Raw genomic sequence first — 57,671 nt, forward strand, 5'->3', positions numbered from 1 at the left:
GGGTGATTAGCTCAGTTGGGAGAGCATCGCCCTTACAAGGCGAGGGTCACTGGTTCAAGTCCAGTATCACCCACCACATATAAATACCATCAGACAACTCTTTATATGATAACTTCTCTAGTAATAAATCCTCTTTCCTACGTTAAAAGTATTTAATAACTTTATAAAAACGCAATATATAAATCGTATGTAATTAACTTAGCCTTAAGAAAAAGAGCATCGCCACCCTTTACAAGTAATGGCGAGGGTCACTGGTTCAAGTCCAGTATCACCCACCACATATAAATACCATCAGACAACTCTTTATATGATAACTTCTCTAGTAATAAATCCTCTTTCCTATGTTAAAAGTATTTAATAACTTTATAAAAACTCAATATATAAATCGTATGTAATTAACTTAGCCTTAAGAAAAAGAGCATCGCCACCCTTTACAAGTAATGGCGAGGGTCACTGGTATCAAGCCAAGTAATCACCCACCACATATAAGCACCATCAGATAATTTCTCTAATAACTCCTTTAATGATAACTTCTCTAGTAATAACTCTCTCTTCCCATATTAAATACATTTCATATTTTTATTAAAATCTAAGTTTCTATATCAAAGCACTCATCAAATTAGAGTTATCCATTTTGCTTATGTAGTTTTTAATTATGTTATTCGGCTCAGTACTTTCGTAGTTAGATAAACGTATTAGGCAAAGTTAAGTACCTAATAAATACAGCTATCATCTAAATTCCCTTGTAAGCAGTTAAACTGTTGATTATAGTCTGTGTTAAATACAATTACGCTTAAGCCAATGCCAACTAAGATTTATTCAAAAGCCAAAATACTTATAGTCGAGGAGCAACCACTTGCCCAAAGCTATATGAAACAATCGTTAGAAAGGCTTGGCTTTCGGCAGTTGCGCTTTGCCGATCATGCAAACTCTGCAAAAGATCAGTGTTTAAGTGAAGAGTTTGATCTAATAGTTTGTTCATTTAACTTAAATAAACACCAAGATGGCTACCAACTTTATGAAGAGCTACGTGTAAAACATCTTATAAAAAGCTCGACTGGCTTTATCTTCATCTCAGCAGAAACAAGTGGCTCACTAGTTCATAGTGTTCTTGAACTCCAACCTGATGACTTTTTAGTTAAGCCTTTTACAGTACAAGAGCTTAAAACACGCATTGAACGAATCTTAAAGCGTAAACACGACTTACAAACAGTATATTCATTAGTTGATGATGGTAACGATTCAAAAGCTATTAAGTTTATTGATACCGCTCTGGATAAAAAAAATAATAATTACAGTCCTATCCTACTTCGCTTAAAAGGCGATGCCCTACTTCGTTTAAAACGAGCTCAGGATGCAAAAGACTTTTTTAAGTCTGTTCTCGACATTCAAAAATTTGCTTGGGCAAAAGTAGGCTTAGTAGAGGCACTTATAGCGAATAACGAACATATTTTGGCGCAGCGAATGCTCAAAACAATGTTAGAGCGCCAAGAAACTCGTTTAGTAGCCTTGGATTTGTTGGGCCGATTAGAAATAAAGCTAAATCAGTTTGAGCTAGCACAAGAGTTTTTGAGCCAAGCCGCGGAAATTGCACCGCGAAATATCACACGTCAAAAATCGCTAAGTAATGTCTCGCTAATTAATCACGACTATGAAAAAAGCTATTTAACTCAAAAAGATATTGCCACCTTCGCAAAGCACTCCATACACGACCACCCCGATGTATATTTAAATGCAGCACGTGCAGGTATCGACTTTGCGCTAACGACTGATCAAACCGATCAAATTCAACGAATTTCTAGGCAAACTAATCAATACATTAATGATTTAAAAAAACAGTTTCCTAATAATACAAACCAAGCTCAAATTGATGTACTTAATGCACGGCTTCATTATTTAAAAGATGAGCACCAAAAAGCGAAAAAGCTAATTGAACAGCTTGATGATGACGATACTCATATCCGATCGGTTGATGGCGCACTTGATAAGGCAAAAGCATTTCATGAACTGGGGTTTCATCAAAAGGCGCAAACCTTATTTACACAAATAATTACCCACTGTGAAAGACACCCTGCAGTTAGCGACACAACCTACTTGCGTTATATTCAGCAGCAACAAAGTGAGCGACGCGATATTAAAATGGGGCCGAAAGAGCTTAATAACCATGCAGTTAATCAATTTAATAAAGGCCAATTAAATACTGCGCTAGAAGCTTTTACACAAGCGTTTAGAGTCATGCCTCGTAATCAAAGTATCGCACTTAATTTATTACAGTGCCTATTTGATTCAACTAAGCAATCAGGTAGTTCATTTAATATGGAACTTGCGAAAAGATGCTACGTCCTTCTTGATAAAGCTAAATTACAAGCAGATCAGACGCAGCGTTTAGATAAGATTTTGCACATAGCAAAAGAAATGAATTTAGATATTCAAAGCGCTAGTAAATAAAATATTAGAGCTTTTTCATTGATGCGGCATTAACGCAATAACGTAAACCCGTTGGTAATGGACCATCTGGAAAAATATGGCCTAAGTGCGAATCGCACACGTTACAAACCACCTCTATGCGCTCCATACCATGGCTTGTATCGCTTACATAGCCAATCGCTTCAATTGTCGCAGGTTGCGTAAATGACGGCCAACCAGTACCGCTATCAAACTTCTCATCAGCATCAAACAATAGATTATCACAGCAAATACACACATACTTACCAGGCTCAAGTAATGTACAACTACCCGAGCTATCTGGGCGCTCTGTTCCCTTTTTACGTGTTACATAATATTCATCTTCTGATAATTGCATCCGCCACTGCTCGTCAGTTTTGACTACTTTTTTACTTGGGGTAGGATTGCCGTTGGTGGCAAAGTTAATAACATCATTCCACTTCAACATAATAGCCTCATTGAATAGTTGATTAACCATACTTAATAAATTTATAAAAAGTACGGTTAATTATTACGTTATTGAATACTCTAAAGATCAGCTAAAGAGTGTTGACCGTTTAAGGCTGAAATTGCCCAGCCGCAAAGCTAAATCGCCTTAGCTAAAGGTAATATTTTGCTTTTCTGAGTCGGTAAGTATTCGTTTAATAAAACTATCTAGTTCTGCTTTTTTTGCAGGTAAACTAACACTTATTTGGCGCTCGTTATTACTGTAAATTATTAGCTCGTCATCCTTTGTCGTTATGCGTTCAATACTCTCAATAAATAACCAATCTGGACCGTGCTTTTTATCAAAAAACCCCATCAAACTAAAAAGTAATAGGTGTTGGGCGTCTCGCTGAATAAAATCCTCTAACCTGTTCCTTGATTTAAATAAAGGCGTTAGCCTATAAACGCTTGAGCAAAAAACAAATACCCACAACCCAGATAGCGCTTTAAACCACATAAACTCTAAAAAATCAGTGCTAATCATTAAAATAATAAGCACTAAGCCTATTAGCGATATAGCTATCGCTATTTTTTTATTTACAGCGTCCACAACTAATCCTTTTTAAGTCGCTTTTTTTCTTCTGATGCTTTTTCTGTCGGCTCAGGCCAATCATTAAAGAAAACAGTTAAATAGCGGCTTTTCATCAAATACCACAGCACCCATAAAACAATCATCATTTGTACTGCTAAAAAAGATGAAAACCGATAATGACTATGTGCAGCTTGAATACTTAACCATGTTAAATCAACAACGGCACATAAAATAAGGGGCCAACGCATATGTCGCCATATTTTTGCTAACCTGTCGCTCGCACTGTGTGAATCTCGTGGCCTGCGTAAGCAAAATAAAATAGTCGGTATTATCGCAACGCTTCCAATTGCTATTGCGATAAAAAAATCATTTTTATTTTTAAAAAATAACGACATTAAATCCAGTTCAGGTCTGCGGCTTAAAGCCGCTATAACCCAAATAAAATAGCCACGTAAAAGCACAATCACACTTAAATGAAATGCAATAGGCGTACGATAACTTCCGTACTTATCCCAGTATTCTGGCCCATATCGGCTCATTATCGTTTTCCTAACCGTTATGCTTTATAAGCAACTCAATTAATTCATCTTCAGTTAGTATGTCTATGCCTAGGTCTTGTGCTTTTGTGAGTTTTGAACCTGCTTTTTCACCCGCCACTAACGCATCTGTTTTAGCCGATACGCTACCAGACACCTTAGCGCCCAATTGTTGTAATCGTGCTTTTGCATCATTGCGATTAAGTGTATTAAGCGTACCTGTAAGCACATATGTAAGCCCAGCGAGCGGTTGTTCTTCCTCAGAAGGTGCGCTCAACGCTGGCCAGTTTACGCCTTGATCTATAAGCGCATTAACAACCGCTAAATTATGCTCCTCATCGAAAAAGCCACGAACATGAGCAGCTACTATTTCGCCCACATCACTTACTTGCGTTAAACTATCAATGCTGGCATTTATTACATTTTCAAGGGTTAGAAAGTGATTAGCTAAATTTTGTGCCGTCGCCTCGCCCGCCTCACGAATACCCAGTGAATATAAAAACTTAGCAAGCGTAGTGCCTTTAGCCTCTTCAAGTGCTGTTACTAAGTTTTTAGCTGACTTAGGTCCCATACGTTCAAGCGACTCAAAATGTCCTTGCTTTAAAATAAACAAATCCGCAGGTGTTTTTATAAGTTCTCTATCTACTAGCTGATCAACAATTTTATCGCCAAGACCGTCTATATCAAGCGCTTTGCGCGAAGCAAAGTGCTTAATAGCTTGCTTTCGCTGTGCAGGACATACAAGCCCACCCGTACACCGGGCTACAGCTTCGCCTTCAACCTTTTCAACATGAGAATCACAGATTGGGCAAGTCGTCGGGAATTCAATGTCTCTGGCATCATCAGGGCGACGCTCAAGTACAACTTGTGTTATTTGCGGGATCACGTCCCCAGCGCGGCGAATAATAACTGTATCACCTACTTTGACGCCCAAACGTGCAACTTCATCACTGTTATGAAGCGTTGCATTTGATACGGTAACGCCCCCCACAAAAACAGGCTTCAAACGTGCAACCGGTGTAATGGCGCCAGTACGACCGACTTGAAAATCAACATCAAGTAATTGGGTTATTTCCTCTTGCGCCGGGAACTTATATGCAATGGCCCAACGAGGAGCACGTGCTACAAAGCCTAAACGCTCTTGTAAGGTCTTTTGATTGATTTTTATTACTACACCATCAATTTCATATTTAAGCTCACTGCGACGCGTTAAAATATCGCTGTAGTACGCAAGTGCGGCTTTTGGACCTTCAACTAATTTTGTTTCTGGGCACAAAGGTAGCCCCCAATCAGTCAGTTTTTCTAATTGCTGATAATGATCCTCAGGAATATTGCCATCAGCCACAAGCCCGGTACTGTAGGCATAAAACATGAGTGGGCGTTTAGCGGTAATTTTAGAGTCGAGTTGGCGTAAACTACCTGCCGCTGCGTTACGCGGATTAACAAATACTTTTTCACCGCGTTTTTCTGCTTCAGTATTCAATTTATCAAAGCCAGCGCTGTCCATAAATACTTCACCGCGCACTTCTAGCTCTTTCGGGTAATCACCACGCAGCTTAAGCGGTACATTACGAATGGTTTTAACATTTTGAGTAATGTTTTCACCGGTAAAACCATCACCTCGAGTAGCCGCTTGTACAAGCACACCATCGCGATAAATAATTGAGACTGCCAAACCATCAAGTTTTGGCTCACAACAAAAAGTAAGCTCATCGGTACTCATTAAGCGCTCTTTAATACGGCGATTAAACGCAGTAAATTCTTCTTCACTAAAGGCGTTATCAAGTGAGAGCATGGGTACTTGGTGAGCTACTTGCTCAAACTTACTAAGTGCTGCACCACCTACTTTTTGTGTCGGTGAGTCGGCGGTTAAAAATTCAGGGTGCTCGGTTTCTAGTGCGCTTAGTTCGCGTAATAACCTATCGTATTCAGAATCAGGAATACTGGGGGTGTCGAGCACATAATAGTTATAGTTGTGTTGCTCTAATATAGTACGAAGATGATTAACTTGCTCACTAATGCTGCTAGACATTTAAACCTCAATAAACATAAAAAAAGCCACTTTGACGATTCACCGTCCAGTGGCTTATAAAAATATAATGTGTGCGTTATTTACGCTGAAAAAGAACGGACCTGCTCAACATATTGTCTTACGCGATCTACGGTCATTTCATTTCGCTCAGCATCTAAAATTTGTGCACCAAATTCATCCGCTAACTTTTTAGCTGCGCTGTGCAACATATTAAATGCAGCTAGGCCATCGCCGTCGCACGGTAACGTCATAAATAAGCTTACCCCAGCGGTACTAAATTGTTCCATATTATCAATATCAAACGTACCTGGGTTGTACATATTTACTAATCTAAATAAAACAGGGCCTTGACCAGCCGGATCTAAGTGGCGATTAAAAAAACCTTCCTCAGAATATTTAAAACCTAAAGTATTAACTGCTGGCAATAATTTACTACCCTGCATGCTAAGCTCTTCTGGCATTTGAATATGTACGATAACAAAGTCAGACATTTGAGCTGGTGCATCTTCAGCGCTTTGCTCTTTTTCTTCTTGGTCATCCACTATTTCTAGGTCATCTTCAATCGGCACTTCTGGCACGCTTGTATCAATTTGCGGCTCATTTGCATCAAAGTTAAGCTCACCAAATTGTGGCTCATCTCGTTCGTTTTGCATTGGCTCTGTTGGCTCAGCCTCAGTACGAAACGGTTTAGATGAAGCTGATGCGCTTTCTTGTAATGGCTCAACCCGTTCGTTATCAGATACTTCTGGGCGGTCTTTTTTTCTAACAGACCACAATCCATGTATTAATAAACCACCAATGACAACTACACTGATAATGATTAAAACCCATCTTAATTGTTCGGCCATCCCCTCACCTTTTATTATTTGATATGCCTAAAACCTGTATATTAATCAAAAACTAATATACTTGTTATAAAAATTTATGCATGTGCAAGTTGCACAGCTTGCTCTATATCTACAGCAACCATTCGCGATACGCCAGGTTCTGCCATAGTAACACCTGTTAATCTACCTGCCATTTCCATCGCAATTTTATTATGACTAATATAAATAAACTGCACTGATTGTGACATTTCTTCAACCAAACGGCAAAAACGCACAACGTTGGCATCATCCAATGGTGCATCTACTTCGTCCAGCATACAGAAAGGAGCTGGATTGAGCCTGAATATAGAAAACACTAATGATAATGCGGTCAGCGCTTTTTCTCCACCACTTAACAAATGAATTGTTGAATTTTTCTTACCAGGTGGTCGTGCCATTATACTAACACCACTTTCGAGTAAATCGTCACTGGTTAATTCTAAATACGCACTACCACCACCAAAAACTTTAGGAAATAGTTCAGCGAAGTCTTCGTTAACTTGATCGAACGTCGCTTTAAAGCGTGTTTTGGTTTCAATATCAATTTTACGAATTGCACCTTCAAGGGTACTTAACGCTTTTGTTAAATCATCTAATTGATTATCAAGATAATCACTACGAGCTTTGGCTAAATCAAACTCTTCTATTGCCGCTAAGTTTACTGCACCTAATTTATTTAACTGATTAGTGAATCCGGTTAACTGATTTTGCGCCGCACTTAAATTCAATGAATCTGGTAATTCATCAAGTATTGCTTTTAAGCTTTGTTTCAATTCTTCTAATGGCTCGAGCGCAACTTGCGCTTTTATTAGCAAGCTTTGCTCTTCAATTGTTAACTTTTGATGCTGCTCTTGCAAGCCAGCCAGCTCGCTTTGCGAACTTTTAAGGCTTGCCTGTTTGGTATTTAAGCTTTCTTTAGCCTGAGCTAATTCTTTTTGTAGTAATATCAGCGCCTGCTCACCTTTTTGATGTTGCGCTAAAAGCTGCGTTATTTTATCGTCCAGTTCTTGCTCTGGTATAAGCAGCTCTTCTATTTCATTAAGTAGTTCTTGCGCACCTTCAGATGCACTAATGTGCTCCTGCTCTGCATGGCTCAATTTGGTTTGGCTTAACTGCCATTCACTGCGTGCCTTTTGCTCTGAGAGCGTTGCCTTATGCGCTTGCGTTTTATATTGCTCAAGCATGCTTAATGCTTCGCTATAACTTTTATCACTTTGTGAGCGCAGGCTATTTGCAGCGTCTACCTCATCCGTTAAGTTGAGTTGCTGCTCATTTAACACTTCAAATTGCTCTGTTTGCTCATCAAGCACGGTATTTAATTGCAAAAGCACAGTAGTTAATTGCTGTTTTTGTTGCTGTAGCTTTTCTAGTTGCAGCTTAAAGTGCGCTACTTGCTGTTTAAGCATATCACTGCGAGTACCGGCTACTGCTATATTTTGCGCAAGCTCATGTATGGCTTCTTTTAGCTCGTTTTGCTCGTTAATTAACTTTACTTGCTCGGCTGTATGTTCATCACGAGTACGCGTTACTTGTTTTAGCTCATCCTCGGTATTGGTTAACTGCTGAGCTTTATCCTGCAATTGCTTATGTTTTAAAAGCAATGAGTTTTCTGCATTTCGATCAGCACTTACATGCCAGTTACGACCATATAAAGCACCGTTTTTATCCATAATGGCTGTATAAAAAGCATCGTTTAAGAGCGTTAAATCACCGCTCTCGCTATAAGCAATACGCGTTAAATGTTCTGGATAAACACCGCTTGTTATGAGTGCCGCTAAGCTATTTTCAGCAATGTGCTTACCACTCATTGGCCACACACTATTATCAGCTTGCTGCTCACTTACATTTAAGTGCTCTAGCGATTTAAGTGCTTGCTCTATTAAGGGCTCAAAGCCTTCTTTAACACTTAGCTGATTAAACAAACCATGAGTACTTTCACTTTCTTCATCAAGCCCTAATGTACTTTTAAGCCCCGTTATACTGGCTTTTAACTCATTTATTGTTTGAGTAAGCGTCGAATATTGCTTCTGTGAGTTATTAACAAGCTCATTTTGTAATTCAAGCTTAGCACTGCACTGCGTGTGCGCTGTTTGTTTAGCGGCAAGTTCTTGAGTTAATGTTTGTGTTTGCTGTTTTTGCTGCGTTAATTGTTGCTCTACATCACTACTTTGTAAGTCAGTAAGCTGCGCATTTGACTGATCAATTTGCTCGTTAACGTGGCTTATTTGCTGCTGAGTTTGTTTGATGTGACTGCTATGCAGTTGTGCATTATTCTTAAGTTGTTGCTGTTGCTCACACAAAGTTTGCCAGTGTGTATTGTGGCGCAGTTTCAGTGCTAATAAGTCCTCAAGCTCATGTGTTAACGTCCTAACTTGCTCTTCGCACATTAAAGCGTTTTCACTTGCTTCTTGCAGGGTTTCATTTAGTTGTTCACACACAATCTGCTGCTGCGTTTTAATCTCAGTACTATGAGTTTGGCGCTGCTGTAATTTAATTAAATTTAGCTTAAGCGTTTGAGTTTGTTGCTTTACATTTATTTGTTGTTGCTCAGCGCGGGTAAGCTCGGTGTGTATTACATGTTGCTGATGCTGTGCATCGCTTAATTTGTCTTGCTGAGCTTGTACTTGACCTTCTAAGCTTGCAAGTACATCGTCATGCCCTGAGTTAGCGGTTTTAAAAAACGAAACTTGGTCGTTCAGTTTTTTAATTTGGGCGCTTTTTTCAAGTTGCTGCTGATGTAACTTTTGCCATTTTAGAACCGCAATCTGACCTTTTAGAGTGCGTTCTTGTGCTTTTAATTCGCGGTATTTTTTTGCATCAACCGACTGCACAGCCAATTTATCTAACTGACTTTGCAGCTCTTTACGCACATCAAGTAAACGCTCAAGGTTTTCGCGGGTGCTTTTAATACGTGTTTGGGTTTCGCGGCGGCGTTCTTTGTATTTAGAAACGCCGGCGGCTTCTTCTAAAAATACGCGTAATTCTTGTGGTTTACTTTCTATTAAGCGCGAGATCATGCCTTGTTCAATAATCGCGTAACTTCGCGGACCAAGACCGGTACCTAAAAATATATCGGTAATATCGCGCTTACGACATTTACTACCGTTTAAAAAATACAGTGACTGTCCGTCGCGCGTTACTAAACGCTTAATAGCAATTTGGTTTCTGTCGGCAAATGTATTTGAAGGGCTACCTTTATCGTTATCAAAAACAAGCTCTACAGAGGCTTGCGATATGGCTTTTCGATTAGTTGAACCATTAAAAATAACATCGGTCATGGCATCGCCACGCAGATTTTTAGCAGAGCTTTCACCTAGCACCCATCGCACTGCATCAATAACGTTAGATTTGCCACAGCCATTAGGGCCTACAACACACGTCATTTGATCAGGAAATGGAATTTTAGTGGGCTCTACAAAGGATTTAAAGCCCGCTAATTTAATGGTGCTTAAGCGCATCTTATTGTTATTACCAATTTATTATTGTTATTGACTACAAACAATTTAACTCATAAATAGTTAAATTGTTAAGCTTGGCGTTTAAAGTTATCTAAAATGATACCGGTCGCCATCGCAACATTAAGCGACTCTGCACCACCAAAAGCAGGTATGGTTATTTTGTCGCTCACTAATTTTGCACACTGCTCGCGTATTCCATGCGATTCACTGCCCATTAGTAAAACGCCTGAGCCCGTAAATTGGGTTTTATGTACGCTTTGTCCATCTAAAAAAGCACCGTAAACAGGTAACTTTAAAGAGCTTAAGTAATCAGGTAAATCTACTTGGCTTACCGATACCCTTACAAATGAGCCCATTGTGGCGCTAATTGTTTTAGGGTTGTAAGCGTCTGCGCTGTCGGTGCTAGTTACTATATGTTTAATACCGTACCAGTCTGCCACTCTAATTATTGTGCCTAAGTTACCAGGGTCTGATACGCCATCAAGCGCGAGTATTAAGCCACTTGCTTTAGGTAGCTCTGCATTTGGCATATCAACAATAGCAATGGCTGCATTATTGCTAACTAGCGTGCTGGCTTTGGTGAGGGTCTCTTCATCCGCTTCAATAAAATTAGCGTGCTGATACTCACCTTGGTACGCATTTATAAATTCGTTTGTAGCAAAAATATTAACCGCATTTAATGGGCTGTTTAATAACTCAAGTACGTTTTTTTCACCCTGTACAAGGTATTGATTATATTGCTTTCGGTACTTTTTTTGGCCAAGTTGGCGAATAAGTTTGAGTTGGTTTTTTGAAATCATAACAGCCCCATAAAATTGTCCATTAAGTATAACAGATTTCGTTATAACATCTGAACTCGAAAAGCAGCGAATAGGGTTAATTAATCTTGCTGGCACTTCTTTCAAAGGTCAGGTTAATACGAATAAACATACCTTTAATTGCTTCTAATTGGTTTGAATCATCAACGGTTGCTGCTAATTCGTTATAAAGATTATCAGACGCTTGCTTAAAGTTTTCATCAAACTTGCCTTTGGTTGCCAACATAAATGCACTAGCCAACGTGCGTTGCCACTCATTTAAATATTTGAGTGTGGTACCACCAGCAAGATTCTCGCAAATTGAGTTCAATCGTATTGAAGCATGCCCTAAGTTTAAACCTGTTAATGCAAGGTCAGTAATGGCCCGTGTGTGTGAGCCCTGATCATAATTAGTTAAGCGTATTAATCTATCTGCCATGCGGCGGTTATACCAAATAGTAGGAGTTTGATGAGTATTTATTTCGAGTAAATCTTTGTAGGTTGCTTTAAAAACACGATGAACAAGTAACTGAACACTGGGGCCGGTAAATAACTGAAAAATCCAAAATAAAATACTCACGCCAGCAAAAATAGCGATTGCAGAGCTTAATGTATAATCAATTGAAAACGCTAGGCTCATATCCGTGCTGGGTCTAACCAAAATAGTAAATGGAATACAAAACCCTAAGCCGTATGGCAATGTTTGTTGCTCAGCTAAAAGCAGTAAACCAAGAAAATACGGACCCGCTAATACAAGTAATAATATTTCTAGTTGCCCACCACTTTGCGACAGTAAATTTAGCGCATAAAAAACAGTCACAAAAGTAGCAACAATTATACCTGCCAATAAACGTTTTATTACCACCTGCAAAATAGCTAACGGTATTCGCGCTAACATTATCGAAAAAATCACCGGTAAAATCATTATTAACAATGCAGCTGAAGACCCTGTATTAACCCAAATAAATGCGCCGATAGAAAAGACCAAAGCAGTTCTAAACCCTACTATAATGCCAGCCAGTGGGTCGCGATATGTAAGCATACTAGGTGCATTTAACAATGTTTTATCACGTTGTTCTAAAGCTCTGTAAGCCCGCAGTAAAATTGTTAAATCGTTAGCCACTTCCATGCTCACATTGAGCATGTGAGATTCAAATGGCGAATCACACACCGTATTTGCTCTATAGTCGGTTAGCTCTTTGCGCAGGGCTTTAATCTGCTCGGCGCAGTAATCAAAATCGTCAGATTCTTTAATTTGTGCGAATACGTTTTTAAGTTTACTTATTAATTTGTCTAATGTAGGAGTAATGAGGTCTGAGTGGTTTCGTTGTAGGCGACCAATTATTTGAATTGAAGCCAGTAAAGAAAGTACTTTTTGCGACAATTGATTTGCCGCACGCGAGCGTCCGGGGCCTTTCGGTCCTTCGTACCTCACTGCGCTAGAGTCTTCATTTATAGACCCTAACGTTGCCATAATGCCATCTATTTGGTGATGGCGATTTTCGTGCGATCCTTTAGAATCAAGTTCCGTTACTAAATAATCTAAAGTTTGATTTATAACCGACCGTGCTTGTGCTTGCAGTAAATGTTTAACTTTTACTGGCCAAAATAAATGGCTAACAATGCCCGCACAAATCGACCCAATCACTATTTCGCTTACTCGCGCCTGAGCAATATCAAATATACTTTGACTGCTCACCATTGCCGGTGTAACCATAACTAAAAGTACGATAATAGCGGCGGTAACCCCAGCCATAGCAAATGCATAAATAAAGTTTGCTTGGCGCACCATTGCCGATAACGCAGAGTTTACCCCTAACCATAAAGCAAGTGCACTTAACGCTAAATAAGGATAAAGAATTAACTGGGTTAAAAGCAGTATGCCAAATAAACCACCTATTATGGTGCCTATTATTTGGCATATTGCTTTTTCAATAACGAGTCCGCTTTGTGGCCGTAATTGCAAAAATATAGCTGATACTAGCGCCCAATAAGGTCTATCAAGATTAAGCGACATAGCAATAGTCAGCGCCATTACCATCGCAATAACCCCCTTAACCGCAAAAATAATTGCCTGTTTTTTAGGAAAAAACAAATTCCTCAATACATCACCCAAAGCATTCTCCCTATTGAGTATTTAGATGTATTGTGGCGGTCATTCCGGCGCTAAGTTGTATATCCTCTGGCACCGAATCTAGCTTTATATCAACAGGAATTCGCTGAGATAAACGCACCCAATTAAATGTTTGCTGCACCACGGGTAAAAGTTGTGTATTACTTTGTGTGTTTGTATTTGCAATAGCTTTACCCACACTAATCACATGGCCGGTTAAAGCCTTGCCACCGCTTAACAGTGATATTTTAGCTTTTTGATTATCATGTATTAAAGGGATTTTAGTTTCTTCAAAGTAACCCGTAACGTAAAACGAGCCTGATTTTACAATGGCAAATACTGATGTGCCTTGAGCTACGTAATTACCTTGGCGTAAGTTTAAATTAATAATTTGCCCACTAACGGGGGCATACACTTTTGTTCTATCAAAGTTAAGTTGAGCTATAGCTTGATCTGTTTTTGCAAGTTCATAATTGGCTTTTGCTATTTTTGAATTAATGCGTGTTGACTCAAGCCCTTCTTCACTAATTGCTTGCTGAGTGTTTAAACCTTTTCGGCGCTCTAGTTTATGTTTTGCCAACTCCCAGGTGTATAAAGCATTTTCAGTAGTCGCTTTACTCCTATCAAGTGCCGCTTGGTAGCGTTTGTTGTCAACACTAAAAAGTAAGTCACCTTTTTTTATATTTTGACCATCTTTAATGTTTAGCCCAGTTACCCATCCCGACACATCGGGCGAAACGGTGACTACTTCAGCTCGAATACGGCCGTCTCGAGTCCAAGGAGTATGCATGTAATCAGTCCATACCCATCGTCCAGCAAATACAGCGGCTATAACAACGATTATGGTTAAAAGTGTACGTAGATACTTTGTCATCTAATTTATCTTCCACTGAGTAGGTAAACGGTTAAGGCCAAATAACAAATAAATAAAGACACCTCAAACCAAGCCACCTTCCAAATACGGTCGTGCCAATCTAAACGATGTAATATAAAACGTGTAATGGCTGTTAAAATAAAAGCGATAGGAAAGTAAATAATCAAAGGGCTAAACTCTACCCCGCCTAAAACAACAGCTTGCAGCATAATAAAAGTCCATACGTGTTTAAAAACGGTTAAAAGTAGAGTGCGATAAAGCAGATAACTGATTATATTAATTTTGTGCTTAATTTAAAATTAATAGCCACACAGTTTTAAGCCTACTGGTATTACTTATAGTCTTTTAATCAGCCACTTGCAAAACTGTGGTGTAATTATAAACATTGAATTTTGCACCAAATTTAGGTAAATTAACAAAAAAACAACATGGATATAATTTTAATGGAATCAATACACCCTACTCCCCCTAAAACAAACCCTCCAGTAAATGAACCCGCTGTACCAATTTTTAGCGGTAAAGTGCAATTTAGCGGTAAAGGTGGTGAGTTTTTTGGCATTTGGATTGTAAATATATTACTTAGTGTTATTACTCTCGGCATATACTCAGCGTGGGCTAAAGTACGTACACACCGATACTTCTACGGCCATACTCGTATAGATGGACATAGCTTTGACTATCTAGCAACGCCAATACAAATTTTAAAAGGCCGGATTTTAGCGGTTATTGTGTTTTTTATTTACACATTCTCTATCAGCTTTATGCCTATATTAGGCCTGTTTATTGCGATTGGTTTTATCTTTTTAATGCCATGGATTATTAACCAAGGTTTGCGTTTTAATCTACGTATGACGCGCCATCGTAATGTTCGCTTTGCTTTTAAAGGCAGTTATGGCGAAGCTTTTGTTAACTTTATACTTTTACCTATTGCCAGCGTATTTACACTTTATTTATTAATGCCTTATGTTATAAAACGTATTGATAGCTATATCCATAGCAACATTAGTTACGGTGACAAACCACTTACTGTAAATCTAAAAGGCGAAACCTATTACCTAACAGCGCTTATTTGCTTTGTAGTGAGCTCTATCACTATGGTGGTATTTATGGGGGTTTTAGGATTATTTGGCCTCAACTTAGTAGATATTGAAAACCAACAAAATTTAGAAAACTCTGCAGCTATGGTTATGCTTCCTATATTTATGACTATTGCCTACGTGCTGATGATTGCTATTGTTTCAGCTGTATGGCATGCCGCTATTCGTAATCACATTTTTGATAACAGCCATTTTGAAGGCGTTGCTACATTTAAATCAGAGCTAAAACCAATTCCTTTCGCAGTTTTATTACTCACTAATATGTTGGCTATTGTATTTTCTTTAGGGCTTGCATACCCATGGACAAAAGTACGCACATCAAAAATGCTTGCAGATGTAACTAACGTCACTATTTATCCTGGTGCATTGAATCTGATTGATACCGAGCAGGATCAGCAATCATCATTTGCTGAAGAAGCTGCAAACGTATTCGATATTGACCTTTCTTTAACTTAAGAGCTCACCATGCATGTAAAGGGGCATTTTTTTCCCAAAGCATCGAGTAATTATCAGGTGTGTGTGGCAACTATTAGCGACACACACATTGAAATTATTGACGATGAATATGTTATTGCTCGCCACGCAATCACAAGTCTTAACTTAAGTTCGGGAATGGCTGGACTTGCTGACGAACTAAACTTCGAAGATGGCAGTCGTTTTATTCCACTTGATGTAAATTACAGATGGCCATTTAAAGAAAATAACCATCACGTAATGGAACGCCTCGAAAAAAGTAAATGGACCATTTTAGCCGCTGTCATATTTACACCATTGTTTATGTGGTTAGTGCTTTATAAAGCCGTACCGGCCATTGCTGTTTACAGTGTTGATACCCTGCCACGTAATGTTGTAGAGCAAATGGGTGAGCAGAGCTTTACATTAATTAAAAAGATTGCGCTTGACCCAAGTGAGCTACCCGCAGAGCAGCAAGCTAAAGTACAAGCGCATTTCAAAAGTATGCTTAAGGCGTTATCGCTTGATCAATCTGTTTATAGATTATCATTTTATAAGTCAGACAGCTTTGGCGCTAATGCATTTGCACTGCCCCATGGTCGTATCGTGGTCACCGATGAGTTAGCTAATCTACTTGCCGATAAACCCAATGCGCTAAAAGCGGTATTACTACACGAAATGGGCCATGTAGTGCATCAACATAGCGTACGTATTACAGCACAATCTGCCGCAAGTACGATTGTATTAGCGGTTGTATTTGGTGATTTAGAGGGTGTTGCAGAGGTTGCGCTAGGTACCGGTGCATCGTTTGCTCAGCAAGGGTTTTCACGTGATATGGAACGCGAAGCCGACAGCTTTGCACTTACCCAATTAGAATCATTGGGGTATTCGAGCAATGACTTTGCTGATGCAATAGAAGCCCTGCAAGAAAGCCATACCAGCGAAAACGAACACCTAGAAAAAGTGAATAACTTATTAGAATATTTATCTAGCCATCCAAGTGCACAAGAGCGTATTGACAATGCTAGGAAATAATCGTGGTTATATTCAACTTGCTCGCTACATAGTGAGTTTAAGTTGGATATACTAATTCAATTAACTATGGGGGCTATTTTAACGTTAAATAAATCATTTAGTAACTAGGCAAAAAACTTTGTGTTTAGTGGTTCTAAATAAAAGTTTTTTAACGACGTTAGTAATTGATTTAGATCGTTAAATTGTTCAAATAGTTATTTGGGTTAGTATCATTCACGGTTTTTTCCCAAAGCTTTATCACGTAGCGCCACTTGAAAAGTTAATGACGGGCAGTGCTGGCTTTTCAGCAGAAGTGTCTGACTTAATTACACGCTCGGCGGGTGTTGGCGAAATTATATTTGGACTGTGTTTATTTGTGTTTTATAAAAATAAACATCTAGTCACTTTAAATATATTAGCGCTTATTGGGCTTTTACTCGCTGTAGTTGTTATGCAGCCACAATTACTTATTGAAGCATTTAACCCTGTTACTACTAACTTGCCTCTTATTGGGCTAAGCGTTATTTGGTTAAAAGAGATTAAGCTGTTGAATAATCGATATCTCTAAATAAAAAAGGTATGCAAATGCATACCCTTTTTTGTAGTACTTAATTTGTAAAATTAGTACTTATTTTTATGCGTCCATAAATGCAATAATTCACTGGCAATTGTTGCTGCGGCAATGGCGGTAAGCTCGCTTTGGTCATACGAAGGTGATACCTCTACCACATCCATACCCACCATATTTATGCCTTTTAGCGCACGCAGTACTTTAAGTACTTTATCTGACGTTAAACCACCACACACAGGAGTGCCTGTACCAGGCGCAAACGCAGGGTCTAAACAATCTATATCAAACGTTAAGTAAACCGGTAGGTCACCTACTCGTTCAAGTATTTGCGCTGCAATATCATTTGCATGTAAATCGTTGGCTTGCATTGCATCAATCACAGCAAATTCATGTTTGCTTTGATCAAAGTCGGTACGAATACCTATTTGTATACTGTGCTCAACATCTATCAGCCCTTCCATTGGTGCATGATAAAACATAGTGCCATGATCAAATCGCGATCCATTGCTGTAGGTATCGGTGTGCGCATCAAAATGCACTAACGCCATTTTGCCATGTATTTTTGCATGAGCACGTAATAGCGGAAGCGTCACAAAGTGATCCCCCCCTAAACCTAATAGCGTTTTACCTTGACGAAGTATTTGCTCAGCAGCCATTTCTAATTGCGCAGTAAAATACTCAGGGTCGCCAACAGGGTAAGTAAAGTCCCCTGCATCGGCCACTTTTAAGCGCTCAAACAACGGAAACGTCCACGGGTATTTAGTGTCTTCCCATGCTAAATGAACCGATGCACGACGAATTGCATCAGGGCCTAAGCGCGCACCTGGACGGCCCGATGTCGCTAAATCAAATGGTAAGCCTAAAACCACTACGTCTGCATCAATTGCATTAATGTTTTGCACCATAGGACGACGTAAAAACGTCATCCCATTTGAGTACAATGAGTGATCTGCGTGACCAAACAAAGTTGACATTGCTTATAACTCTTCTAAATAAGTGTAGCCGTCAAGGCCGCTTTGCAACTCGTCTAAAACGCTTTGCTGTTCGTGTTTTTCAATTTTAGTGCTTACTAATTGCTCGTATGATTGCTGAAAACTTTCAACATCTAAATGTACATAGCGCATCATATCGGCAACAGTGTCACCTTGGTTTATTTCGGTAATACTTGCAACGCCTTGCTCATCCATATTAACAATGGCGCTGTGCGTATCGCCAAACAAGTTATGCATATCACCTAAAATTTCTTGATAAGCACCCACCAAGAAAAAGCCCATTAAATAAGGCTTGTCAGCACTAAACTCTGGCACTGGTAGTGTGCTTTCAATACCTTGTCCATCTACGTAATGCTCAAGTGCACCGTCTGAGTCACAGGTTATATCAAGTAATACAGCACGTTTTTTTGGTGCTTCAGTTAAGCCACTTAATGGCAATACCGGAAACACTTGATCAATGCCCCATGCGTCTGGAAGCGATTGAAATAACGAGAAGTTTACAAAAAACTTATCGGCTAAACGTACGTTTAACTCGTCAATAATAGGACGATGAAAACGGTTTTTATTATCCATGTGCTTGTTAAGTTCATAACAAATACGGATATTAATTTGCTCAGCCCATGCACGTTGCGATAAATCAAGTAAACCTAGTGCAAATTGGTTATGCGCTTCAGCTAAATCACCTTGGCTGTCGTGATAAATCTCAATTAATGCACGGTCATCCGTTAAATCAGTTAACTGTACAAACGACGCCCACATGTTTTTTAATAACAGGGGTGCATCTGCTGCTGGCGCTACTAACTCTTCTGGCGTGTAACTTTCAGTACCAATAACATTAGAAATAAGCACAGCATGATGTGCCGTAAGCGCACGACCTGACTCAGAAATAATAGTCGGCATTGGTTGTTCATATTGCTTACATGTATCACCAATGGTGTACACAATGTTATTTGCGTACTCAGCTAAGCTGTAATTCATAGAGTTATGCGATTGGCTACGTGTGCCGTCGTAATCAACAGCTAAGCCACCACCTACATCAAGGCAATCAATTTCTGCGCCTAATTTGCGTAACTCACAGTAAAAACGCGCAGCTTCGCTTACACCTAAACGTACGTCACGAATGTTCGCCATTTGCGACCCTAAGTGAAAATGTACTAGCTGCAATAAATCAAGTTGGCCTGCGTCTTTTAAACGATTAACTACATGCAAAACTTGCGATGCAGATAAACCAAATTTTGATTTTTCGCCGCCACTCGCTTGCCATTTACCTTTACCTTGCGACGCTAAACGTACGCGAATACCAATGCGCGGTTTTACGTTAAGCTCTTTTGCTTGGCTAAGCACCATATCTAGCTCAGAAAGCTTTTCAAGTACGATATACACTTTATGACCTAGCTTTTCGCCAATAAGTGCTAAACGTACGTATTCTTTATCTTTGTAGCCATTACATACAATTACGGCGCTGGTTTTTTCAGCCAATGCTAATACTGTAAGTAGTTCAGGCTTGCTGCCGGCTTCTAAACCAAGTTGCTTTTTTTCTACTTGTGCTTGGCTTGCTACTATTTCTTCAACCACTTCACGTTGTTGATTTACTTTTATTGGATAAACTAATAAGTAGTCTTTAGGGTAACCATAGTTTTCAATCGCAGTATTAAATGCGCCGCATAAGCTGTGAACACGGTGGTGTAAAATTTGCGGAAAACGAACTAAAGCAGGTAAGCTTAAACCTTTATCTTGTAGTTGCTTTGCGATATCTGTTAATGCAATGGTTTGCTCTGGGGCATGAGCCTTGGGCGCCACATACACATCACCTTGATCATTAATACCAAAAAAACCTTGGCTCCAATGACGAACATTGTAGCTCGTACGAGCTTGTTCTAGTGATGTTGTTTCTTTCATTTATCTTTCTCTTTTATTTGATGAATGCCAATAGTGAGTATCGGCTGATTGCGCGCATTAAAAGAAAAATAGGGATTCAAGTCCAACAAGTATTTTTACTCGTAACGAGTAATTTTTAAGATTACAAATACCCATTTTATTACACAGCCAACGAGCCCTTAATTAATAAGGCTTAGCTGCTAATTAACTTTATGATTTAGCCGTATATAGTGGACTATGCAGGTGAGTTTCACTTCCAGAACTATATAAGTTTTTGTTTAATTGATTACTACTTTGGTTATTGAGTCTGCTTTTGAAGATGTAGATCCAAGTTTGCGCCATGCTTCGTACTTTTCACTTTTGAGCCATGTAATACCTATGTACTCTTCCCAATTAACAAAATCGAGAGTTTTATAGCGCTCCTCTGCGCAGCCACCAGCGCCAAATGCAACTCTGCAAAGCGTTAATGTAAGATACGTGCCATCGTATTTAAGGCGTTTATTGCTTTGATTTTCTGGGCAACTAGACAATAACCGAGTTGGGATATTTAAAACAATGCTTGCTGTTTTTATACTGCCTTCACTAGCAACTCGAGTAATGGACGAGCAACCTTGTAAATAAAATTCATAGTTATCAATAACAACATCAGGCGTTAATGGCTCCCACCAAGGCGTAGGTAGCGAGGTAGTAACATTGGTTTTTAAAGGATTTTTGCTACAAGCAGCTATCAAAACAAGGAAGCCAAAGAGTAAAAGCAGTGATTTGTAAATATTCATAATTGGCTTCCTATCTCTGCAGTTTAATTTATTTGAGTATAGGATATTTTAACAAAAGGAAATTGGACGAGATTAAACACTTTTAGGTGCAAAAATAATAATGGCCATACCAAGTAAAGCAACAGCTCCACCAATAACATCCCACATAGTGGGCTTTACGCCATCAACAACCCATAACCACAATAGCGCAACGCAAATATATACGCCGCCATAAGCTGCATATACACGACCAGATGCATCAGGGTGAAGAGATAATAGCCAAGCAAATAAAGCTAAACTTAAAGCCGCAGGAATTAAAAGTAATATACTTTTATCCTCTTTAAGCCAAAGATAAGGAAGGTAACAGCCAATAATTTCGGCAAGAGCGGTTATGACAAATAGCGCGATAGTTTTTACTTCAAACATAACGTTCTCACGTAATTTAATTAGCTAAGTAACATACAAATGTTGTTACTTAGCTATTTTACTTATTCAGCTAATGCCATTGCGGCAAGCTTCATTGTACTCTCAAACGATTTAGTACCCGCTATAAACAAACCATTGTGGCAGAACACGGCATCATCAATACCTGTTGCATCTACAAACGCTTCATCAGATAAGCCTGACCACGCTTTAGGAAGCGATTTTCTATCCTCAAACGATCCTGGCTCAACTGGCACAGTCTGTAATATCCATTGCCCAGAATGCGATGGGTAAACCATGTATAGTGCATCGCTTGATAAAATATGCACTGTTTTTTTCCACGGAGTGTATTTTTCAAGCACTATAACTCTGGCATCTTCTGCACTTTCAATTGCTTTGGCAACAATCTCTTTTGCATTTACACTTCCGTGAGCTGATGCGATAAAACGAATGAGCATGCGAGCTGCAAATTCAACAGCTTCATCAAAGCAGGTATCAAAGTTACTTTCTTCTTCCCATGTAGGATTAAACATTGAGATTGTTTGGCTCAAGCTTATTCCTTTTGACACACCTTCAACATGACCACAATCAATGGCGTCAATTGTTGAAACTAAGCCCGAATCAACTCTATCAGCAACGGCTTGGTTATCATCACACAGCGCTAAGCCATATTTTTTCCACACTAAGCCAAATGATGAAAAAGGAATGCCATTTTCTCGTTCGCCTGCACCACCACGTTGATGATGATCGAAGCGATTAGTTTCGGGGTCATATTCGCCACCTACATCAATTACAAAGTCGGCACCCTCTATAAGCGCTTTATCGCGAGTACGTACCAGTTTAAACGTTGGCAAAACATGTTTAAGTACAGCAATACTAAAAACGTCATCTGCATGAAAATTACCATTGTGGGTTACTACTGTTATTTCGCTCATTTGTTTATTGCTACTTTTAGAAAAGATAAAAATTCTCGCTTTGTAAGTTAGTCACTAATTATCGAGGCAGATTTTATACGAAGACAGATGTGAAAAACAGTGAAGTATTTTTTGCATCACTATAAAAGACTTTCTTAAAGTGATTAGCGTGGTTATGCCGTTTATTGCAAAGCAATAATAAGTAGCTTCTTAAAACTACTCTAAATTAGAATAAAACGAATGATCATGGACCTGATATTTACGACATATTGAGATTTAACATGTCGTAGCGTTAATAAGCTTATTGGCTAAGCCCTAACTCCATAAATACACTTTGTGGATTATCTATATATGAGCCAAAACTGCTACAGCGTTTAAAGCCTAAATTTTCATATAAATTGATTGATTTTATTTGTTTTGGACCTGTTTCTAAACGTATTAACGGGATCTGCTTCTCGCCAGCTTGATGTAATAAAATCTGCATAATACGTCTTGATAGCCCTTTACCACGATGACTTGGTTTTACGTATAAACGTCTTATTTCGCCATAAGGCTGAGTATCAAATTTCTCTACGATCGCACCACAGGCAATAATACCTTCATCAGTTTTTAAACCAATAGCATACACATTAGGTAAGGTTAATTCGTTTAGCTCCAGAGACTGCGCTGTAGCAACAGGATATAAAGAATTTATAAGTCGGTCTATATCGTCAAATACATTTACTACATCGGGATCATTAGGGTTCAAATCAACTAACTGCATAAAGCTTCCATTCATTGTTATAAGTTTATTAAGCTTTAAATAATATATTCAAGCGGGCATAGCTTATCATTGTTTAACCAAAAAATCTTTAGTCCTTATTTAGCATATAGTTTGTGGAATTTTAACAGCTAGAAAAAGTAAAATGTCCTTGTATATAGAGAGTTTCTGTTTGGTTATTACCAATTAGCTTAATTAAATGATCTATTTTGAGATAATAAAATCGTGTCGATAACAAGGCAGAATTTTTAACACAGTTACCGCCAGGTTTAATCCCTCTAAACGATTAAGTATTATTGCGGATTGCTATTAGCCCTATGCCATTTTAAATAACGTTCTTTATCCATAGGCTTTGCAACTAAGTAGCCTTGCATAGTATCAATATTCATTTTTGTAAGTAAGTCATACTGCTCTATTGTTTCTACGCCTTCTGCAACGACCACTAAGTTTAAGCTTTTACCTAGACTGATAATTGTTTGTGCGATATTAAAGCCAATCTCATTATCTAAAATCTTATCAACAAAGCTCTTATCTATTTTTAATTCTTTAACAGGAAACGCACTTAAGTAAGCTAAGCATGAATACCCTGTTCCAAAGTCGTCAATCGAAAATAAAAAGTCAGCAGCAATGAGCTCTTTCATTTGCCTAATTGTATAATCTATATCGCTAGAGAGCATTGACTCAGTTATTTCTAACTTAATTTGTGATGCTCGAATATCAAATTTATTAATAATGTTAAACAACTCACCTTTTAAATTTGATGAATTGAACTGACTTTGACTAATATTAATTGAAACACTAAACGAGTTGTCAATTATAGCGTTTGCTTTCAGTTCATTAATTAAAATACATATATCATGCAAAACAATATTTTGTAGTTTTTGAATAAGACCGTATTGCTCAGCTATAGGTATAAATTCGTTTGCCGCTATCAGCCCTCTTTGAGGATGGTTCCACCTAATGAGTGCTTCAGCACCAACAACGTTACCTTGCGTATTTACTTGTGGCTGAAAGTAAGCACAAAACTCATTAGACGCAATTGCCCTCACTATATCGGTTTCTAGTTCTGCTTGCTTTTCAAGCAGTGTTTGCAAGGCTGGATCGTAAAAGCTACTGCTATTCCCCCCCTTATTTTTAGAATGATACATAGCTGTATCTGCAAATTTTAATATATTTCCAGCCTGTGCATTTACGCTATCAATTAGGCAAATACCTATGCTACAACTTACTTGGAATGCAAGGTTGCCCAATTCGAATTTATCATGAAAAGCTCTTTGAATTTCTTGAGCAACTGATTTACATTCTAGGATTGCTTGCTTTGTGTCTTGCCCTATGTGTTTAAGTAAAATAATAAATTCATCACCACCCGCTCTGGCTAGTGTATCTGAGTCTTTTATTATTGCACTTAACCTTTTTGATAGCTCCACAAGTACTTCATCCCCGGCACTGTGCCCAAGTGAATCATTAATACGCTTGAAGTTATCTAGGTCTAAAAATAATAACGCCCCTATATTTTTATTGCGCTTGATACTCTCTACACACGCGCTTAATCTGTCACTAAGCATTCTTCTATTGGGAAGTTTAGTTAATGGATCGTAAAAGGCGAGTTTGTGAACTTCTTGCTCAGCTTTTTTCTTTATTGAAATATCTCTGGCCATCCATATTACATGTCTTTTTGTAGGGCTATTGGGATTGTAATGATCTAAAACCGCAGCCCGTCCCTCAAAAACTATATTTCCTTTTGGTACATCTAATTCGTACTCAAAAATTTGCATCTCGTTAGTCGAAAGTGTTTTTTCAATAACGTCAATTATCATCTGCGCATCTTTTTGAGGAAGCAGGTCTTTAACATTTTGACCAATAAGATCCGTCGACGAATCAAGCAGCAACTCATTAGAGGTACCATAAACATCGGTATATGTGCCATCTTCACTTAAAATGAGGATGAGATCGGGCATTACTTTGGTGAAGGCTTTAAATTTTTCATTACTGTGCTGTAAATTAACGACAAGCTGTTTTGCCTTCTCAAATTCGTTACTTTTCTCAAGAGCGATACTTGAAAAGTGTACAAAAAAATCTATTAATTCTAAATCTTGCTCTGATGGGGTTTTAGGTGTGCTGTGATAAATAGCAAAGGTGCCTAACAAATCAGCTTGAGTCGAAAAAATAGGTGTTGACCAACATGACCTAAGATCAAACTTTAGCGCTAAATCTTTAAAGTCCTCCCACAGCGGTGAGGTTTCAATATTTTCTACAATTGTGCGCGTCTTCGAGAATGCTGCAGTACCACATGAGCCGACTTTTGGCCCTATGTAAATACCATTAAGCAATTCACAGTACTCTGGGTGAATATTAGGGGCTGCGCAATGAAAGAGCTGCTGGCCTTTAATTGATAAAATGGAACACCTTGCAGACTCATCATCAATAATCTGCTCTATTGATAAACAAATTTCAGTAAGCACCTCATTTAAGGGTACCCCTAATGCAATTTTAGATAAAATGCCTTGCTGGTGAGATAATAACTTTTTTAACCGATCCGTACCCATTTCCACTCGCTCGCATTATTTATACATATTGATACAACAAAAAGTCTCATGCAGATGCTTTTTTCTATGTAGTAAAGTTCAGTATAGTCATGATTAGTAAGTTTATTCTTTTATTAATAAAAAACTAACCTGATCTACATTGATTAATCATAATTGCATATTACTAAACACCTGTAGGTACTATATAACCAAAACCGCAACATTAAAGCTAACACTTTGTTACTTAAAAATACTGTTCAAAATTATTAAGCTATTTATACTGTAGCTAGTGATAAATATTTTTTGAGGTTACAGTGCAGATCACACAAGGTATGGAATATTTTTTTTCGGGGTTTAAATTAATTAGCCAAAAAGGGTTAAAGCGTTTTGTACTTATCCCACTTTTAATTAATGTTTTACTATTTGGTAGCTCGTTGTTTTTCTTATTTGGATGGCTAAGTGATAGCTTTAGCTACATTAATAATATGCTGCCAGAGTGGTTAAGCTGGCTTGAATGGCTAATGTGGCCAATTGCAGTATTAGTCGTATTATTTAGCTACAGCATGCTCTTTACTGTAATCACTAATTTTATTGCGGCCCCCTTTAATGCTTTATTAAGTGAAAAAGTTGAGCTCTATTTAACGGGTCAAAAAATTAATGATGACGGTTTTTCCGAATTAGTTAAAGATGTACCTAGAATGCTTGCCCGTGAGTGGACAAAGCTGTGCTATTACCTTCCTCGCGCTATTGGCTTTTTTATACTTCTTTGGGTTTTACCTGTCATAGGTCAAATACTATGGGTTTTATTTACCTGCTGGATGTATGCGGTGCAGTATGAAGACTATGCATTTGATAACCATAAAATTGGCTTTAAGCAGATGAAAGACGATTTAAAATCTAAGCAAGGTTTATCATATGGGTTTGGTTTTGCCGTTATGTTATTAACCGCTATACCCTTTGTAAACTTAATAGTTATGCCTGTAGCTGTGTGTGGTGCAACACGTTTGTGGGTCGATAATTATCGGTCAAAATACCGCAGTTAATTAATAGGTTGCTGACTTTTCAATATTAAAAGGTCACCGCACCCGAGATAAAAAAGCACCTAAGGTGCTTTTTTTAATCTATTTTTAAAGCAATAAATTCAAGCGATGCACGCCTTGGTAATGCAACGCTTTGTTTATCTACTTCTTCGAAGTTTTTAATCAAAATACTAAAGCGCTGATTGTTAAAATTAACGGCTGTAACTTCACCTATTTTTATACTGTAGTTTTGCTGCTGGTTAAACAGCGTTAGTGTTCGCTCGTTTATACGCTCTACGAATAAGTAAGGTGTTTGATCAGGCATCTTTAAACGGATAACATTGATTTTACTTAACTCATGTACCGCCACCCAATTTTGACTCTGCATTAACGTATTATAACTACTAATGCCTTCAGGCTGATAAACAACATCTTGGCTTATCACGCATGTCTTACAGCCCTCTACTGATTCAACTCGCCAGTCAATAGCTGTATTTTTATAATATAAATTGTCATTTTTTAGTAACCATTCACGTGCATTGTTAGTATCGCTACACGCTATTAGTAAGCTTAAAAAACTACTACAAACAATAAACTTAATACTTAACCCTAACCCTAGTGTCATATTAATGCTCTTTAATTGCTTTTAACTCAGCAATAATTGCACTACTTGGTTGCGCTTCTTTTATATAACTGGGCAGCGTTTCAATATACGTAGGCGAGCTTTGTAAATTATACACCTTACTATTATTGGTATTTGGTACCCCAAATCGATTACCTGCACTTTGCATATAAAACTGCAAATTAAGCATGTTCCACTCATCTACATCACTAAGTATTGATATTGTATTATCTTGGTTAGTATCAAAGCTGGTTAAGCTTTCAGTGTTAATTGCATTACAGTTAAAATCAACAGGTAGTGAGCCATTTCGATTTAACCCCTGTGCTTCAAGTATTGTGCTCTCATTTAAATCTGCTGAACTACCACTTGAATAATCAATAATAAAATCATCTGTAGAGCCTAAATGACTATTAGTATTTGGTGTAATATCACAACTAACATTGCCTGGATAAAAGCGCTCATAATAACGATCGCCTTCGTTATTACCTATTGTTGATAAACCCGCTAATTGATATAAATAATTCATAGAGCTTAAATGATTAGGCTTAAAGTTAATCTCTTCATCTCCACCATGGTATAAGCCTAAGTTATGGCCTAGCTCATGAAAGATAGTTGATGCTTGATAATTATAAGTTACATTGGTTGCTGTTTGTGTATCCAAAGTTAAGCCCCACCCTCCCATAGTTACCATTAAATCATTACCGCTGATCTCAGCAATACCCGACCCACTAATACTGCCATCTTCATTTCCACTACTTGCCATTAATAAGTAATGAAAAATGGGTCTGCGGGTTATATCGGTATATTCCATTTTATAAGTAAATAAATTAGGGCTACTTAAATCGTACTCAAACGGAGTATAGCTATTAAAAGGGACAACATTTCCGCCACCTAAATCAAAGTTTTCCGGCGCAATATCGCTATTTTGATCAAATAAATCACCTACATCAAAATGAACGGTGTAGCCTTTATTTGCAAATACACTAACAATTTTTTCAAGTGCAGTTCGATGAGGCGTTATTCCAACATCACTACTATCCATATAATCTATTTCAATAAATATATCTTTTTGTGAAGTACGCGCCCCCCATTCATACAGAGGCAGCCCAGCAAATGTTGCTCCCTCTGTCTCTGCGCAATCTGGAATACCGTCTTTATCATCATCTATTGAGCAAGTTATATCGTTAGGCCCTGCCGGAGTGTTGAATACTGAGTAGTTCCAGTCTGTATTTTGGTTGGTATCGGTTGCGCCGAGCGCACGCTTTAAGCTGGCGCCCTGCTCTGGCAGTATTTGTGCAGCATTTTCTCCTTGCCACTGCGAGGCTGTTACTGGCTCTTGGGTTGAATTTCCAAACTTAACAAAATCGATAGTTTGTGTACTCGCACTATTAAGTAATTCTGCAAAACCATTTATGTACCAATAAGGCCTAATTTGATCATTCGCGTTACCAACAAGTACAAGCTTTGTATTATTTAATGACGCACTTGCTAAAAAGTCATCACCAAAGCGACTTTGTAAAATAATATAGGCGCCATTTAAAAGCTCTTTATCAGGCAGCGCAAATACTTGCTCATCACTCAGCGTACTATCTGACATATTAATACTGCGAGCTTTAAGAGAGTAGTCTTGTAAATTTACTGTTGCACCGGTGCCATTATAAAGTTCAACCCAAGGTAAGTCGTTACTAAATTGCACAGATGAAAGCTCTGTTATTTTTATATTTTGGCTAGAAGTTGTAAACGAGGTGGCAGTTTGCGCCAAAATAGTTGTGCTATCAAAATTAGCTAAATCAGCTGTAACACGAACAATATATTGAGTGTCTTCATCAAAGCTTGCGCTTAAATTTACAGTATGAAAATAAGTACTTGTGTCGCTGGTAGTACCCGACAAACTTTCAATAGTTAAAGCCAAGCAAGTAGTAAAGTTATCTGCTGACACTTGTATGCTTCCAGTACAAGTACCATTACTAGAATTAACGGCTAAAGTACTCACAAGCATAATATCTGAAAATGTAATGCTAACAGGGCTATCTACAAATACTGGTTCATTACTATTTTGTGGTGTTACATTACTAATCGTAGCGGGCGTTGAATCAATAACGGTAATACTTAGTACAAATTCGGTTGTGTCTTTGGTATCAGTCGCCGTTAACGTATAGCTTTGTGGAGTGATACTATTTGCGGGAGGTGTGTAACTAAAACGTAAGGCTTGGGCATCAATAACACTAATTTGCGCACCATTTAAATCATCACCAAAGTCAATCTGTACGCTATCGTTATCAGCATCGCTAACAACTAAACTAAATTCAGTGGCTTGATTATATTGCACGCTAATACTTACATCATCTGCAGTTGGTGGATTGTTTGGTGCTAATATCATAACTGTTTTTTGAGCGTTATTTGTTGCGTTATCGTCATCTGTTACAGTTACTACAAAGGTAACATTGGTGTTTTGTGCAACAGTAGGCGCGTTAAAGCTAATACTTGTTTCTGCTTGAATAAGTTCAACTACAGGGCCACTTATTTGCTGCCAAGTTATGCTGTTAATACTCCCGTCACTATCTTGTGCATCTGCAACTAAGGTTACACTAACGCCTTTTTCAGCTTCTTCAGGGCCTGTAACAATAACTGTTGGCGCGCTATTTACTTGATTGATTAAAACCGTTTTACTCGCTTGAGCGCTTTTACCGGCATTGTCAGTTACGGTTACGCTAAAACCTAGCGTTGTATTTTCAGATACATTAGGAGCAGTAAAACTAAGGACTCCATCTGCTTGTGTAAACTCAACATTGTCCCCAGCAGACTGAATCCAATTAATATTACTTATTGTTCCATCTGTATCTTGAGCGTTAGCAACCAAACTAACCTGTCCGTTAGCAAGTGCACTACTTGGGCCTGTAATATTAACTGTAGGTGCATTATTTTGAGAAGTGATAATGCCTGAAAATACCTGTTGTGCAGTAGCACCTGAATTATCAGTAACAGTAACTGAAAAACTAAAGGTCGTGTCAGTGGTTACACTCGGTGCAGTGGCGGTAAGCGTGTTACCGTTAGAGGTGAACGTAAACTCAGGGCCGCTAAGTTGTTGCCATTGATAGTTGGCTATTTGTCCGTCACTATCACTTGCAAGCGCAGTAATAGTAAATGATTGGTTAGAAGCAATAACGTTACTACTAACAGAGAGCGTAACACTGGGCGCAGCGTTACCAGAGGGCGTAGTTGAATCACTACCTTCTCCGCCGCCGCCACAACCTGTGATTAAAAGTGATAAAAAAAGTAAACTTAGCCATTTATTAATATTGTTTTTTACCACTTTTAGCCTCTACATATTAACTATACAAATTTTGTGGCACCTTAGTAACGTTTAAATGAACGGTTATTTCCTCACGATCATGATATAGATGTTTAGCTTGTAACTCGTAATTAATACCTTGTTTCTCAAGCTCTTTTCTTATCATCGAAAGACATTCATAAACACTATCAAAGCGTTTTTTCATAGGGAGTTTTAAGTTAAATATAAACTCTTTTGCGTATGCATTTACTGCCCAGTCAATCATTAGCGTAGTCACTTTGGTTGGTTTTTCCACCATATCGCACACTAACCAAGTAATATTTCTTTTTTCTGGACGATATTTAAAACCATCGGCTCTAAAATGTTTAACTTGCCCAGTTTGCATTAAATCGTCATTCATTGGACCGTTATCAATCGCGCTTACAAACATACCACGGCGTACAAGCTGATAAGTCCAACCACCCGGGCATGCACCTAAATCAACACTGCGCATACCTGCTGCCACACGTGATTCACGTTGCTGTTCAGGAATAAATACATTAAACGCTTCATCGAGTTTTAACGTTGAACGACTCGGTGCATCGCTTGGCATACGAAGGCGTAAAATACCCATGAAAAATGGAGAATTATTAAAGCTATACGAGTAACCAACATAAGCCGTATTGTTTGTTAAAAACATGACATGCATTACTGGACGGTTTGCTTTTGGCTCACGCAGTACTGTATTTTGTTTTTCGAGGGCTTTTTTAAGCGGCGTTGATATTTTTTTACAGAACGTTAAAAGCTCTTTGCCTTCATTTGTATCTGGTGTTTCTACACGTAGCTCTGAGCACAATGTAAAATCTTTAGCAGCTTCAACTACTACACTTACACGGTCCTCTACTGGCATGTTTTCAAGTAATGTACCGGCAAACCATTGGCGTGCAAACACCATATTTTTAAAATCGACTTTTTTGATTATTTCGTCGCTGTGATGCGCTTCAAAACATTCGTAAACAACATAACCTGTATTTGGCTTTGCTTTTACATACCCTGCAAAACCCTGCTCTGCAGCATGAAACGTTATTTCAGCAGCGGCATCGTTTTCAAAACCACTACGACAATAAATCACAACACTAGACATATTAACCCTTAAACTCTTTAAAACTTAAATCGTGCAACTTGCACTAAAATAACAATCCAACCAATAATAAAGCACAATCCACCAAGCGGTGTTATCGGCCCTAGCCACTTCATATCTGTTAGAGCGAGTAAATATAAACTGCCACTAAAAAGTAGTGTGCCAGTTATGAAAAAGCCACCAGCCCAACTCAGATTTATGCCCCATTTAATTAAAATAGCCACCGCAATAAGTGCAAGGCCATGCAACATTTGATACTCAGCAGCTGTTTTAAAAACCCCTAATGAATACTCCGATAAACGGCTTTTTAAACCATGGGCAGCAAATGCACCTAACATAACCGAGAGCATACAAAAAACACTGCCGGTCATTAAAAATAATTTAATCATTTAACCCCCTAATCGAGTTTTAACACATCTCAACTTGTTGCTTAATAAATTCAACAGCACTTAGTGCTGCTGTTTCTCTATTTTGCAGTTCAGTTACACCACTTTTTTTACGTGGTTTTAATGAATGATCGCCATCAGGCAGCCATGTGATTAAAGGCTGTTTTGGCATTTCCATAGTAAGCAGTTCTTCACGTGTACCAAATGTATCTCGCTCGCCCTGTAATACTAAAAAAGGGCAAACAATATCAGCAAAATGGTCGGTGCGTAACTTTTCTGGCTTACCCGGCGGATGAAATGGATAACCAAATGCAATAACACCCGAAAGTTTTTGCTCGGTGCTGCACGCAAGCATTGATGCCATACGTCCGCCCATCGATTTACCGCCTATAAATAACGGTAAATCTGGCTGCGCCTTCGTTAGCACTTGCTCATAATAAATAAGTAGTTTTGGCGCTCGCTCAGGAGGCCTACGTTTATTGGTTTGTTTGGCAACTTGCATATATTCAAAATCAAATAAACCAACATCAACACCTTGCTCGCTTATTAATTTTGCCATGTGTTGCATAAAGTCAGAATCGCTACCAGCACCTGCACCATGCGCAAATATAAACTGTGCAATTGCAGGTTGTGCGGTGCTTTTAAACCATTCAATCATTATTAATACTCATGTTCTTGCTCATGCTCTACTAAGCTCAGCATCCACTCTTTAAACGAAACTATTTTACCAAGCTCTGTTTGCGATTCGCGAAGCACTAAGTAATATGCATTTTTACTTTCTAGACTGTGATTAAACGGAATAACCAAACGCCCTGCATCTATGTCGGGTTTAGCTAATACACTATTACCAATTGCCACACCTTGCCCATGTACTGCAGCTTGTAACACCATTGATGAGTGACTAAAAATAGGCCCTTGATTTACCTGGATGTTACGCACACCTGCAGTTTTCATCCACGTTTTCCAGTTTTTACGTGTGGTGTCATGCAATAAGGTGTGATGCGCTAAATCACTTGGTTGGTCAAGCGGCTTTGGCCCACTCAATAACATAGGGCTACAAAGTGGTACTAAATATTCAGTATGAAGTTTGTACGCTTGTACGCCATTCCAATGACCTCTTCCATAGTAAATAGCAATATCTACGTCATCAGTCAGTGAGTTTTCATCTTGATCTTGCGCTTTTATTCGCACATCTATCTCAGGGTGCAACTCATTAAACAAACTCAAACGAGGCACTAACCACTGAATAGCAAAGCTTGGCGTTAGGCTTACTGTTAATGAGCCTTTTGCACCACGGGCTAATAGCTTTTCAGTGGCATCAATAAGCTGAGTAAAAATCTCTTTTATATCTAAAAAATAGCCTTGGCCTTCTTCAGTTAATAATAATGAGCGGTTTTTACGTAAAAACAACTTTAAACCTAAATGCTCTTCAAGTGTTTTTATTTGATGACTTACTGCCGCCTGCGTTACATAAAGCTCTTCTGCTGCCTTAGTAAAACTTAAATGACGCGCAGCCGCTTCAAAGGCCTTTAATGCGTTTAGTGGAGGTACCCGTCTTGACATAATAACCAAGCTTAGAATTAGTTTTTCTTATGCGTGAGATTATATACATCATATAAGTTTGTGTATATTAAAGGCATAAAAAAAGCGACCTGAGTCGCTTTTTAATAAACATCATGCTTAATTATAAATCGCTTGCACTTGTATCAAGTGGAGCAAAGCTTTTAATTAAATCATCAACCGCTTTCATTTGCGTTAAGTACCCCTCTAACTTACTAAGCGCTAGCGCACATGGGCCATCACATTTAGCTTCGTTAGGGTTTGGATGCGCCTCAATAAATAAACCTGCAATACCTAGCGCCATACCGCTGCGTGCAAGCTCTGCTGCTTGTGCACGACGACCATCAGCAGAATCAGCTCGGCCACCAGGGCGCTGAAGTGCATGTGTTGCATCAAAAATAACAGGCGCCATTGCTTTCATGTCATCCATACCCAGCATATCAACCACTAGGTTGTTATAACCAAAGCTAGAGCCACGCTCACAAAGTGCGATGTTATTATTACCCGCTTCATTAAATTTAGTAATGATATGGCGCATTTCATGTGGCGCTAAAAACTGTGGTTTTTTCACGTTAATAATTGCACCTGTTTTAGCCATCGCCACAACTAAGTCTGTTTGACGTGCTAAAAAAGCGGGTAACTGAATTACATCAACAACTTCAGCAACAGGCGCTGCTTGATGCGGTTCATGTACATCAGTAATAAGTGGAATTTTAAACGTGTTTTTAATCTCTTCAAATATTTTTAAACCTTCTTCCATACCTGGACCACGGTACGAATTGATTGAAGAGCGGTTAGCCTTATCAAATGACGCTTTAAATACATAAGGAATATTTAATTTAGTCGTTACTTCTACGTAATGCTCTGCAACACGCATAGCTAAATCGCGAGATTCTAATACGTTAATACCACCAAACAATACAAACGGTTTGTTGTTTGCTAGCTCAATTTCATTAATTTTAATAATTTGGTCTTTCATTTAAATTCCTTACGGTGCAACTGCTTGCATCATTAATCCACAAATATAAGCCATATAAGTACCCACACCATAGCCAAGTACAGCTAGCAGAACACCAACTGGCGCTAATGACGGGTGAAACGCTGATGCTACAACAGGTGCAGACGCTGCGCCGCCCACATTAGCCTGAGAGCCTACGGCCATATAAAATAACGGAGCTTTAATAAGTTTAGCCACGAGTAACATTATACTTGCATGCACTAACATCCAAATTGCGCCAACTAAAAATAACCCAGGGTTATTGAAGATAGCGGTTACGTTCATGTGCAAACCAATTGATGCGACTAAAATATATAAAAAGCTAGAGGCTACCTTTGAAGCGCCAAACGCTTCTATTTGTCTAACTTTAGTAAACGATAAGCCTATGCCAATCGTTGTCGATATAACTATTAGCCAAAAGAACTTACTGTTTAAGCTATATTCTTTTGCCCATTCATAAGTAGTGCCAAAGTACGGACCTAAAAAGTCAGCACAAAAATGTGCTAAACCGGTTATACCAAATGCAATTGCAAGCAGCGTCATATAATCGTTAAGAGTAGGAATGCGTGCATGTTCTGCGTGATAGGCTTCAACCCGTTTTTTCAGATCTTCAATTGCGCTCGTGTCGGCACCCGTAGCTGCATCAATCTTTTTGTGGTTTGCTGCCATTAGCAATAAAACAGCCATCCAAATATTCGCGACGATTACATCGACTGTAATCATTACAGAAAATATATCACCGCCAACTTCAAACATTTCTTTCATTGATGCTTGGTTAGCACCACCGCCGATCCAGCTACCCGCAACGGTTGTCATACCGCGCCATACGGCATCAGGTCCATGCCCGCCAACAATACTTGGATCAAATGCACTCACTACTAAAATAGCTAATGGCCCACCGATAACAATACCTAATGTCCCCACTAAAAACATAATGAGCGCTTTAGGACCTAAATTAATAATCGCTTTTAAATCAATACTAATGGTGAGCAGTATTAAACAAGCAGGCAGTAAGTAGCGTGAAGCCACATAATAAATATTGGATTTGTTACCATCTACAATACCAAATGTATTTAATAACGAAGGTAAAAAGTAACACAGTAGTAAAGCTGGTACATATTTATAAAATCGTTTTAAAGCTGGACGTTCACTGTTTGAGGTTTTAAAAATAAACCCCAAAATAACAGCAAGTAAACCAAGCACAACGGCATCATTTGTAATTAATGCGCTTTGAGTTTCAACCATAATTATTCCTATTCTTAATGGTGCGTTTTATTATTATCTTCTAGTTCTTCTATCTGGTGTTGAATTATCTCTATTGCAGGATCGTCCGGACACTCATCGATAAAAAACTGTAAATCATCACGTGCCATTTTAGGGCAACCGAGCTGATTTAATAAGTAACCTCTGTCGCGTCTCTCATACGGGTCGTCGCCTATTAGCTCCATTAGCATCTCTACACAGGTCAAAGCATGACCAAATTTGTTTTCGCTAATGAAAGACCATTTTTGTTGAGCTAAAAATAACTTATATACTTCGTCATCAAAAATGAGCTCTAGAGGCTCTTGTTCTTGGCCATCATCTTCATCTGCATTTTCAGGGATGATATACCAGCTTTGTTGTCCACTGCTTGGCTCTATTATGTAGCCTTCTTCATCACTAATCGCCACATGTACACCAACATCACCCTGCGTAAGACTAAGATTTGCGTCAAAGCTAGCTTGTTGTAAAAAATGACAAAGTATAATTGCCAGTGTGGTAGGTGAGCCACTGCGCATAGAAAGCGTATAACTTAATGTATTTAATTTATATTCAGGCACTTTTAAGCCTGAGGCACTAAATAGCCAATCGCTGTAAAACATATCTAATAATTTTTCGAGACGATCGTGCTCATCACTCATTTTTAGACACAGCGCTGAGATTTGCTGTTCAAAGTCAGTTAAAGTCTCATAACATGGTGTTAAATCTATTTGAGGGTCCCATTTTGATTCTGCTTTAATACAGCGGTAAATTGCTGGAGGTGTAAATTCATCGTAAGCATCATCAAGATAAGATTCATCGTGTTCGTCAAACCCGAGGGTAGTCATTAATACTGCAACATTTTAGAAAACGAAGGCGTAGTTTACCTAACTTTAAAGCTATATACCAATATAGAGGAGTTTTTGAATATTTTCTGAAAAGGAGTCTTATTTGAGCTTTATAAAATAATTATAAAGCTCAAATAGTCAGGTATTTTAAAGCAAAAAAGCTGATTTAGACGTCGCTAAATAACCTATCGCTAAAATAACAGCGGTATTAACCAAAATGTAAGTAATTTTAGCCGTCATTTTAGTTTGTCTGGCGCTTTTAGCCCCAATACCAATATATATAACCACTAAAACTATTTTTTCCAAGAGCCAATATTGTTCAAATGGGTTTATTTTAGCCATAAATATAAGCGTAAGTGCAGACACTAATAACAAAGTATCTATACTGTGACTGCCAATCATTACCACTTTATTTTTTGCTATATTGCCACTACCCATTCGCGAAAAAGCGCGAACATAAAATAAAATTACACTCAACATCGCAATTGCCATGTGTGAATGCTTTACTGCTAAATAATCCATATGCCCCTGTACTTCTGTTTTATAAAAATTTAATCAGGAAAACGGCTAAGAACCGCTTCTAACTCATCAAGCTTCTCGTTAAATACTTCAACCAATTTTGGTTCAAAATGAGTACCTTTTTGAGCGTTAATTTCATCAACTACATTTTGCAAAGTCCAAGGCTCTTTATAGCATCGTTTATGGCGAAGTGCATCGTATACATCAGCAAGTGCAACTATGCGACCAAATACATTGATTGCATTACCGCTTAAACCTTCTGGGTAACCAGACCCATCCCATTTTTCATGATGCTCTTTTGCAATAATTGCACCTGTACTCACAATTTCATGGGGAGAGTCTTTTAAAATAGTATAGCCTTTATCAGTATGGGTTTTCATTACTTCCCATTCTTGAGGTTCTAACTTTGCTGGTTTATTTAATACCGCATCAGGAATGCCCACTTTACCTACATCATGAAGAGGCGACGCCAATCTTATTAAATCAGCATCATGCTTAGATAAACCATAACCCTGAGCTAAAATATGACAAATATGCGCTACACGCTTAACATGATTGCCTGTCTCGGTTGATCGTTGCTCTACCGCTTCACTTAATCTATAAACAAGCTCTTGTTGCGTTGCTTCTATTTCAGACTGGAGCTGTACATTTTCAAACGCAAGTTGCACGTTTTGAGAAAAAATCTTGATTAAATGACGCTGAGTATCTGTCAAATCTTTTGGGATCCCCGATATAAACAGCATCGAATTATGATTGTACTCACTGCTACAATACGCAAATAAGTAATTATCTTTATAAATAATACTTTTTTCATTAAGCGCCTGATGGCATGCACTTAACTGTTCAGCTTGTAATACCTCATCGAGCTCTTTACCTTCACTTTTTTCAAAGTCACCGGTACCCGAGCAAACAATTAGCTTTTTATTATTTTGTGCTTCCGGGTTTTGTGCAACTAAAGTAGTTGCATACATAGCTTGATCAGCAATACCCAATAAAGATGTTAATTGCTGCATAACGCCTTCAATAAAGTGCTCTATTGAATGCGCAGAAAAAATATCACGAGACGCTATAATTATCTTCTCAAGCCCTTCGCGTGACTGCTCTATTGAAATAATATCGCGGTACGAGCGCAGACTCGACATAATGACTGTAAATAATTTTTGAGCCGTTAGCTCCGTTTTCGATTTGTAATCGTTAATATCATAATTAATAATTACTTGTCGTTCAGGGGCTTGACCAGGTTGACCTGTCCTTAAAATAATTCGAATATGATTATTTTTAGCTTCTTCACGAATAAATTTAGCAACTTGCAAACCAGCGTCGTCGGTTTCCATTACAACATCAAGTAACACAATTGCGGCATCCGGATGCTCTTTTATAAGCTCTTTGGCTTCAGCTCCCGAATAAGCACTGATAAATTCTAAACGTTTATTTTGAAACTCAAAATCACTCAACGCTAGTTTTGTAACAGCATGAACTTCAGGTTCGTCATCAACGATTAAGACTTTCCAGGTACCAAGTTCAATCTCATTGATTGGTTCTTCTGGCTCATCTGAAAATAAAAAATCACCCATCATAGTCGAAATTCCTTCATGGCATTATTTAACGCACTAGTAAGCAATTATTATTCTTTAGGGCCACTGTGCAAACGTTACACGGTCATTATTACCAAAGTCTTTCACTGTTTTAATATTAACAAATGCCATTTTTTTGAAAAAATGACGAACAGCTTCACCTTGCTCAAAACCGTGTTCTATTAAAAGATAGCCACTAGATAACAAATAGTCACGTGATTGTGTAATTATTTGTTTAATATCAGACATTCCGCAATCATCAGCCACTAATGCCGACAAAGGCTCAAAGCGCACATCGCCCTGATTTAAATGTATATCACTGCTTTCAATATAAGGTGGGTTAGTGACAATTAGGTTGAATTTTTCACCGTGCAACTCACTAAACCAGTTGCTTTGCTTAACGTGTACGTTATTAATCGCCAATCGCTGCTGGTTACGTGTAGCAAGTGCAACAGCATCGCTTACTCTATCTACTGCAATAATTTGCCAATCAGGCATTTCACTACCCAGTGCCAACGCAATTGCACCAGTACCGGTGCCTAAATCAAGCACTTTAGCTGTAGCAGGTACAGCCACTTCGAGTGCTTGTTCTACTAACGTTTCGGTATCTGGTCGAGGTATTAAGGTTGTTGCGTTAACTTCAAGCGATAAACTCCAAAACTCACGCTGGCGCGTAATATGTGCAACAGGTTCACCGTTTAAACGCCTTTGGCAAAATGTATTAAATTGCTGTTGTTGCTCAGCGTTAAGTTCATGCTCTGGCCAAGTGAAAAGGTAACTGTGAGGTTTTTGAAGAATATGTAAAAGTAAAACTTGTGCATCTAATTTAGCACTTTCGCTGCTAGGTGCTAATAAATTAGCGCCTGCAGCAATAGCTTGTTCAAGAGTTTGGCTCACGACTACTCGTCGCCCATAGCCGCTAATAAGTCAGCTTGATGCTCTTGCATTAATGGGTCAATAACACAGCCTAAATCACCCGCTACCACTTCATTTAAACGATAAAGTGTTAAGTTGATACGGTGATCGGTAATACGACCTTGTGGGTAATTATAAGTACGGATACGCTCAGAACGGTCGCCACTACCTACTAAATCACGACGCTCAGATGCTTCTGCCGCATGGCGTTTCTCATCTTCAGCTTGTTGCAAGCGTGCTGCAAGTACCGACATCGCTTTAGCGCGGTTTTTATGCTGTGAACGCTGATCCTGACACTCAACCACGACACCGGTAGGTATATGTGTAAGTCGAATAGCAGAATCTGTTTTATTAACGTGCTGACCACCTGCGCCCGATGCACGAAATGTATCAACTTTTAAATCTGCTGTGTTAATTTGTATCGCTTCGGCTTCTGGTACTTCCGCCATTACCGCAACAGTACATGCAGAGGTATGAACTCGCCCTTGTGACTCGGTTTCTGGCACACGTTGTACGCGGTGTACACCTGATTCAAACTTTAATTGACCGTAAACGCCTTCGCCACTAATATTTGCAATAACTTCTTTGTAACCACCGTGCTCACCTTCATTGGTGCTCACAACTTCTACTTTCCATTTTTTAGTTTCTGCATAACGACTGTACATACGAAATAAATCGCCAGCAAAAATAGCCGCTTCATCACCGCCTGTTCCAGCACGTACTTCAACAAATACGTTGTTATTATCTCGTGGATCTTTTGGCAACATTAATACTTGAATTTGATCTTCAATTACCAAAATTTGCGCTTTAGCTTCTTTATATTCTTCTTGCGCCATTTCACGCATTTCAGGGTCAGAATCTTTAAGCATTTCTTCTGCACTGGCTAAATCATCTTGCGTTTCTTTGTAAGTTAAAAACGTTTTTACAATCTCTTCAAGCTCAGAATATTCTTTTGAAAGCCCACGAAAACGATTTTGATCACTAATGACCGACGGGTCGCTTAGCAGCGCTTGTACTTCTTCGTAACGCTCTACTAAGGTTTCTAATTTATTATAAACAGACTCTTTCATTTAACGGTTATTCCTGATCAATACCTAACATTTTTTTCAACTGGTTTAGCTGCGCCACTTCACCTTTTTTCGCTGCGTCTTGTATTGCACGGGTAGGCGCGTGCATTAAGCGATTGGTTAATTTATTGGCGAGCTCTAATATAATTTTTTCTGCATCTTTACCTGTATTAAGCTGACTAACAGCACGCTCTACAAGTTCTGACTTAATTGTTTGTACATCATTTCGATAATGGCGGATTAAATCTACCGAATCGAGTGAGCGCATCCACATTGCAAATTCTTTGGTGCGTTCAGTAATAATTATTTGCGCTTGCTGTGCAGCTTGCTCACGCGCTGCCATATTCTCGCTTACAATGGTTTGTAAGTCATCAACGGAATATAAATAGGCAGCATCTAGCTCACCTACTTGGCTTTCTATGTCGCGCGGAACCGCAATATCTATAAATAGCATGGGCTTGTGACGGCGCTGCTTAAGCGCTTGCTCAACCACCCCTTTACCAATAATAGGCAAAGTACTGGCGGTAGAACTAATCACTATATCGGCTTTATGTAAACGCTCTGGCAATTGCGCTAAAGCAATTACATCCGCCGACACTTCGTCAGCTAAGCTTCGAGCTCGCTCAATAGTTCGGTTCGCAACGGTAATGTTTTGTGGCTCATTTTGATATAAATGCTTGGCCACCAGTTCAATAGTTTCACCCGCACCAATTAATAAAACGTTTGTTTTATCAAGCTTGCCGTAAATATGTTTTGCTAAATTAACAGCTGCAAATGCAACCGATACAGCACTTGCGCCAATATTTGTTTCGGTTCTAACTTGTTTAGCCACCGAAAATGTTTTTTGAAACAATCTATCAAAAGTAACACCTACAGCATCGTGGGTTTTAGCGCTAAAAAACGATTGTTTTATTTGCCCTAAAATTTGCGGCTCCCCTAACACCAAAGAATCCAACCCACACGCTACGCGCATTAAGTGGTTAATAGCGTCATTACCTTCGTGACAATAAATATTATTACTCAGTTCATGTTCATCCAAACCATGGAAACTGGCAAGCCAAGTCAACAGTGTTTGGGAATTTTGCTGAGCGAGGCTACAATAGATCTCGGTTCGATTGCAGGTAGATACAATAACCGCTTCATTAAAGTCGGCATGGCCGCTTAATTGTTGCAACGCCTCTGAAATTTGCTCAGGCGAAAAAGCCACTTTTTCACGTAATTCTACGGATGCGGTTTTGTGATTTATACCTAGTGCTATTATGGTCATATTTGCCAAATATTGCTGAGCCCTACTTCAAAGGCGGTAATTTTACCAAAAATCAGCGGAATATGGAAAGTAAGGAACAACATTTGATTAGACAATATTTGATTTTATTCATGTTTTTTTTGTTTTTAGGTGGCTGTGCTCATCAAATTGATACAAAAACAACACTTTATGATGATTGGAAACCACGTTTAGCTGCTCAAAAAACTTGGCAGGTCGAGGGTAAACTCGCGTTTATTAGTCCACAAGAGCGTCAATCTGCAAACTTAAATTGGCAGCAAACAACAAATTCCAATAATTTAATACTAACTACCTTTATTGGTACACGTATTTTGTCACTTAAACAAACAGCAAATGGTGCTGAATTAGAGTTTGACGGCGATGAGTACTTTGATACTAATGCTGCAGAGCTTTTAAAGCGTTTAACGGGTTTTACACTCCCGGTTGATAACGCCGACAATTGGCTTAAAGGCACCATTGACGATCAAAGCTTAGTCGTTGATGAGCTAGGCCGTGCAAAGCAAGTGTTATGGTTTGATAACACAGGTAAAAAATGGCAAATAGATTACGGCACTTATATACAAAACGCAGGCTATTGGTTACCAACCAAACTAACGTTAAAGCATCAACAAATAAAAATAAAAATTCAACTCTACGATTGGCAATTTAAATAAATATGAATAACAAAACCTCTTTTTCACTGATTGCTCCGGCAAAACTCAATTTATTTTTACATATTAATGCTCGCCGAGAAGATGGTTATCATGAACTCGAAACCTTATTTACTTTTTTAAATTTTGGTGATGAGCTTTATTTTGAACTAACAACGAATGGCAGTATTTCTGTCGGTGGTGATACTAAAGACATACCCCTAAATGATAATCTCATCTATAAAGCGGCTTTATTATTACAAACACACAGTAAAACCTCTTTGGGTGTAAAAATAAATTTAATTAAACGCTTACCGATGGGCGGAGGTGTTGGAGGTGGCTCATCCGACGCTGCAAGTACTTTATTAGCCCTAAATAAATTATGGAAATTAGAACTAAATTTAGAAATCCTAGCCCAATTAGGACTTAAATTAGGGGCTGATGTTCCGGTGTTCATACAAGGGCAAAGCGCCATAGCGCATGGTATTGGTGAGAAATTACACCAAGTAAAACTTAAACAAAAATGGTACTGCGTTGTACACCCAAACCAACATGTAAGTACCGCAAAAATATTTACACATCCCGATTTAAAACGCGACACACCAAAAATAATAGGCGATTGGAAACACCATACTTTAACCAACGATTGTGAGCCTTTAGTTAAAAAGCTTTGCCCCGAGGTTGAAAAAACCCTCCAGTGGTTGCTAAAATACGCACCGTCGAAGATGACCGGGACAGGTTCATGTTGTTTTGTCGAATTTGCTAGTCAAGTTCAAGCACAAGATGTACTTGAAAATCTCCCCCATAATTGGCAGGGTTTTGTGGCTTCAAGCGCAAATGTCTCACCTGCTCATACGGAGTTAACCGCCATATTCGATCAATGAAGTAACGTACAAGTAATCATAAGTTAACCCGCAGTGGTATTTATCATTGCCCGTTAGTCCAAATATTCAGTGCCTGAGGAACCCTACCGTGCCTGACATGAAGCTCTTCGCTGGTAACGCAACACCTGAGTTAGCTCAAAAAGTTGCAAAACGTTTATATATTGAATTAGGCGATGCTGTTGTTGGCCGTTTTAGCGACGGTGAGATCAGTGTTCAAATAAATGAAAATGTTCGTGGCTCGGACGTTTTTATATTGCAATCAACCTGTGCCCCTACAAACGATAACCTAATGGAACTTATCGTTATGGTTGATGCTCTACGTCGTGCGTCTGCAGGTCGTATTACTGCCGTCATTCCTTATTTTGGTTATGCGCGCCAAGACCGTCGTGTACGCTCTGCCCGTGTTCCAATTACCGCTAAAGTTGTTGCCGATTTCTTATCAAGTGTGGGTGTTGACCGTGTTCTTACGGTTGATTTACACGCTGAACAAATCCAAGGCTTCTTTGATGTACCAGTAGACAACGTATTTGGCAGCCCTGTATTACTTGAAGATATGAAAGAACGCGACTTTGAAGACGTCGTTGTTGTATCTCCAGATATTGGTGGTGTTGTACGCGCACGTGCAATTGCAAAACTACTAAACGATACCGATTTAGCAATCATTGACAAACGCCGCCCTCAAGCAAACGTTTCTCAAGTAATGCACATTATTGGTGACGTGGAAGGTCGTGATTGTATTATCGTAGATGATATGATTGATACCGGTGGTACGTTATGTAAAGCCGCAGAAGCACTTAAAGAACATGGCGCTAAGCGCGTATTTGCATACGCAACGCACCCTATTCTTTCGGGTAAAGCAGCAGAAAACCTACGTGACTCGATGATTGACGAAGTAATTGTAACTGACTCGATTCCGCTATCTGACGAGCTTAAAGCCCTTGATAAAATTAAGGTACTTACGCTTGCTGACATGTTAGCAGAGACTATTCGTCGTATTAGTAACGAAGAATCTATCTCAGCGATGTTTGAACACTAAAGTTAAGCATTCCTGAGTATAAAAGCGCCTTTTGGCGCTTTTTTTGTAAGCGATGTTTATTTTGTCTGGGCGTGGTGGTATGATAGCGCGCCTTTTGGCTAGGGACCTTGGTCGCAAAGGCCCTACACATTTTAATAACTGGAGACATCATGTCTAACAAAACTTATACATATAACGCTGAACTTCGCGTAGAAACTGGTACTGGTGCGAGCCGCCGCCTACGTCGCGAAGACAAAGTTCCTGCAATCCTTTACGGAGCTGACAAAGAAGCTTTATCTCTTACTTTTGCTCATAAAGATATGATCAAAGCACAAGAAGACGAAGGTTTTTACACGCATATCCTTACGCTTAACGTAGATGGCGAAGCTGTTGAAGTAATCTTAAAAGATATCCAACGTCACCCATTCAAGCCTAAGCTTACTCACCTTGATTTCCAACGTGTAGATGCTACTCATAAATTTCAAACTAAAGTTCCTCTTCACTTCATCGGTGAAGATATTGTAACTAAAGCTGGCGCAACTGTTGTTCACCAGTTAACTGAAGTTGAAATTACGTGTCTTCCAAAAGCACTTCCAGAATTCATTGAAGTAGATGTTTCTAAGTTTGTTGTTGGCGATTCTGTTCATATTTCTGACCTTACTTTCCCTAAAGGCGTTAGCTCTGTAGATTTAGGTAAAGGCGAAGGCCATGATCAGTCTATCCTGACTATCAAAGCAAACAAAGCAGCTCCAGTTGAAGACGACGCTGCAGCAGCAGAATAATTTTTAAGGTCTCGCAACCTTGAATTCTATTCAAATGCTTGTGGGCCTGGCTAATCCAGGCCCCGAATACGCAAACACACGCCACAATGCAGGTGCTTGGTTCATCGAGCAAATCGCTGCACGCTACAACTGCACCCTAAAATACGATCCTAAATATCACGGCCTTACAGGCAAAGTGATCATTCAAGGCCAAGAATTCAAATTATTGATCCCCACTACTTACATGAATTTAAGTGGTAAAGCGGTCAGTAGTTTAGCTAATTTTTTCAAAATCCCTGTCGAGGACATTTTAGTTGCCCATGACGAATTGGATTTAGACCCAGGCGTTGCCAAATTAAAAAAAGGCGGCGGGCATGGCGGTCATAATGGTTTAAAAGACATTATTGCAAAAATGGCAAATCAAAAAGACTTTATGCGCTTGCGCATTGGTGTAGGTCATCCAGGGCATCGTGAAATGGTTACTGGTTGGGTGCTTGGAAAAGCGGCCAAAGCAGACCAAGAAAAGATGGATGCTGCTGTTGATGAAGCAGTTCGTTGTATGGAAATACTTGCAAAAGATGGTGTGTTAAAAGCACAAAACAGACTACATTCGTTTAAACCCTAATAACTTGGGTTCAAGCACATCGTTTAAACGAATCTAAACAAGGTATCTTACTATGGGTTTTAAATGTGGCATCGTTGGCTTGCCTAACGTTGGTAAATCAACGCTTTTCAATGCACTAACTAAAGCGGGTATTGAAGCCGCTAACTTTCCTTTTTGTACCATTGAGCCTAATACAGGTGTGGTACCTGTGCCAGATCCTCGTCTAGACGAACTTGCTAAAATAGTAAACCCTCAACGAGTTCTTACCACCAGTATGGAATTTGTAGACATTGCTGGCTTAGTAAAAGGCGCATCTAAAGGTGAAGGCCTTGGTAACCAGTTTTTAGCTAACATTCGTGAAACCGATGCAATTGGCCACGTAGTTCGCTGTTTTGAAGATGAAAACATCATCCACGTAGCAGGCACTATTGACCCTGCTGACGATATTGACGTAATCAACACTGAGTTAGTACTTGCTGATATGGATAGCGCTGAAAAAGCCCTTTTCCGTAATTCAAAAAAAGCAAAAGGTGGCGATAAAGACGCTAAAGAGCAAAATGCTGTACTTGAAAAAGTAAAAGTGCATCTTGACGAAGGCTTAACTTTACGTGGTCTAGCACTAACTAAAGAAGAAAAAGCAGCAATCAGTTCTATTAACTTCTTAACGATTAAACCAACAATGTATATTGCAAACGTTGCTGAAGATGGTTTTGAAAATAACCCATACCTTGACCGCGTACGCGCTATTGCCGCAGCTGAAGATGCGATTGTAGTTCCTGTATGTGCCGCTATCGAATCTGAGCTTTCAGAACTAGATGACGAAGACAAGCTTGAGTTTATGGCTGATCTTGGTTTAGAAGAGCCGGGTCTTAACCTTGTTATTCGTGGTGGTTATGAATTACTACAATTACAAACTTATTTCACAGCTGGCGTAAAAGAAGTACGCGCATGGACAATCCCTGTAGGTGCAACAGCACCACAAGCAGCGGGTAAAATCCATACCGACTTCGAGCGTGGCTTTATTCGTGCGCAAACTATTGCTTTTGACGACTTTGTTGCCTTTAAAGGTGAGAGTGGCGCAAAAGAAGCAGGGAAGATGCGTCAAGAAGGTAAAGAGTACATTGTTAAAGATGGCGATGTAATGAACTTCTTGTTCAACGTATAAGTACAAATTAAACCAATTTAACTTGGTAATAATTTTTAAAGGCTCGTTTTTACGAGCCTTTTTTGTATTTAAGCATTATAAAAATAATAATTAACCTCAACTAGTCTATCTTTGTAATATCGCTTAATGAAAGAAGTACAGGGTTAATTAAGATTCCGCGCCTTAAAGGCAGCTAAAAAAACAGCATTTTTATTAAATTTTAGCCTGTTAGCTTAATTTTCCTGCAAACAAACACAGTTAAGTGTTTTTTTGCAAAAAAGGTGTTGACGAATTTGGGTCATATCAGCATAATACGCCCCGCACTCAGCGATGAAGTGCTAACAAAAAAAGATGGCTAAGTAGCTCAGCTGGTTAGAGCACATCACTCATAATGATGGGGTCACAGGTTCAAATCCCGTCTTAGCCACCATTATTTTTTTGTTGCTCAATGAAGAGTTTAAAATAACTACCTTGTGTGCGGGAGTGGCGGAATTGGTAGACGCGCTGGATTTAGGTTCCAGTATCTTAGGATGTGAGAGTTCAAGTCTCTCCTTCCGCACCATAATTCTTGATAAGAATTAAAACTATCAATTGTTATTGTTGGGATATCGCCAAGCGGTAAGGCACCAGGTTTTGATCCTGGCATTCCCAGGTTCAAATCCTGGTATCCCAGCCAACAATGGCTAAGTAGCTCAGCTGGTTAGAGCACATCACTCATAATGATGGGGTCACAGGTTCAAATCCCGTCTTAGCCACCATTTTTTCTTTTAGAAATGGCTCTGCAAGAGTTAAATTGCAGCTCAATGAAGAGTTTAAAATAACTACCTGTACTTTATTGTACAAACGATGCGGGAGTGGCGGAATTGGTAGACGCGCTGGATTTAGGTTCCAGTAACTTCGGTTGTGAGAGTTCAAGTCTCTCTTTCCGCACCATTTCTTGATAAGAAATAAAATTATCATTAATTCTTTGTTGGGATATCGCCAAGCGGTAAGGCACCAGGTTTTGATCCTGGCATTCCCAGGTTCAAATCCTGGTATCCCAGCCAACTTCTTCTACCAAGGAAAGTTGGATAAAAGAATTGCTCTAGCTTAGAGTTTAAATTGGCAAATTGTTGATGCGGGAGTGGCGGAATTGGTAGACGCGCTGGATTTAGGTTCCAGTAACTTCGGTTGTGAGAGTTCAAGTCTCTCTTTCCGCACCATGTTCTTATAAGAACTAAAATTATAAAGAATTCTTTGTTGGGATATCGCCAAGCGGTAAGGCACCAGGTTTTGATCCTGGCATTCCCAGGTTCAAATCCTGGTATCCCAGCCAACTTCTTCTACCAAGGAAAGTTGGATAAAAGAATCGCTCTAGCTTAGAGTCTAAATTAGCAAATTAGTGATGCGGGAGTGGCGGAATTGGTAGACGCGCTGGATTTAGGTTCCAGTAACTTAGGTTGTGAGAGTTCAAGTCTCTCCTTCCGCACCATGTTCTTATTAAGAACTAAAATTAATATCAAATTTATAGTTGGGATATCGCCAAGCGGTAAGGCACCAGGTTTTGATCCTGGCATTCCCAGGTTCAAATCCTGGTATCCCAGCCAATTTGACTCCCCTGTCTAAAACTTCTCAATACTCATTAAGTTCAACTTACTTTCTCTGCATTTAAATAAACACTTATAAACTCATCTATTGTTATCGGTTTACTATATAAATACCCTTGTAAATAATCACAGTTCAGATTCAACAACGCCTGTTCTACTTCTTTAGTTTCTATTCCTTCAGCAACTACATCGCAATTTAATCGACCCGCTAAAAACAATGTAGATTCTACAATGGCGTAATCAGGCGAGTTAATAAGCATATCTTTGACAAACGACTGATCTATTTTTATTTGATTGATTGGCAGCTCTCTTAATAACGACAGCGACGAAAAGCCAGTACCAAAGTCATCAACACTAAATTTAAACCCGCGCATATTCAACTGTTGCATCATTTTTCTAGCAGCCGGTATATTTGTCATCATTGCACCTTCAGTAATTTCAAAAATTAACGAGTCGCTTAATGTAGGATCCGTTGCGAGTAAACTAATTATAAAATCGTAAAACTCACTGCTTTCAATATCTTTCGTCGATAAGTTGACATGTATGGTACCGGTGAAGCCAAATAGTTTTAGCTTTCTAATGTGATTAACGGCTTCTTGTACAACCCATTTCGATAAAGGAAAAATAAGCCCTGTACGCTCAGCTACGGTTATAAACTTTTCAGGACTAATAAAGCTAGCATCATCTTGCGGCCATCGTATAAGCGCTTCTAGGCCATGTAATTGCAGATCTTTAGAGTCCATTATGGGTTGTAAATAAAGCTCAAACTCATCTTTATGTAATGCCACTTTAATTTTGGCTGATAAATCAAAAAAGTCCTCAGCTCGTTTACCTATTGCAGATGAGTAATTTACCAAAGGTTGAAATGTTTTTTTAGCTTCGTGCAGAGCCAAGTCAGCTTTTTTTAATAGCTGATCGGGCAATCGGCTATCATCAGGAAAACGGCTTACGCCTATACTTAATTGTATTTTAACCATTTGCTCATTCGTACAAAACGGACTTTTGACGGCTGAGTTTATAATGTTTACACAATAATTCATGCTTTCATCTGTATCGGTATGCAGTAAAAATGCGAACTCATCGCCACCTATTCGATATAACTTAGCAATTCCGCATAATTCTTTATTTAGTTTATTGGCAAATGCAGCCAAGAGTTGGTCACCACACTGATGCCCAAACGCATCATTAATTTGTTTAAAGTTATTTAAGTCGATATAAAATAGTGAAAATGGGGAAGGATATTCAACTTGTTTACTCAGAGATTTAAAAAACTTATCGCGGTTAGGTAGAGTTGTTAAGTTATCGTGCTCAGTTTGATATTTTTGATACTGCGTTGCTTGCTCTATTTTAAGAATACTTTTTAAGCTCAGTTTAATAACTAAAAAAACAAACCCACCACCGCCAAGCAACAACATAGCCACCATATTCATAACGACGGGTGCAATGTCGTGATTGGAAAAATAATAAAGTACCCACCAATACCCTATAATAAAAAAAATAATAGCGCATAGCAGTACACTCCATGCTCTTTGCGATGTTTTTTTACAAACTTTAACGGTTGTTTTTAAGCTAGCAACAAGCAGTAGCGCACCTAAAATAATTATTACTGTAAAAAAATTATCCACACACAAGCTCTTTAAAGTTATTAAACTGCGATTTAGTGATGTAACACCAGTTAAATTAAAACCGTGTTCAATATAGCCGAGTCACTATTTGCTGACTTAAAAACAGGCATAAAAAAAGGCTCATAAATGAGCCTTTTAAATACCTACTTTAAATTTAGCCTAAATCACCGCTAATTGCGTATTTTAAAACCCAGTTTTTTATTGGCCCCGTATTATTGGCCATTTTTAAAAACTGGCTACGTGCCCATTTAAGTGGCGTAATTTGATTAGAAAACCCAAAGTAACACGCGTCCATCATGCTCATCATTAATAAATTAGCCCTGCGGCGAGCTCGTTCGTATTCTTTAAGTTTGAGAGGGCAACCTATATCGCCTGCTTCGTTTAAAACTTCAGCAAGTGCCACTACGTCCTGAAAACCTAAATTAACGCCCTGCCCTGCAAGCGGGTTAATTGTATGCGCTGCATCGCCCACTAAAACCAAACGCCCTTGCGAATAGCTATTTGCATGTTGGCGAGTTAGCGGAAATATCGCATGGGTTTGTACTTCAAAGTCTCCAGCAAGTTCTGGGAATTTATTCAGTATGTGTGTTTTTAACTGAGTTGGGTTTAGCCCTTTAAATGCTTGTAGTGTATTTGCATTGTCGTACCAAATTAAATTAGCGTACGGTGCCTGCATTGGTAAAAATGCTAATGGCCCGGTTGGTGTAAACTGTTGCCAGGTTTTAATTTGTTGCGGGGCATCGAGTTTAATTAATACCCCCATGCAATGCTGTTGGTACTGCCATCCCGTAATACCAATATTAGCTTTATCACGCAATTGCGATTGCCCGCCATCGGCGGCAATTACTAAATCAGCCGTATAGGTTTGATCACCATACACAAGCGTAATTAAATCATCCGTTTGCTCTACTTTAGTTACCGGTAATGATTGCTCAATAACCTCAATCTTGTAATGCCCAAATTGCTGCCACAAACTTGCTTGAATTAGACTATTTTCAATCAAGTGGCCTAAATGTGTCGTGTTTATGTCGGCGCAATCAAATAATAAATTGTCACCACCGCGCTCAAAAGCCTCTAATTGTTGATAAGGTGCTATGCGGTTTTGCCTTAAAAGAGGCATTGCGCCTAATTCATCAAGTAAATTTTCTGAAAAACGATTAATAGCAGACACTCTAATATCCACCTTATCACTACTAAGAATGTGCGATGGGTCTATTAGGTGTTTTTCAATTATGCGCACGCCAAAGCCTTGTTGAGCCAGCTTTATCGCCATAGCCGCGCCAACCATGCCTCCGCCAACTACTATCACATTATTTTTAGTCATGTTTTTCATCATTTTATTATTACTTGAGTCTGTTTTGATTGTATCAAAATTAATTTGTTTTATACCAGAGGATATCCCTAACAGCTGATTAAACTCACCCTGTATTGATTTGAGATCACAAACATGAAAACTATACTTGGATCTGGGCGGGTATCCAGCTAAAATACGCCTCCTTTAAGTGAGCATGCTTGCTCCTTAATCCTGTTTCTAGCACATTTTTGTGCCACTATCGAATTGAACACGAGGCAATATTTCAATGAGCAAAAAGCTGCATATTAAAACCTGGGGTTGTCAGATGAACGAATACGACTCTCAGAAAATGGCTGAACTTTTAGATGCCACCAACGGCTACCAGCTAACTGATGATGCAACAGATGCCGACGTAATCTTACTCAACACCTGTTCAATTCGTGAAAAAGCACAAGAAAAAGTATTTCACCAGTTAGGTCGTTGGAAGTTGTTAAAAGACGACAAGCCAGATTTAATAATTGGTGTAGGTGGTTGTGTTGCCTCACAAGAAGGTGACTCTATTCGCCAACGTGCACCATTTGTAGATGTTATTTTTGGCCCGCAAACGCTACACCGTTTACCAGAAATGATTAAACAAGTGCAAGGCGATAAAGGCTCATCGGTTGTTGATATTTCATTCCCAGAGATTGAAAAGTTTGACCGCCTGCCAGAGCCAAAAGCGGATGGCCCATCTGCGTTTGTATCAATTATGGAAGGCTGTTCTAAATACTGTACTTTTTGTGTTGTACCGTATACTCGCGGCGAAGAAGTTAGCCGCCCAGTAGATGACGTATTACTAGAAATTGCACAGCTTGCTGAGCAAAACGTACGTGAAGTAAATCTACTAGGGCAAAACGTAAACGCATACCGCGGCGACACACACGATGGCGAAATATGTTATTTCTCAGATTTAATTCGTCTTATTGCTGCTATTGATGGTATTGACCGTATTCGTTACACCACCTCGCACCCGGTAGAATTTACGCCAGACATCATTGACGTTTACGCTGATGTACCAGAGCTTGTAGATCACTTACACCTACCAGTACAAAGTGGTTCAGACCGTATATTAAACTTAATGAAACGTGGCCATACGGCAATTGAATACAAATCGACAATTCGTAAGTTACGCAAAATTCGCCCTAACTTAAGCATGTCGTCAGATTTCATTATTGGTTTCCCAGGCGAAAGTAAAGAAGATTTTGAAGCAACCATGAAGCTTATTAGCGACATTGGTTTTGATATGAGCTTTAGCTTTATTTACAGTGCACGCCCAGGTACGCCAGCGGCAGATTTGCCAGATGACGTAACAGAGCAAGAGAAAAAAGAACGCTTATACTTACTACAAAACCGTATTACACAAATGGCGCAGCAAATTAGCCGTCAAATGTTCGATACAGAGCAACGTATACTTGTTGAAGGTCCTTCTAAAAAGAACCCAATGGAATTACGTGGCCGTACCGAAAATAACCGTGTAGTAAATTTTGTTGGCCCGCACACAGTGATCGGACAGTTTGTTGACGTACGTATTACCGAAGCACTACCTAACTCTTTACGTGGTGACTTAATTCGTACAGAATCAGAAATGAACTTACGACGTGAAATAGCTCCTTCAGCTATTTTAACTAAAGCTGCAGCTGCAGAGCCAAAACCAGACACTGTTAACGAAATTGGCGTAGCTACTTTCGTTCCTTAGTCAAAATTATTAGCGCCAGTTAACGCTGGCGCAGTACTATAGGAAGCAATTTTGAGTAATCAGTTAAAAACATTAGAGATTTATTTAGAACCTGCCGATAACAAACGCCTTTCTTCTTTATGTGGCCCGTTTGACGAAAACATCAAACAAATTGAGCGCCACCTGGCTGTTGAAATAATTCACCGTGACAACTTCTTTAAAGTAACCGGTAAACTACACAACTGCGCCGGCGCTGTAGAAATCTTAAAAAACCTTTATGTTGATACTCAGCCAGTTCGTGGTGTTTTAGGCGAAATAGAACCCGAAGCCGTTCATTTAGCTATTACCGAATCAAAAGCCCTAGAGCAAGATGCATCAAGCAGCGCTTACGGCAAAGAAATGGTGATTAAAACGCGCCGTGGTGTTATTAAACCACGTAACGATAACCAAGGTGTTTATGTGGCTAATATTTTAAACCACGACATTACCTTTGGTATTGGCCCTGCTGGTACTGGTAAAACCTACCTTGCAGTTGCTGCCGCCGTTGACGCCCTTGAGCGCCAAGAAATACGCCGTATATTATTAACGCGTCCTGCTGTAGAAGCGGGCGAAAAGCTTGGCTTTTTACCCGGTGATTTAAGTCAAAAAATAGACCCGTACCTACGTCCTCTTTACGACGCTCTTTTTGAAATGCTAGGTTTTGAAAAAGTAGAAAAACTCATCGAAAAAAATATCATTGAAGTCGCCCCGCTTGCTTATATGCGCGGACGCACTTTAAACGATGCCTTTATTATTTTAGATGAAAGCCAAAATACCACCGCCGAGCAAATGAAAATGTTTTTAACCCGTATAGGGTTTAACTCAAAAGCGGTTATTACAGGCGATATAACACAGGTCGATTTACCTCGTGGCACACGTTCAGGCCTTCGCCATGCAATGGAAGTACTTGATGGCGTAAACGAAATTAGCTTTAACTACTTTAAAGCCCAAGACGTAGTACGCCACCCTGTTGTAGCACGCATAGTTGAAGCCTACGAGCGTAACGACGAAAGCGAGCGACTAAAGCGCATTGAAAAGCAAAATGCAAAAGACGCACTTGCAGCTCTTCAACAGCCTACCACTAAAGAGTAATACTTTGACAACCGAACTTGATTTACAAATAGCCTGTGAGTTTGACAACCTCCCAAGCGAAGAGCAATTTGCACTGTGGGCCGACAAAGCCCTTAGCCAATACCGTGATGAGTCTGAGCTCAGTATCGTTATTAGCGACGAAGCGCAATCGCAACAACTTAATAACGACTATCGCGGTAAAAATAAACCGACCAACGTACTGTCGTTCGAATTTGAAGCACCACCAGGAATAGATATTCCCTTGGTTGGTGATTTAATTATTTGCCCAGCCATTGTATTAGCTGAAGCAATTGAGCAAGAGAAGTCATTTCATGACCACTTTGCTCACATGGTTATTCACGGATGCTTGCATTTGCTTGGATTTGACCATATAAAGAGTGACGATGCTTTAGAGATGGAAAGCATCGAAAAGCAATTACTTGCAGAGCTAAACATAGCAGACCCATACCGGGACGATATTTAAATTAACGGAGCAATTAGACGCAATGAGCGACGGTAACTCGCAATCTAGCCAGGGTTCTTCTGGCAAAACGTGGTTGGGCAGAATAGCCCAAATGTTGCAAGGGGAACCCCAGAATAGAGAAGAGCTGGTCGAAGTTATTGCCGATGCGCAAGAACGAGACGTAATCGATCCTGAAACAAAAGAGATGATAGAAGGTGTGCTTGGCGTGTCTGAGCTTAAAGTGCGAGACATAATGGTTCCGCGCTCACAAATGATCACTCTTGAGATCGACAGCCCGCTTGAAGAGCTAATTCCAATGATGGTTGACTCAACTCACTCACGTTTTCCAGTGGTGATTGAAGACAAAGACCATGTAGAAGGTTTTTTACTCGCTAAAGATTTATTGCCACTGATCTTAAATAAAGACGAGCATTTACCATCAATACGCGATTATTTACGCCCAGCAATGGTAGTACCTGAGAGCAAACGTGTTGATACATTGCTAAACGAATTCCGTCAGCAACGCTACCATATGGCTGTTGTTATTGACGAATACGGCGGCGTATCGGGCTTGGTTACGATTGAAGATATTCTTGAAATAATTGTTGGCGAAATCGAAGATGAGCACGACGAAGAAGAAGAACATCAAGATATTCGTCGACTTGCTAAACATGTTCACGTAGTGCAAGCACTCACACCTGTAGATGACTTTAACGAGCATTTTAAAACAGGCTACAGCACAGACGAAGCCGATACTATTGGCGGAACTGTACTGCACGCATTTGGCCATATGCCAAGCCGTGGTGAAACGATTGACATAGAAGGTTACCAATTTAAAGTAACCAACGCCGACAATCGTCGTATTTTGCAACTGCAAGTCACCGTTCCTAAGGCTGATGATAACGACAGTGAAGAAACTGCTAACTAGACTTACCCTATTAGCAAAAGATAAAAAAGCATGGCTCGCACTCGTTGCGGGCCTTGTTTTAACTTTTGGCTATGCCCCCTTTGAAATTTGGCCCATCGTATTTGTTAGCCTTGGTGCCATAATTTTTTGCGTTAATCCCAATAATACCGGTAAAGCACACGCAAAAACCGCCGCTAAATATGGCTTTATATTTGGCCTAGGCTGGTTTGGTGCAGGTATAAGCTGGGTACATGTTTCTATTGCCACCTTTGGCGGTATGCCGCTTATAGCGTCGCTCTCGTTAATGGCTTTTTTGTGCGCCTACTTAGCATTATTTCCCGCACTTGCCTTTTGGGCAACTACACGCTTTGCCACTGGTCCTAAAAGCTTTGGCGCATTACTAATTGCCTGCTTTGCAATTAGTGAGTATTTACGTGGCACCGTACTTACCGGTTTCCCGTGGTTAAGTTTTGGCTACACACAAACCGACGGACCTTTAAGGCTGCTTGCCCCTTATATTGGCGAGTTTGGCTTAACCCTCGTGTGTATCGCTATTGGCTTTGCACTATATAAACTTACCCAAAAAGATTTTAAAACCCCGGCGGTTACTGCTACAGCTGTTGCGCTTATTTTTACAGGTGCAAACACCACTGGCAGTATTCATTACACAGATAAAAACATGTCAGTATTGCTCGTACAAGGGAACATACAGCAACACCTACGCTTTGAGCCCAGTGAGTTTTGGACCACAATGAGCAAATACCAAGACATGACCCGCCCACATTGGGATGCCGACTTAATAGTATGGCCAGAAGCCGCAGTGCCTGAAATAGAAATGCTTGCCGATTCCTACCTAGCCAATTTAGACAGTGCCGCCTCGTTTAATAAAACCGCCCTCGTGACCGGTATTGTTGACTACCAGCGAGACACCAAAAACATATTCAATACGCTTATCGTGGTTGGTAATAAAGAACGCAGCGACGAGCATGGGCATTATCATTACCTTGATAAAAACCGCTATCAAAAACACCAGCTATTACCTATTGGCGAATTTGTACCGTTTCAAGATTTACTGCGCCCTATTGCCCCGTTATTCGATTTACCTATGTCGTCGTTTACGCGCGGCGACAAAGTGCAAAACAACTTACGCGCCAATGGCTTTAACCTACTACCCGCTATTTGCTACGAAATAGTATTTGCCGACTTAGTACGCGGAAATTACAAAAGTGATTCTGATCTACTCTTTACGGTAAGTAACGATGCCTGGTTTGGCGACTCCATTGGGCCTTTGCAACATATGCAAATAGCCCGTATGCGGTCGCTCGAGCTACAACGACCTCTAGTGCGTGTTACAAACAATGGTGTAAGCGCCGTATACGACCCTATAAGCCACACACAACAAACCATGCCTCAGTTTGAAGCTACTATATTGAAAGCCAACATAAAGCTTATTAAAGGCGACAGCGTGTACAGCCAATATGGAAATATGTTTGTGTGGGGATTTGTGTTGTTGATGGGTGTTGTCGGGTTTGGGGTTAGGTTTAAAGTAGGTTCAATAAAGAGCTAAATAACATATTGAAAAATGAAAAGGTTTAGAAATGGGATTTCGATCACGTAAAATAGGTAATACTAAACTTTTCGCCGGCGTCAATAACGAGAAACATGCATTTACTGTAGTCGTAGGTGATAACGGTAGTGGTAAAACAGAGTTGTTATTGGATATATTTAGAAAATATTATTCAAAATATGCTGAACTATACAAACCCAAAACACAAACGGGTAAAGATAGGCTACGCTGGGCCATCAATAACAAAAATGAATATGAAATTCTTACAGATATACTTGGAGTTGAGTTACCACGAAAATTAATCTGCGCATCAACGAGTCAATTTGAGCGCTTCCAAAATGATTTCCGAGCAGATGAATATCCGTGGTTATCTGAAGTATATTCATACATAGGCTCTAAGCCAT

The 57,671-nt window shown here is 39.2% G+C and carries 50 protein-coding genes and 11 tRNA genes (1 of these 61 running past the window's edge); 28 read left to right on the forward strand and 33 right to left on the reverse strand.

Going from position 1 to position 57,671, the window contains the following annotated elements; translation table 11 throughout:
* Positions 1-76, forward strand: a tRNA-Val gene (locus WNY98_RS04805).
* Between the two features lie 725 nt (positions 77-801).
* A complete protein-coding gene (locus WNY98_RS04810) occupies positions 802-2,448 on the forward strand; it encodes a response regulator (protein ID WP_342877285.1) in 1,647 nt (548 codons plus the stop codon).
* A gap of 4 nt (positions 2,449-2,452) precedes the next feature.
* Here WNY98_RS04810 and msrB read toward each other — a convergent pair whose 3' ends face one another.
* The 10 genes from msrB to WNY98_RS04860 form a co-directional block, all read right to left on the reverse strand.
* The gene (gene msrB, locus WNY98_RS04815; RefSeq protein WP_024600689.1) at positions 2,453-2,893 is read right to left on the reverse strand and encodes a peptide-methionine (R)-S-oxide reductase MsrB; all 441 of its coding nucleotides are present in this window, start codon (positions 2,891-2,893) and stop codon (positions 2,453-2,455) included.
* A 147-nt stretch (positions 2,894-3,040) separates the two neighbouring features.
* Entirely contained in the window at positions 3,041-3,481 is a 441-nt protein-coding gene (locus tag WNY98_RS04820) for a hypothetical protein (RefSeq protein WP_342875358.1), read from the reverse strand.
* Positions 3,482-3,483: 2 nt separating this feature from the next.
* Positions 3,484-4,002, reverse strand: a complete 519-nt coding sequence (locus tag WNY98_RS04825; protein WP_076924847.1) for a DUF2919 domain-containing protein — start codon at positions 4,000-4,002, stop codon at positions 3,484-3,486.
* A gap of 10 nt (positions 4,003-4,012) precedes the next feature.
* On the reverse strand, positions 4,013-6,031 hold the full coding sequence (ligA, locus tag WNY98_RS04830; protein ID WP_170072197.1) for an NAD-dependent DNA ligase LigA: 2,019 nt from the start codon (positions 6,029-6,031) through the stop codon (positions 4,013-4,015).
* Between the two features lie 80 nt (positions 6,032-6,111).
* Positions 6,112-6,879, reverse strand: coding sequence for a cell division protein ZipA (gene zipA / locus WNY98_RS04835; protein ID WP_197185887.1), 768 nt, complete (start codon positions 6,877-6,879; stop codon positions 6,112-6,114).
* Positions 6,880-6,953: 74 nt separating this feature from the next.
* On the reverse strand, positions 6,954-10,355 hold the full coding sequence (locus WNY98_RS04840) for a chromosome segregation protein SMC (protein ID WP_342877286.1): 3,402 nt from the start codon (positions 10,353-10,355) through the stop codon (positions 6,954-6,956).
* 68 nt (positions 10,356-10,423) lie between these two features.
* Positions 10,424-11,155: an RNA methyltransferase gene (locus WNY98_RS04845; RefSeq protein WP_342877287.1), complete on the reverse strand. Its 732-nt coding sequence runs from the start codon at positions 11,153-11,155 to the stop codon at positions 10,424-10,426.
* Between the two features lie 76 nt (positions 11,156-11,231).
* The gene (locus WNY98_RS04850; protein ID WP_342875360.1) at positions 11,232-13,268 is read right to left on the reverse strand and encodes an FUSC family protein; all 2,037 of its coding nucleotides are present in this window, start codon (positions 13,266-13,268) and stop codon (positions 11,232-11,234) included.
* A gap of 10 nt (positions 13,269-13,278) precedes the next feature.
* A complete protein-coding gene (locus tag WNY98_RS04855; protein ID WP_024600682.1) occupies positions 13,279-14,139 on the reverse strand; it encodes an HlyD family secretion protein in 861 nt (286 codons plus the stop codon).
* A gap of 5 nt (positions 14,140-14,144) precedes the next feature.
* Entirely contained in the window at positions 14,145-14,348 is a 204-nt protein-coding gene (locus tag WNY98_RS04860; protein WP_024600681.1) for a DUF1656 domain-containing protein, read from the reverse strand.
* A gap of 234 nt (positions 14,349-14,582) precedes the next feature.
* Between WNY98_RS04860 and WNY98_RS04865 the strand changes: the two genes are divergently transcribed.
* The 3 genes from WNY98_RS04865 (at position 14,583) to WNY98_RS04875 (ending at position 17,271) form a co-directional block, all read left to right on the forward strand.
* Positions 14,583-15,692 carry a YjgN family protein gene (locus tag WNY98_RS04865; protein ID WP_342877288.1) on the forward strand — a complete coding sequence of 370 codons (1,110 nt, stop codon included), beginning with the start codon at positions 14,583-14,585 and terminating at the stop codon, positions 15,690-15,692.
* A 9-nt stretch (positions 15,693-15,701) separates the two neighbouring features.
* Positions 15,702-16,724 (forward strand): M48 family metallopeptidase, encoded by a 1,023-nt coding sequence (locus WNY98_RS04870; RefSeq protein ID WP_342877289.1) that lies wholly within the window; start codon positions 15,702-15,704, stop codon positions 16,722-16,724.
* 181 nt (positions 16,725-16,905) lie between these two features.
* Positions 16,906-17,271: a DoxX-like family protein gene (locus WNY98_RS04875; protein WP_342877360.1), complete on the forward strand. Its 366-nt coding sequence runs from the start codon at positions 16,906-16,908 to the stop codon at positions 17,269-17,271.
* Positions 17,272-17,324: 53 nt separating this feature from the next.
* Here WNY98_RS04875 and speB read toward each other — a convergent pair whose 3' ends face one another.
* The 7 genes from speB to WNY98_RS04910 all read right to left on the reverse strand — a co-directional run bounded on the left by speB (position 17,325) and on the right by WNY98_RS04910 (position 25,542).
* Entirely contained in the window at positions 17,325-18,248 is a 924-nt protein-coding gene (gene speB / locus WNY98_RS04880) for an agmatinase (protein WP_007583987.1), read from the reverse strand.
* A 3-nt stretch (positions 18,249-18,251) separates the two neighbouring features.
* Complete coding sequence (speA, locus tag WNY98_RS04885; protein WP_076924841.1) at positions 18,252-20,165, reverse strand: biosynthetic arginine decarboxylase; 1,914 nt, start codon at positions 20,163-20,165, stop codon at positions 18,252-18,254.
* Between the two features lie 257 nt (positions 20,166-20,422).
* Positions 20,423-20,920: a hypothetical protein gene (locus WNY98_RS04890; protein ID WP_342877290.1), complete on the reverse strand. Its 498-nt coding sequence runs from the start codon at positions 20,918-20,920 to the stop codon at positions 20,423-20,425.
* A gap of 72 nt (positions 20,921-20,992) precedes the next feature.
* A complete protein-coding gene (locus tag WNY98_RS04895; RefSeq protein WP_342877291.1) occupies positions 20,993-21,325 on the reverse strand; it encodes a YnfA family protein in 333 nt (110 codons plus the stop codon).
* 62 nt (positions 21,326-21,387) lie between these two features.
* Entirely contained in the window at positions 21,388-22,257 is an 870-nt protein-coding gene (locus tag WNY98_RS04900) for an MYG1 family protein (protein WP_342877292.1), read from the reverse strand.
* Between the two features lie 280 nt (positions 22,258-22,537).
* A complete protein-coding gene (locus WNY98_RS04905; protein ID WP_076924837.1) occupies positions 22,538-22,999 on the reverse strand; it encodes a GNAT family N-acetyltransferase in 462 nt (153 codons plus the stop codon).
* A 290-nt stretch (positions 23,000-23,289) separates the two neighbouring features.
* A complete protein-coding gene (locus WNY98_RS04910; protein WP_342877293.1) occupies positions 23,290-25,542 on the reverse strand; it encodes an EAL domain-containing protein in 2,253 nt (750 codons plus the stop codon).
* Positions 25,543-25,835: 293 nt separating this feature from the next.
* Between WNY98_RS04910 and cysZ the strand changes: the two genes are divergently transcribed.
* Positions 25,836-26,564: a sulfate transporter CysZ gene (gene cysZ, locus WNY98_RS04915; RefSeq protein WP_024600670.1), complete on the forward strand. Its 729-nt coding sequence runs from the start codon at positions 25,836-25,838 to the stop codon at positions 26,562-26,564.
* A gap of 73 nt (positions 26,565-26,637) precedes the next feature.
* Here cysZ and WNY98_RS04920 read toward each other — a convergent pair whose 3' ends face one another.
* From WNY98_RS04920 to hemA, 14 genes are all read right to left on the reverse strand, one after another.
* Positions 26,638-27,165: a hypothetical protein gene (locus WNY98_RS04920; RefSeq protein WP_342877294.1), complete on the reverse strand. Its 528-nt coding sequence runs from the start codon at positions 27,163-27,165 to the stop codon at positions 26,638-26,640.
* Position 27,166: 1 nt separating this feature from the next.
* Positions 27,167-30,475 carry a hypothetical protein gene (locus WNY98_RS04925; protein WP_342877295.1) on the reverse strand — a complete coding sequence of 1,103 codons (3,309 nt, stop codon included), beginning with the start codon at positions 30,473-30,475 and terminating at the stop codon, positions 27,167-27,169.
* 16 nt (positions 30,476-30,491) lie between these two features.
* Positions 30,492-31,577: a 23S rRNA (cytidine(2498)-2'-O)-methyltransferase RlmM gene (gene rlmM, locus WNY98_RS04930; RefSeq protein ID WP_342877296.1), complete on the reverse strand. Its 1,086-nt coding sequence runs from the start codon at positions 31,575-31,577 to the stop codon at positions 30,492-30,494.
* 17 nt (positions 31,578-31,594) lie between these two features.
* A complete protein-coding gene (locus tag WNY98_RS04935; RefSeq protein ID WP_024600666.1) occupies positions 31,595-31,963 on the reverse strand; it encodes a DUF423 domain-containing protein in 369 nt (122 codons plus the stop codon).
* Positions 31,964-31,982: 19 nt separating this feature from the next.
* The gene (locus tag WNY98_RS04940) at positions 31,983-32,618 is read right to left on the reverse strand and encodes an alpha/beta family hydrolase (RefSeq protein WP_342875369.1); all 636 of its coding nucleotides are present in this window, start codon (positions 32,616-32,618) and stop codon (positions 31,983-31,985) included.
* Between the two features lie 2 nt (positions 32,619-32,620).
* Positions 32,621-33,523, reverse strand: coding sequence for a transcriptional regulator GcvA (locus WNY98_RS04945; RefSeq protein ID WP_024600664.1), 903 nt, complete (start codon positions 33,521-33,523; stop codon positions 32,621-32,623).
* A gap of 121 nt (positions 33,524-33,644) precedes the next feature.
* Positions 33,645-34,499 (reverse strand): 3-deoxy-8-phosphooctulonate synthase, encoded by an 855-nt coding sequence (kdsA, locus tag WNY98_RS04950; RefSeq protein ID WP_024600663.1) that lies wholly within the window; start codon positions 34,497-34,499, stop codon positions 33,645-33,647.
* Between the two features lie 9 nt (positions 34,500-34,508).
* A complete protein-coding gene (locus WNY98_RS04955; RefSeq protein WP_290193219.1) occupies positions 34,509-35,762 on the reverse strand; it encodes a DUF819 family protein in 1,254 nt (417 codons plus the stop codon).
* Between the two features lie 14 nt (positions 35,763-35,776).
* Complete coding sequence (locus WNY98_RS04960; RefSeq protein WP_342877297.1) at positions 35,777-36,604, reverse strand: tetratricopeptide repeat protein; 828 nt, start codon at positions 36,602-36,604, stop codon at positions 35,777-35,779.
* A gap of 147 nt (positions 36,605-36,751) precedes the next feature.
* On the reverse strand, positions 36,752-37,126 hold the full coding sequence (locus tag WNY98_RS04965) for a SirB2 family protein (protein ID WP_342877298.1): 375 nt from the start codon (positions 37,124-37,126) through the stop codon (positions 36,752-36,754).
* Between the two features lie 29 nt (positions 37,127-37,155).
* The gene (locus WNY98_RS04970) at positions 37,156-38,700 is read right to left on the reverse strand and encodes a DUF3369 domain-containing protein (RefSeq protein ID WP_342877299.1); all 1,545 of its coding nucleotides are present in this window, start codon (positions 38,698-38,700) and stop codon (positions 37,156-37,158) included.
* A 54-nt stretch (positions 38,701-38,754) separates the two neighbouring features.
* Complete coding sequence (gene prmC, locus WNY98_RS04975) at positions 38,755-39,594, reverse strand: peptide chain release factor N(5)-glutamine methyltransferase (protein ID WP_342877300.1); 840 nt, start codon at positions 39,592-39,594, stop codon at positions 38,755-38,757.
* Between the two features lie 2 nt (positions 39,595-39,596).
* Entirely contained in the window at positions 39,597-40,682 is a 1,086-nt protein-coding gene (prfA, locus tag WNY98_RS04980) for a peptide chain release factor 1 (RefSeq protein ID WP_024597763.1), read from the reverse strand.
* A 7-nt stretch (positions 40,683-40,689) separates the two neighbouring features.
* The gene (gene hemA / locus WNY98_RS04985) at positions 40,690-41,946 is read right to left on the reverse strand and encodes a glutamyl-tRNA reductase (protein ID WP_024605248.1); all 1,257 of its coding nucleotides are present in this window, start codon (positions 41,944-41,946) and stop codon (positions 40,690-40,692) included.
* 83 nt (positions 41,947-42,029) lie between these two features.
* Between hemA and lolB the strand changes: the two genes are divergently transcribed.
* From lolB to WNY98_RS05065, 16 genes are all read left to right on the forward strand, one after another.
* Positions 42,030-42,617, forward strand: a complete 588-nt coding sequence (gene lolB / locus WNY98_RS04990) for a lipoprotein insertase outer membrane protein LolB (RefSeq protein ID WP_024598309.1) — start codon at positions 42,030-42,032, stop codon at positions 42,615-42,617.
* Between the two features lie 2 nt (positions 42,618-42,619).
* Positions 42,620-43,477, forward strand: a complete 858-nt coding sequence (gene ispE, locus WNY98_RS04995; protein WP_342877301.1) for a 4-(cytidine 5'-diphospho)-2-C-methyl-D-erythritol kinase — start codon at positions 42,620-42,622, stop codon at positions 43,475-43,477.
* Positions 43,478-43,565: 88 nt separating this feature from the next.
* Positions 43,566-44,513 (forward strand): ribose-phosphate pyrophosphokinase, encoded by a 948-nt coding sequence (locus tag WNY98_RS05000; RefSeq protein ID WP_007583957.1) that lies wholly within the window; start codon positions 43,566-43,568, stop codon positions 44,511-44,513.
* A gap of 149 nt (positions 44,514-44,662) precedes the next feature.
* Positions 44,663-45,274 (forward strand): 50S ribosomal protein L25/general stress protein Ctc, encoded by a 612-nt coding sequence (locus WNY98_RS05005; protein ID WP_008171830.1) that lies wholly within the window; start codon positions 44,663-44,665, stop codon positions 45,272-45,274.
* Positions 45,275-45,293: 19 nt separating this feature from the next.
* Positions 45,294-45,878, forward strand: a complete 585-nt coding sequence (gene pth / locus WNY98_RS05010) for an aminoacyl-tRNA hydrolase (protein WP_024605251.1) — start codon at positions 45,294-45,296, stop codon at positions 45,876-45,878.
* A 52-nt stretch (positions 45,879-45,930) separates the two neighbouring features.
* Positions 45,931-47,022 carry a redox-regulated ATPase YchF gene (gene ychF, locus WNY98_RS05015; RefSeq protein ID WP_007583951.1) on the forward strand — a complete coding sequence of 364 codons (1,092 nt, stop codon included), beginning with the start codon at positions 45,931-45,933 and terminating at the stop codon, positions 47,020-47,022.
* 332 nt (positions 47,023-47,354) lie between these two features.
* Positions 47,355-47,431: transfer RNA gene (locus WNY98_RS05020), tRNA-Met, on the forward strand.
* A 47-nt stretch (positions 47,432-47,478) separates the two neighbouring features.
* Positions 47,479-47,563, forward strand: a tRNA-Leu gene (locus WNY98_RS05025).
* Between the two features lie 39 nt (positions 47,564-47,602).
* Positions 47,603-47,677 (forward strand) — tRNA-Gln (locus WNY98_RS05030).
* A gap of 5 nt (positions 47,678-47,682) precedes the next feature.
* Positions 47,683-47,759 (forward strand) — tRNA-Met (locus WNY98_RS05035).
* Between the two features lie 90 nt (positions 47,760-47,849).
* Positions 47,850-47,934 (forward strand) — tRNA-Leu (locus tag WNY98_RS05040).
* A gap of 38 nt (positions 47,935-47,972) precedes the next feature.
* Positions 47,973-48,047 (forward strand) — tRNA-Gln (locus WNY98_RS05045).
* 71 nt (positions 48,048-48,118) lie between these two features.
* Positions 48,119-48,203, forward strand: a tRNA-Leu gene (locus WNY98_RS05050).
* Positions 48,204-48,241: 38 nt separating this feature from the next.
* Positions 48,242-48,316: transfer RNA gene (locus WNY98_RS05055), tRNA-Gln, on the forward strand.
* Between the two features lie 71 nt (positions 48,317-48,387).
* A tRNA-Leu gene (locus WNY98_RS05060) sits at positions 48,388-48,472 on the forward strand.
* A gap of 40 nt (positions 48,473-48,512) precedes the next feature.
* Positions 48,513-48,587 (forward strand) — tRNA-Gln (locus WNY98_RS05065).
* A gap of 41 nt (positions 48,588-48,628) precedes the next feature.
* On the opposite strand, the gene WNY98_RS05070 is transcribed toward WNY98_RS05065, so the two are convergent.
* Positions 48,629-50,212 carry a bifunctional diguanylate cyclase/phosphodiesterase gene (locus WNY98_RS05070; protein ID WP_342877302.1) on the reverse strand — a complete coding sequence of 528 codons (1,584 nt, stop codon included), beginning with the start codon at positions 50,210-50,212 and terminating at the stop codon, positions 48,629-48,631.
* Between the two features lie 154 nt (positions 50,213-50,366).
* Positions 50,367-51,536, reverse strand: coding sequence for an FAD-dependent monooxygenase (locus tag WNY98_RS05075; RefSeq protein ID WP_294113249.1), 1,170 nt, complete (start codon positions 51,534-51,536; stop codon positions 50,367-50,369).
* 256 nt (positions 51,537-51,792) lie between these two features.
* Here WNY98_RS05075 and miaB point away from each other — a divergent pair, with 256 nt between their 5' ends.
* The 6 genes in view from miaB to WNY98_RS05105 are tightly spaced (at most 51 nt apart) and all read left to right on the forward strand, a layout consistent with a single transcriptional unit that may run on beyond the window.
* Positions 51,793-53,241 carry a tRNA (N6-isopentenyl adenosine(37)-C2)-methylthiotransferase MiaB gene (gene miaB / locus WNY98_RS05080; RefSeq protein ID WP_024598305.1) on the forward strand — a complete coding sequence of 483 codons (1,449 nt, stop codon included), beginning with the start codon at positions 51,793-51,795 and terminating at the stop codon, positions 53,239-53,241.
* Positions 53,242-53,292: 51 nt separating this feature from the next.
* Positions 53,293-54,351, forward strand: coding sequence for a PhoH family protein (locus WNY98_RS05085; protein WP_007585598.1), 1,059 nt, complete (start codon positions 53,293-53,295; stop codon positions 54,349-54,351).
* Positions 54,352-54,355: 4 nt separating this feature from the next.
* On the forward strand, positions 54,356-54,814 hold the full coding sequence (ybeY, locus tag WNY98_RS05090) for an rRNA maturation RNase YbeY (protein ID WP_002958542.1): 459 nt from the start codon (positions 54,356-54,358) through the stop codon (positions 54,812-54,814).
* Positions 54,815-54,836: 22 nt separating this feature from the next.
* A complete protein-coding gene (gene corC / locus WNY98_RS05095) occupies positions 54,837-55,721 on the forward strand; it encodes a CNNM family magnesium/cobalt transport protein CorC (RefSeq protein ID WP_007585597.1) in 885 nt (294 codons plus the stop codon).
* Positions 55,702-57,267, forward strand: coding sequence for an apolipoprotein N-acyltransferase (lnt, locus tag WNY98_RS05100; RefSeq protein WP_342877303.1), 1,566 nt, complete (start codon positions 55,702-55,704; stop codon positions 57,265-57,267). Before corC ends, lnt begins: the two co-directional genes overlap by 20 nt.
* 31 nt (positions 57,268-57,298) lie before the next feature.
* On the forward strand, positions 57,299-57,671 hold the beginning of the coding sequence (locus tag WNY98_RS05105; protein WP_170072163.1) for an AAA family ATPase. It continues 1,037 nt past the right edge of the window; only the first 373 of its 1,410 coding nucleotides appear in the window; its start codon is at positions 57,299-57,301; its stop codon lies off the right edge, out of view.

This window comes from Pseudoalteromonas sp. AS71 (assembly GCF_038900275.1).
GTDB lineage: Bacteria > Pseudomonadota > Gammaproteobacteria > Enterobacterales > Alteromonadaceae > Pseudoalteromonas.

Coding starts and splice junctions, on each gene's coding strand:
- prfA (WP_024597763.1), bottom strand. CDS start 40,682: ATGAAAGAGTCTGTTTATAATAAATTAGAAACCTTAGTAGAGCGTTAC.
- WNY98_RS04910 (WP_342877293.1), bottom strand. CDS start 25,542: ATGGGTACGGATCGGTTAAAAAAGTTATTATCTCACCAGCAAGGCATT.
- WNY98_RS04945 (WP_024600664.1), bottom strand. CDS start 33,523: ATGTCAAGACGGGTACCTCCACTAAACGCATTAAAGGCCTTTGAAGCG.
- kdsA (WP_024600663.1), bottom strand. CDS start 34,499: ATGAAAGACCAAATTATTAAAATTAATGAAATTGAGCTAGCAAACAAC.
- WNY98_RS04890 (WP_342877290.1), bottom strand. CDS start 20,920: ATGAATATTTACAAATCACTGCTTTTACTCTTTGGCTTCCTTGTTTTG.
- WNY98_RS04955 (WP_290193219.1), bottom strand. CDS start 35,762: ATGGTTGAAACTCAAAGCGCATTAATTACAAATGATGCCGTTGTGCTT.
- WNY98_RS04845 (WP_342877287.1), bottom strand. CDS start 11,155: ATGATTTCAAAAAACCAACTCAAACTTATTCGCCAACTTGGCCAAAAA.
- rlmM (WP_342877296.1), bottom strand. CDS start 31,577: ATGTCTAGTGTTGTGATTTATTGTCGTAGTGGTTTTGAAAACGATGCC.
- WNY98_RS04855 (WP_024600682.1), bottom strand. CDS start 14,139: ATGACAAAGTATCTACGTACACTTTTAACCATAATCGTTGTTATAGCC.
- WNY98_RS04920 (WP_342877294.1), bottom strand. CDS start 27,165: ATGACACTAGGGTTAGGGTTAAGTATTAAGTTTATTGTTTGTAGTAGT.
- WNY98_RS04810 (WP_342877285.1), top strand. CDS start 802: ATGCCAACTAAGATTTATTCAAAAGCCAAAATACTTATAGTCGAGGAG.
- WNY98_RS04905 (WP_076924837.1), bottom strand. CDS start 22,999: ATGCAGTTAGTTGATTTGAACCCTAATGATCCCGATGTAGTAAATGTA.
- miaB (WP_024598305.1), top strand. CDS start 51,793: ATGAGCAAAAAGCTGCATATTAAAACCTGGGGTTGTCAGATGAACGAA.
- speA (WP_076924841.1), bottom strand. CDS start 20,165: ATGAAAGAAACAACATCACTAGAACAAGCTCGTACGAGCTACAATGTT.
- speB (WP_007583987.1), bottom strand. CDS start 18,248: ATGTCAACTTTGTTTGGTCACGCAGATCACTCATTGTACTCAAATGGG.
- WNY98_RS04960 (WP_342877297.1), bottom strand. CDS start 36,604: ATGACTACCCTCGGGTTTGACGAACACGATGAATCTTATCTTGATGAT.
- zipA (WP_197185887.1), bottom strand. CDS start 6,879: ATGGCCGAACAATTAAGATGGGTTTTAATCATTATCAGTGTAGTTGTC.
- WNY98_RS04865 (WP_342877288.1), top strand. CDS start 14,583: ATGGAATCAATACACCCTACTCCCCCTAAAACAAACCCTCCAGTAAAT.
- WNY98_RS04940 (WP_342875369.1), bottom strand. CDS start 32,618: ATGATTGAATGGTTTAAAAGCACCGCACAACCTGCAATTGCACAGTTT.
- msrB (WP_024600689.1), bottom strand. CDS start 2,893: ATGTTGAAGTGGAATGATGTTATTAACTTTGCCACCAACGGCAATCCT.
- WNY98_RS04825 (WP_076924847.1), bottom strand. CDS start 4,002: ATGAGCCGATATGGGCCAGAATACTGGGATAAGTACGGAAGTTATCGT.
- WNY98_RS04860 (WP_024600681.1), bottom strand. CDS start 14,348: ATGCTGCAAGCTGTTGTTTTAGGCGGGGTAGAGTTTAGCCCTTTGATT.
- WNY98_RS04970 (WP_342877299.1), bottom strand. CDS start 38,700: ATGATGGGTGATTTTTTATTTTCAGATGAGCCAGAAGAACCAATCAAT.
- WNY98_RS04870 (WP_342877289.1), top strand. CDS start 15,702: ATGCATGTAAAGGGGCATTTTTTTCCCAAAGCATCGAGTAATTATCAG.
- ligA (WP_170072197.1), bottom strand. CDS start 6,031: ATGTCTAGCAGCATTAGTGAGCAAGTTAATCATCTTCGTACTATATTA.
- ispE (WP_342877301.1), top strand. CDS start 42,620: ATGAATAACAAAACCTCTTTTTCACTGATTGCTCCGGCAAAACTCAAT.
- WNY98_RS04840 (WP_342877286.1), bottom strand. CDS start 10,355: ATGCGCTTAAGCACCATTAAATTAGCGGGCTTTAAATCCTTTGTAGAG.
- corC (WP_007585597.1), top strand. CDS start 54,837: ATGAGCGACGGTAACTCGCAATCTAGCCAGGGTTCTTCTGGCAAAACG.
- WNY98_RS04895 (WP_342877291.1), bottom strand. CDS start 21,325: ATGTTTGAAGTAAAAACTATCGCGCTATTTGTCATAACCGCTCTTGCC.
- hemA (WP_024605248.1), bottom strand. CDS start 41,946: ATGACCATAATAGCACTAGGTATAAATCACAAAACCGCATCCGTAGAA.
- WNY98_RS05005 (WP_008171830.1), top strand. CDS start 44,663: ATGTCTAACAAAACTTATACATATAACGCTGAACTTCGCGTAGAAACT.
- WNY98_RS04965 (WP_342877298.1), bottom strand. CDS start 37,126: ATGGATTATTTAGCAGTAAAGCATTCACACATGGCAATTGCGATGTTG.
- WNY98_RS04935 (WP_024600666.1), bottom strand. CDS start 31,963: ATGATTAAATTATTTTTAATGACCGGCAGTGTTTTTTGTATGCTCTCG.
- ychF (WP_007583951.1), top strand. CDS start 45,931: ATGGGTTTTAAATGTGGCATCGTTGGCTTGCCTAACGTTGGTAAATCA.
- WNY98_RS05075 (WP_294113249.1), bottom strand. CDS start 51,536: ATGACTAAAAATAATGTGATAGTAGTTGGCGGAGGCATGGTTGGCGCG.
- WNY98_RS04900 (WP_342877292.1), bottom strand. CDS start 22,257: ATGAGCGAAATAACAGTAGTAACCCACAATGGTAATTTTCATGCAGAT.